The 56,685-nt window shown below is 71.9% G+C and carries 57 protein-coding genes and 1 riboswitch (2 of these 58 only partly in view); of the genes, 39 read left to right on the top strand and 18 right to left on the bottom strand.

Annotated elements, in window-relative coordinates; translation table 11 throughout:
- Positions 1–679: the 3' portion of an SAM-dependent methyltransferase gene (locus AB0A63_RS15660; protein WP_360390848.1), read on the top strand. It extends 119 nt beyond the left edge of the window; only the last 679 of its 798 coding nucleotides appear in the window; its start codon lies beyond the left edge, outside the window; it ends in the stop codon at positions 677–679.
- Here the strand turns inward: AB0A63_RS15660 and AB0A63_RS15655 are convergent.
- The 5 genes from AB0A63_RS15655 to AB0A63_RS15635 all read right to left on the bottom strand — a co-directional run bounded on the left by AB0A63_RS15655 (position 652) and on the right by AB0A63_RS15635 (position 7,230).
- On the bottom strand, positions 652–1,680 hold the full coding sequence (locus AB0A63_RS15655; RefSeq protein WP_360390845.1) for a hypothetical protein: 1,029 nt from the start codon (positions 1,678–1,680) through the stop codon (positions 652–654). The genes AB0A63_RS15660 and AB0A63_RS15655 overlap by 28 nt on opposite strands.
- 133 nt (positions 1,681–1,813) lie before the next feature.
- Positions 1,814–3,694 carry a patatin gene (locus tag AB0A63_RS15650; protein WP_360390842.1) on the bottom strand — a complete coding sequence of 627 codons (1,881 nt, stop codon included), beginning with the start codon at positions 3,692–3,694 and terminating at the stop codon, positions 1,814–1,816.
- A gap of 41 nt (positions 3,695–3,735) precedes the next feature.
- Positions 3,736–4,389, bottom strand: coding sequence for a CatB-related O-acetyltransferase (locus AB0A63_RS15645; RefSeq protein WP_360391490.1), 654 nt, complete (start codon positions 4,387–4,389; stop codon positions 3,736–3,738).
- 38 nt (positions 4,390–4,427) lie between these two features.
- Positions 4,428–6,296 (bottom strand): ABC transporter ATP-binding protein, encoded by a 1,869-nt coding sequence (locus AB0A63_RS15640; protein ID WP_360391487.1) that lies wholly within the window; start codon positions 6,294–6,296, stop codon positions 4,428–4,430.
- Between the two features lie 40 nt (positions 6,297–6,336).
- The gene (locus tag AB0A63_RS15635; protein ID WP_360390839.1) at positions 6,337–7,230 is read right to left on the bottom strand and encodes an alpha/beta hydrolase; all 894 of its coding nucleotides are present in this window, start codon (positions 7,228–7,230) and stop codon (positions 6,337–6,339) included.
- Between the two features lie 69 nt (positions 7,231–7,299).
- Here AB0A63_RS15635 and AB0A63_RS15630 point away from each other — a divergent pair, with 69 nt between their 5' ends.
- From AB0A63_RS15630 to AB0A63_RS15620, 3 genes are all read left to right on the top strand, one after another.
- Positions 7,300–8,319 carry a M48 family metallopeptidase gene (locus AB0A63_RS15630; protein WP_360390836.1) on the top strand — a complete coding sequence of 340 codons (1,020 nt, stop codon included), beginning with the start codon at positions 7,300–7,302 and terminating at the stop codon, positions 8,317–8,319.
- 15 nt (positions 8,320–8,334) lie between these two features.
- The gene (locus AB0A63_RS15625; protein ID WP_360390832.1) at positions 8,335–9,126 is read left to right on the top strand and encodes a serine protease; all 792 of its coding nucleotides are present in this window, start codon (positions 8,335–8,337) and stop codon (positions 9,124–9,126) included.
- Between the two features lie 65 nt (positions 9,127–9,191).
- A complete protein-coding gene (locus tag AB0A63_RS15620) occupies positions 9,192–9,641 on the top strand; it encodes a GNAT family N-acetyltransferase (RefSeq protein WP_360390829.1) in 450 nt (149 codons plus the stop codon).
- Between the two features lie 37 nt (positions 9,642–9,678).
- On the opposite strand, the gene AB0A63_RS15615 is transcribed toward AB0A63_RS15620, so the two are convergent.
- Positions 9,679–10,287: a LysE family translocator gene (locus AB0A63_RS15615; RefSeq protein ID WP_360390827.1), complete on the bottom strand. Its 609-nt coding sequence runs from the start codon at positions 10,285–10,287 to the stop codon at positions 9,679–9,681.
- A 148-nt stretch (positions 10,288–10,435) separates the two neighbouring features.
- Here AB0A63_RS15615 and AB0A63_RS15610 point away from each other — a divergent pair, with 148 nt between their 5' ends.
- Both AB0A63_RS15610 and AB0A63_RS15605 read left to right on the top strand, forming a co-directional pair.
- The gene (locus AB0A63_RS15610; protein WP_360390824.1) at positions 10,436–11,167 is read left to right on the top strand and encodes a serine protease; all 732 of its coding nucleotides are present in this window, start codon (positions 10,436–10,438) and stop codon (positions 11,165–11,167) included.
- Positions 11,168–11,180: 13 nt separating this feature from the next.
- The gene (locus tag AB0A63_RS15605) at positions 11,181–11,639 is read left to right on the top strand and encodes a GNAT family N-acetyltransferase (protein ID WP_360390821.1); all 459 of its coding nucleotides are present in this window, start codon (positions 11,181–11,183) and stop codon (positions 11,637–11,639) included.
- On the opposite strand, the gene AB0A63_RS15600 is transcribed toward AB0A63_RS15605, so the two are convergent.
- Positions 11,593–12,786 (bottom strand): 8-amino-7-oxononanoate synthase, encoded by a 1,194-nt coding sequence (locus AB0A63_RS15600; protein ID WP_360390818.1) that lies wholly within the window; start codon positions 12,784–12,786, stop codon positions 11,593–11,595. The genes AB0A63_RS15605 and AB0A63_RS15600 overlap by 47 nt on opposite strands.
- 43 nt (positions 12,787–12,829) lie before the next feature.
- Between AB0A63_RS15600 and AB0A63_RS15595 the strand changes: the two genes are divergently transcribed.
- The 13 genes from AB0A63_RS15595 (at position 12,830) to cobA (ending at position 27,780) form a co-directional block, all read left to right on the top strand.
- Positions 12,830–13,891 (top strand): hypothetical protein, encoded by a 1,062-nt coding sequence (locus tag AB0A63_RS15595; protein WP_360390815.1) that lies wholly within the window; start codon positions 12,830–12,832, stop codon positions 13,889–13,891.
- A 96-nt stretch (positions 13,892–13,987) separates the two neighbouring features.
- On the top strand, positions 13,988–14,947 hold the full coding sequence (locus tag AB0A63_RS15590) for a beta-eliminating lyase-related protein (protein WP_360390812.1): 960 nt from the start codon (positions 13,988–13,990) through the stop codon (positions 14,945–14,947).
- A complete protein-coding gene (locus tag AB0A63_RS15585; protein WP_360390809.1) occupies positions 14,944–16,059 on the top strand; it encodes a hypothetical protein in 1,116 nt (371 codons plus the stop codon). The genes AB0A63_RS15590 and AB0A63_RS15585 overlap by 4 nt, the downstream gene beginning before the upstream one ends.
- A 59-nt stretch (positions 16,060–16,118) precedes the next feature.
- Positions 16,119–16,186, top strand: a riboswitch (cobalamin riboswitch).
- Between the two features lie 59 nt (positions 16,187–16,245).
- A complete protein-coding gene (locus AB0A63_RS15580) occupies positions 16,246–18,171 on the top strand; it encodes a putative cobaltochelatase (protein ID WP_360390806.1) in 1,926 nt (641 codons plus the stop codon).
- A gap of 13 nt (positions 18,172–18,184) precedes the next feature.
- Positions 18,185–18,799: a cob(I)yrinic acid a,c-diamide adenosyltransferase gene (gene cobO / locus AB0A63_RS15575; protein WP_360390803.1), complete on the top strand. Its 615-nt coding sequence runs from the start codon at positions 18,185–18,187 to the stop codon at positions 18,797–18,799.
- The gene (locus AB0A63_RS15570; RefSeq protein WP_360390800.1) at positions 18,796–20,172 is read left to right on the top strand and encodes a cobyrinate a,c-diamide synthase; all 1,377 of its coding nucleotides are present in this window, start codon (positions 18,796–18,798) and stop codon (positions 20,170–20,172) included. Before cobO ends, AB0A63_RS15570 begins: the two co-directional genes overlap by 4 nt.
- Positions 20,173–20,201: 29 nt before the next feature.
- Positions 20,202–21,248: a cobalt-precorrin-4/precorrin-4 C(11)-methyltransferase gene (locus AB0A63_RS15565; protein WP_360390798.1), complete on the top strand. Its 1,047-nt coding sequence runs from the start codon at positions 20,202–20,204 to the stop codon at positions 21,246–21,248.
- On the top strand, positions 21,248–22,075 hold the full coding sequence (locus AB0A63_RS15560) for a hypothetical protein (protein ID WP_360390795.1): 828 nt from the start codon (positions 21,248–21,250) through the stop codon (positions 22,073–22,075). The genes AB0A63_RS15565 and AB0A63_RS15560 overlap by 1 nt, the downstream gene beginning before the upstream one ends.
- A 43-nt stretch (positions 22,076–22,118) precedes the next feature.
- Entirely contained in the window at positions 22,119–23,375 is a 1,257-nt protein-coding gene (locus AB0A63_RS15555) for a cobalamin biosynthesis protein (RefSeq protein WP_360390792.1), read from the top strand.
- A 100-nt stretch (positions 23,376–23,475) separates the two neighbouring features.
- Entirely contained in the window at positions 23,476–24,846 is a 1,371-nt protein-coding gene (locus AB0A63_RS15550) for a M36 family metallopeptidase (RefSeq protein ID WP_360390790.1), read from the top strand.
- A 124-nt stretch (positions 24,847–24,970) separates the two neighbouring features.
- The gene (locus AB0A63_RS15545; RefSeq protein WP_360390788.1) at positions 24,971–25,747 is read left to right on the top strand and encodes a serine protease; all 777 of its coding nucleotides are present in this window, start codon (positions 24,971–24,973) and stop codon (positions 25,745–25,747) included.
- Positions 25,748–25,830: 83 nt separating this feature from the next.
- Positions 25,831–26,526: a PIG-L deacetylase family protein gene (locus tag AB0A63_RS15540; protein ID WP_360391485.1), complete on the top strand. Its 696-nt coding sequence runs from the start codon at positions 25,831–25,833 to the stop codon at positions 26,524–26,526.
- A 51-nt stretch (positions 26,527–26,577) separates the two neighbouring features.
- A complete protein-coding gene (cobA, locus tag AB0A63_RS15535) occupies positions 26,578–27,780 on the top strand; it encodes a uroporphyrinogen-III C-methyltransferase (RefSeq protein ID WP_360390785.1) in 1,203 nt (400 codons plus the stop codon).
- A 754-nt stretch (positions 27,781–28,534) separates the two neighbouring features.
- Here the strand turns inward: cobA and AB0A63_RS15530 are convergent.
- The 4 genes from AB0A63_RS15530 to AB0A63_RS15515 all read right to left on the bottom strand — a co-directional run bounded on the left by AB0A63_RS15530 (position 28,535) and on the right by AB0A63_RS15515 (position 33,100).
- Positions 28,535–30,067, bottom strand: a complete 1,533-nt coding sequence (locus tag AB0A63_RS15530) for a DEAD/DEAH box helicase (RefSeq protein WP_360390782.1) — start codon at positions 30,065–30,067, stop codon at positions 28,535–28,537.
- A 232-nt stretch (positions 30,068–30,299) separates the two neighbouring features.
- Entirely contained in the window at positions 30,300–31,208 is a 909-nt protein-coding gene (locus tag AB0A63_RS15525; protein ID WP_360391482.1) for an RIO1 family regulatory kinase/ATPase, read from the bottom strand.
- A gap of 268 nt (positions 31,209–31,476) precedes the next feature.
- Positions 31,477–32,205 carry a peroxide stress protein YaaA gene (yaaA, locus tag AB0A63_RS15520; protein ID WP_360390780.1) on the bottom strand — a complete coding sequence of 243 codons (729 nt, stop codon included), beginning with the start codon at positions 32,203–32,205 and terminating at the stop codon, positions 31,477–31,479.
- A gap of 139 nt (positions 32,206–32,344) precedes the next feature.
- Positions 32,345–33,100: a class I SAM-dependent methyltransferase gene (locus AB0A63_RS15515; RefSeq protein WP_360390778.1), complete on the bottom strand. Its 756-nt coding sequence runs from the start codon at positions 33,098–33,100 to the stop codon at positions 32,345–32,347.
- An 86-nt stretch (positions 33,101–33,186) separates the two neighbouring features.
- Between AB0A63_RS15515 and AB0A63_RS15510 the strand changes: the two genes are divergently transcribed.
- Positions 33,187–34,152: a GNAT family N-acetyltransferase gene (locus tag AB0A63_RS15510; RefSeq protein ID WP_360390777.1), complete on the top strand. Its 966-nt coding sequence runs from the start codon at positions 33,187–33,189 to the stop codon at positions 34,150–34,152.
- 455 nt (positions 34,153–34,607) lie between these two features.
- Here the strand turns inward: AB0A63_RS15510 and AB0A63_RS15505 are convergent, their stop codons facing one another.
- Positions 34,608–34,967, bottom strand: a complete 360-nt coding sequence (locus AB0A63_RS15505) for a VOC family protein (protein ID WP_360390774.1) — start codon at positions 34,965–34,967, stop codon at positions 34,608–34,610.
- A 136-nt stretch (positions 34,968–35,103) separates the two neighbouring features.
- On the opposite strand from AB0A63_RS15505, the gene AB0A63_RS15500 reads away from it, so the two are divergent.
- Positions 35,104–36,849, top strand: coding sequence for a proline--tRNA ligase (locus AB0A63_RS15500; RefSeq protein ID WP_360390772.1), 1,746 nt, complete (start codon positions 35,104–35,106; stop codon positions 36,847–36,849).
- A gap of 115 nt (positions 36,850–36,964) precedes the next feature.
- Complete coding sequence (locus AB0A63_RS15495; protein WP_360390769.1) at positions 36,965–37,312, top strand: antibiotic biosynthesis monooxygenase; 348 nt, start codon at positions 36,965–36,967, stop codon at positions 37,310–37,312.
- 3 nt (positions 37,313–37,315) lie between these two features.
- Here AB0A63_RS15495 and AB0A63_RS15490 read toward each other — a convergent pair whose 3' ends face one another.
- Positions 37,316–38,314, bottom strand: a complete 999-nt coding sequence (locus AB0A63_RS15490) for a hypothetical protein (RefSeq protein ID WP_360390766.1) — start codon at positions 38,312–38,314, stop codon at positions 37,316–37,318.
- Between the two features lie 120 nt (positions 38,315–38,434).
- On the opposite strand from AB0A63_RS15490, the gene AB0A63_RS15485 reads away from it, so the two are divergent.
- On the top strand, positions 38,435–38,722 hold the full coding sequence (locus AB0A63_RS15485) for a hypothetical protein (RefSeq protein ID WP_360390763.1): 288 nt from the start codon (positions 38,435–38,437) through the stop codon (positions 38,720–38,722).
- Positions 38,671–39,189 (top strand): hypothetical protein, encoded by a 519-nt coding sequence (locus AB0A63_RS15480; protein ID WP_360390760.1) that lies wholly within the window; start codon positions 38,671–38,673, stop codon positions 39,187–39,189. The genes AB0A63_RS15485 and AB0A63_RS15480 overlap by 52 nt, the downstream gene beginning before the upstream one ends.
- On the opposite strand, the gene AB0A63_RS15475 is transcribed toward AB0A63_RS15480, so the two are convergent.
- Together AB0A63_RS15475 and AB0A63_RS15470 are read right to left on the bottom strand one after the other, a co-directional pair.
- On the bottom strand, positions 39,085–39,492 hold the full coding sequence (locus AB0A63_RS15475) for a YjbQ family protein (RefSeq protein WP_360390757.1): 408 nt from the start codon (positions 39,490–39,492) through the stop codon (positions 39,085–39,087). The two genes, AB0A63_RS15480 and AB0A63_RS15475, sit on opposite strands and share 105 nt — an antisense overlap.
- 4 nt (positions 39,493–39,496) lie before the next feature.
- Positions 39,497–40,054 carry a sugar O-acetyltransferase gene (locus AB0A63_RS15470; protein ID WP_360390754.1) on the bottom strand — a complete coding sequence of 186 codons (558 nt, stop codon included), beginning with the start codon at positions 40,052–40,054 and terminating at the stop codon, positions 39,497–39,499.
- A gap of 22 nt (positions 40,055–40,076) precedes the next feature.
- On the opposite strand from AB0A63_RS15470, the gene AB0A63_RS15465 reads away from it, so the two are divergent.
- From AB0A63_RS15465 to AB0A63_RS15450, 4 genes are read left to right on the top strand one after another with little or no spacing between them, the layout of a single operon-like run.
- A complete protein-coding gene (locus tag AB0A63_RS15465) occupies positions 40,077–41,030 on the top strand; it encodes a nucleotide disphospho-sugar-binding domain-containing protein (protein WP_360390751.1) in 954 nt (317 codons plus the stop codon).
- Positions 41,031–41,041: 11 nt separating this feature from the next.
- Positions 41,042–41,506, top strand: coding sequence for a DUF4442 domain-containing protein (locus tag AB0A63_RS15460; RefSeq protein ID WP_360390749.1), 465 nt, complete (start codon positions 41,042–41,044; stop codon positions 41,504–41,506).
- Positions 41,499–42,452, top strand: a complete 954-nt coding sequence (locus AB0A63_RS15455; protein ID WP_360390747.1) for an aminotransferase class V-fold PLP-dependent enzyme — start codon at positions 41,499–41,501, stop codon at positions 42,450–42,452. The genes AB0A63_RS15460 and AB0A63_RS15455 overlap by 8 nt, the downstream gene beginning before the upstream one ends.
- A 55-nt stretch (positions 42,453–42,507) precedes the next feature.
- Positions 42,508–43,260, top strand: coding sequence for a hypothetical protein (locus AB0A63_RS15450; protein ID WP_360390744.1), 753 nt, complete (start codon positions 42,508–42,510; stop codon positions 43,258–43,260).
- On the opposite strand, the gene AB0A63_RS15445 is transcribed toward AB0A63_RS15450, so the two are convergent.
- Together AB0A63_RS15445 and AB0A63_RS15440 are read right to left on the bottom strand one after the other, a co-directional pair.
- The gene (locus AB0A63_RS15445) at positions 43,257–43,679 is read right to left on the bottom strand and encodes a ferritin-like domain-containing protein (protein ID WP_360390742.1); all 423 of its coding nucleotides are present in this window, start codon (positions 43,677–43,679) and stop codon (positions 43,257–43,259) included. The genes AB0A63_RS15450 and AB0A63_RS15445 overlap by 4 nt on opposite strands.
- Positions 43,676–44,119: a hypothetical protein gene (locus AB0A63_RS15440; RefSeq protein WP_360390739.1), complete on the bottom strand. Its 444-nt coding sequence runs from the start codon at positions 44,117–44,119 to the stop codon at positions 43,676–43,678. The genes AB0A63_RS15445 and AB0A63_RS15440 overlap by 4 nt, the downstream gene beginning before the upstream one ends.
- A 127-nt stretch (positions 44,120–44,246) precedes the next feature.
- Between AB0A63_RS15440 and rimP the strand changes: the two genes are divergently transcribed.
- From rimP to truB, 11 genes are all read left to right on the top strand, one after another.
- Positions 44,247–44,771 (top strand): ribosome maturation factor RimP, encoded by a 525-nt coding sequence (rimP, locus tag AB0A63_RS15435; RefSeq protein WP_360390736.1) that lies wholly within the window; start codon positions 44,247–44,249, stop codon positions 44,769–44,771.
- Positions 44,768–45,781 (top strand): transcription termination factor NusA, encoded by a 1,014-nt coding sequence (nusA, locus tag AB0A63_RS15430; RefSeq protein WP_360390734.1) that lies wholly within the window; start codon positions 44,768–44,770, stop codon positions 45,779–45,781. The genes rimP and nusA overlap by 4 nt, the downstream gene beginning before the upstream one ends.
- 15 nt (positions 45,782–45,796) lie before the next feature.
- A complete protein-coding gene (locus AB0A63_RS15425) occupies positions 45,797–46,147 on the top strand; it encodes a YlxR family protein (protein WP_360391479.1) in 351 nt (116 codons plus the stop codon).
- Positions 46,148–46,234: 87 nt separating this feature from the next.
- Complete coding sequence (gene infB, locus AB0A63_RS15420) at positions 46,235–49,420, top strand: translation initiation factor IF-2 (protein WP_360390731.1); 3,186 nt, start codon at positions 46,235–46,237, stop codon at positions 49,418–49,420.
- Between the two features lie 72 nt (positions 49,421–49,492).
- Positions 49,493–49,789, top strand: coding sequence for a DUF503 domain-containing protein (locus AB0A63_RS15415; RefSeq protein WP_360390728.1), 297 nt, complete (start codon positions 49,493–49,495; stop codon positions 49,787–49,789).
- Positions 49,790–49,802: 13 nt separating this feature from the next.
- Positions 49,803–50,252, top strand: coding sequence for a 30S ribosome-binding factor RbfA (gene rbfA / locus AB0A63_RS15410; RefSeq protein ID WP_360390725.1), 450 nt, complete (start codon positions 49,803–49,805; stop codon positions 50,250–50,252).
- 134 nt (positions 50,253–50,386) lie between these two features.
- Positions 50,387–51,373, top strand: coding sequence for a bifunctional oligoribonuclease/PAP phosphatase NrnA (locus AB0A63_RS15405; protein ID WP_360390723.1), 987 nt, complete (start codon positions 50,387–50,389; stop codon positions 51,371–51,373).
- The gene (locus AB0A63_RS15400; RefSeq protein WP_360390720.1) at positions 51,370–52,503 is read left to right on the top strand and encodes an ROK family transcriptional regulator; all 1,134 of its coding nucleotides are present in this window, start codon (positions 51,370–51,372) and stop codon (positions 52,501–52,503) included. The genes AB0A63_RS15405 and AB0A63_RS15400 overlap by 4 nt, the downstream gene beginning before the upstream one ends.
- Before the next feature lie 420 nt (positions 52,504–52,923).
- A complete protein-coding gene (locus AB0A63_RS15395; protein WP_360391477.1) occupies positions 52,924–54,213 on the top strand; it encodes an MATE family efflux transporter in 1,290 nt (429 codons plus the stop codon).
- 116 nt (positions 54,214–54,329) lie between these two features.
- Positions 54,330–55,664 (top strand): MFS transporter, encoded by a 1,335-nt coding sequence (locus AB0A63_RS15390; RefSeq protein ID WP_360390718.1) that lies wholly within the window; start codon positions 54,330–54,332, stop codon positions 55,662–55,664.
- Positions 55,665–55,675: 11 nt separating this feature from the next.
- Positions 55,676–56,563 (top strand): tRNA pseudouridine(55) synthase TruB, encoded by an 888-nt coding sequence (gene truB / locus AB0A63_RS15385; RefSeq protein ID WP_360390715.1) that lies wholly within the window; start codon positions 55,676–55,678, stop codon positions 56,561–56,563.
- Between the two features lie 49 nt (positions 56,564–56,612).
- Here the strand turns inward: truB and AB0A63_RS15380 are convergent, their stop codons facing one another.
- Positions 56,613–56,685 carry the 3' end of a tachylectin-related carbohydrate-binding protein gene (locus AB0A63_RS15380; protein WP_360390712.1) on the bottom strand. It continues 1,889 nt past the right edge of the window, so 73 of the gene's 1,962 nt are visible here — the last part of the coding sequence; its start codon lies off the right edge, out of view; its stop codon occupies positions 56,613–56,615.

Here is a 56,685-nt window from a genome sequence, read left to right as displayed (position 1 = left end):
CAAGCAGGTGGAGAAGATCTTCCCCGGCATCGCCCACAGCGCGGGGGCCAACCGCTCGTTCCTGCGCAGGGCCGTGCGCCACCTGGTCGCGGAGGGCGTCGACCAGTTCCTCGACCTGGGCTCCGGCATCCCGACCGTGGGCAACGTCCACGAGATCGCCCAGCAGGACAACCCGTCGGCACGCGTGGTCTACGTGGACTTCGAGCCCGTCGCCGTGGCCCACAGCACCGCGCTGCTCGCCGACAACCCGCACGCCACGGCGTTGCAGGCCGACCTGCGCGCGCCCGCGAAGGTGCTGCACGCCGCCCGCGACGTCCTCGACTTCGACCGGCCGGTCGCGGTGCTGATCATCGCGGCCCTGCACTTCGTGCCCGACTCCGACGACCCGTACGGCGCCGCCGCCGAGTACATGGCCGCGTTCCCCTCCGGCTCGTACCTGGCGATCACGCACGCCACCCACGACGGCCTCACGCCGCAGGAACAGGAGGAGGCCGCGCAGGTCATGGCGGTGTACCGCAGCACCGACAACGCGATCAGCGTCCGCTCGCACGCCGAGGTCGTCCGCTTCTTCGACGGCATGGACGTGCTGGAGCCGGGCGTCGTCCCGGTGAACGAGTGGCGCCCGGACTCCTACGAGGACCGCATCAGCATCTACGGCGCGGTCGCCCGCAAGCGCTGAAGCAGCCGGTCCCTCAGCTCGTTCGTCTCGCGGTCGGTGAGGGTGCGCTCCGGCGCCCTCATCGTCACGCGGATGAGCACGTTCTTCTGCCCCAGCTGGGCACCGAGGCGCTCCCGGACGTGCGCGGGCAGCTCCTCGGCCGGTGTCTCGCTGAGAACCGCGATCTCCTCGACCAGGTCCTGCGGGTCCAGCGCGCGAATCCGGTCACCGAGCGTCTCGGCGTCCTCGTGCCCGTCGGCCACGATCGAGATGTCCCTGGTCGCGGCCGGGTGCCGGGAGATCGGGCGGTACTCGGCCAGGTCCCGCATCTGCTCCGCGATGCGCGCGTCCCCGTTGCGCAGCAGGCGGATGTCGGGAACGCCCTTGCGCAGCATCACCAACCGGTCGAGGCCCAGCCCCATCGCAAGCCCGTGCGGGTGGTCCTTGAGGACGTGCCGCGCCGCGTACCCGCACTCGCCGATCTCCACCCACTGGCCGTCGTGCCACACGTCGATCTGCTTGCCGTGCGTGGTGTACGGGTGTTCGGCGTCGATCGTGCGGTAGCGCTTGCCCGGGAGAACCGTGCTCACGACCACGTGGATCAGGTCTTCGAGCGGTTCGGCTCCGTGCGTTATGCGCCAGAGGTCGAGCTGGTGCGGTGTGCCCGTGTGCAGCCTGTCGACCGTGTCACGGCGGTAGACCAGACCGGGGCACAGGAGCGTGACGTCGGGCCGCGCGTCCTTGAGAGCGGGCGGGATCATCGCCGTCGTGTGGCTGCGCAACATGCACGTCTCGCTGACGTACCTCGTGTAGCGGGCATCGCGCGTGATGGCGTCGGCGGGATAGCCGAGGTGCTCGTAGTTGTGCTCCACCGGTACGAGCGGATGGTGGCGCACTTCTCTCGTGTCCGGCAACGCTGCCTTGAGGTCGGCGATCAGCAGCTGCATCGCGTGCGGGCCCTGCGCGGGATCGGTGAGATCGCGGACGTTCAGGGCGCGCACGAGTTCATCGGTGCGGTACATGGGTTCTTCCCGTTCTCGGCGTGGGGTGCTGGTGCGAGGTCCCCCGACCGACGGGAAGGTGGTTCAGGCGCGCGCCACCGCCGCGGGTCGGGGGTGGCTGAATCGGCGCGTCATGTCCACGAGGGTAGCGCGCTCACTCGGGCGGTGTCAGCCGCAGATCCGGGTCCACCGGCGGTACCCCGTCGAACGGACCGCCCTCCGCGAGCCGGCCCACGTCGTCCAGCGCGACCTCGATCGCGTCGCGGTACGGGTCGCCGTCCGCCGGTGGGGTGCGGAACCACTCGTGCAGCGCCTCGGGGATCTCGAACCGGGCGAGCACGTCGTCGTAGAGCGCCTCACGGTCCTCGGCCTGCACGCCGAGCTCCTGGTACTCGCGCAACGCCATGCGCAGCCGGATCCAGCGGTAGCGGTCGGTGTTCTGCTGCTGCGTGAACCGCTCGCGCAGCAGATCGCCGGCCTTCTGCCCGCGCAACGCCAGCGTGCGGATGGTCTCGGGCGTCATGAACAGGTTCGTGCCGCCCTCGTCCTCCGCCTGGCGCACGTGCGCGATGCGGCCGCGGTAGCCGGGCAGCGCCGACTGCATCGTGTCCCGCCAGTCGAGGAACGTGTCCAGGATGGACATCAGGAACCCCGGCATCGACGTGAGCTGCCGGTAGGGCGTCCCGCTGTCCGACGCGTCCTGCTCGGGCAGCCACACCTCAGCCGTGTCGCCGTCGGGGTAGGACTGCAGGCTCAGCCCGAACGTGGGCCACCGCGGCAGCAGCGCGTCGAAGAAGTGGATCGGGAAGTTGCTGGTGATCCCGCCGTCGGAGAACCAGTGCACCTTCCCGCCGCGGCACAGCGGCACCGCCGCGATCAGGCCGGGGAACGACAGGCTCATCCGCACCGCCACCACCACCGGCAACCGCTCCCGGCCCGGCAGCTGCCGCAACGGCATGTGCTCGTGCAGCGGGCACCGGCCGTCCGCCGGTACGCCGTCCAGCTGCTCCACGACCCGTCGCGGCAGCACGTACCCCAGGCACTCCTCGCAGTACTGCCACTCCTCGCTGAGCGGCAACCGGTACGGCCGCCCCTCGGACAGGTCGGTGGTCATCAGCACGAGGTTGACCTCGCCCAGATCCCCGAACGTCAACGCGCGCTCGGTGCCCGCGAGCTCGTCGAGCCGGTCCGCCAGCCAGTCCGCGAGCGGCGGCACCCCGGTCGACTTCGGCACCCCCGCCAACCGGTCGAGCCACGACGGCCGGAAGTCACCCGTGCCCGGCACGAGTCCGAAGTGGACGGCGCGCGCGTTGTTCTTCATGTACCGCTGCATCGCATACGCGTACGTGGCGATCAACGCGCTGACCATCGCCAGCGTCAACACCAGCCACACCAGCAACACGACCGCCGCCGTGCCGCAGTGCCGGGCGAACACCATGCCGAGCACCAGCGGCACCGCCATGAACACCCATGCCTGCCAAGGCAAGCTGTTCCGCAACGGCCACAACACCAACGGCACACATGCCACCGCCACGACCGTGAGCGCTATCGCGAGCCACGGCAGGTACTCCCGCGGCGCCAGCCACGCCGACCACAGCACCGGCCCGGTCAGCCACAGCAGCGCCATCAGCCCGAGCACGGCCTTCGCCCGCAACCCGACCGCGCCGAGCAACGCGAAGAACAGGCACGACACCGCACTGCGCCCGGTCGTCGCCCGCTGCTGCATGGTGGCGACGACGATCCGGTACAGCGCGCGCGTCTTGGCGTTCGGCTGGAACAGCTGCGCCAGCCGCCACCGGTCCGCCCCGGTGCCGCCGGCGAACCAGTCGACCAGCCCCGCGAGCTTCTCGAACCCGCCGCTGCCGCGCCCCTTCTCGGCGGCGGCGGCGAACGCCGCGGCGATCGCCCCCGCCGACGCGCCGCCGATCTGCCGGAACTCGTAGTGGCGTGCCAGCGACGCGACAGCCAGCGGGTACACGACTCCGCTGGTCGTGCCGCCGCGCATCGTCAGGTCGCAGTAGCGGTCGTACTCCATGTGCCCATGGTCGCGCGATCATCACGGTCCGTCAGCGATGTTCACTCAGACGCCACCGAACCGGTCCCGTCCCGTGCTGCCGGCGGGTCCTGCAAGCCTTCCGCCGCCGCGACCGCGGCCAGCTCGGCCGGTGTCCCCGCCATGATCACCCGCACGTGCTCCGTCACCTTCTCCACGGGCCACTCCCACCACGCGACCCGTTGCAGCACGGCGACCTCCTCGTCGCTGTACCGCGTCCGCAGCAGCCGGGCCGGGTTGCCGCCGACGATCCCGTACGCGGGCACGTCCCCGACCACCACCGACCCGGCGGCCACGATCGCCCCGTCACCGATCCGCACGCCGGGCATGACCACCGACCGGTACCCGAGCCACACGTCGTTGCCCACCACCGTGTCCCCGCGCGACGGCGCCCCCAGCGCGATGTCCAGCGTCTTCTCCGCCCAGGCCCCGCCGAAGATCGTGAACGGGAACGCCGACACGCCGGACATGCCGTGGTTGGCGCCGGACATGATGAACCGCACCCCTTCTGCCAGTGCGCAGTAGCGGCCGATGACCAGCTTCTCGGGGCCGAAGTTGTAGAGCACGTTGCGGTGCTCGAACTCCATGGCGTGGTGCGGGTCGTCGTAGTAGGTGTACTCGCCGATCTCGATCTGCGGGTTCTTGACCAACGGCTTGAGGAGCACGGTGCGGGGCATGTCCGGCAACGGGTAGAGGTTGTCGGGCGAGGGGATGGTCACGGCGCTCCGATCGGCTCTTCGCTGAACTGGGTGCGGTACAGCTTGGCGTAGTGGCCGCCGAGGGCCAGCAGGGACTCGTGGGTGCCGCGTTCGACGACCTGGCCGGCGTCGACGACGAGGATCTGGTCGGCGGCGCGGACGGTGGACAGGCGGTGGGCGATCACCAGCGAGGTGCGGCCGGCGAGGGCTTCCACCAGTGCCTCCTGCACGGCCGCCTCGGAGCGGGAGTCCAGGTGCGCGGTGGCCTCGTCCAGGATCACGACGCGGGGCTTGGCGAGCAGCAGGCGGGCGATGGTGAGGCGCTGGCGCTCGCCGCCGGACAGGCGGTAGCCGCGTTCGCCGACGACCGTGTCGAGCTGGTCGGGCAACGACGACACCAGGTCGGCGAGGCGGGCGCGGCGCAGGGCGTCCCACAGCTCCTCGTCGGTGGCGGCCGGTGCGGCGAGGCGCAGGTTGGCGCCGATCGACTCGTGGAACAGGTGGCCGTCCTGCGTCACCATGCCGACGGTCTCGCGCAACGAGTCGAACGACAGCGTGCGGACGTCCACACCGGACAGCCGGACGGCGCCGGAGTCGGCGTCGTACAGGCGGGGGAGCAGGGATGCGATCGTCGACTTGCCCGCACCCGAGGCGCCGACCAGTGCGATCAGCGAGCCCGGCGCGGCCGTGAAGGAGATGCCGCGCAGGACCGCGTCACCGCCGCGGGTGTCGAGGGTGGCGACCTCCTCCAGCGAGGCCAGGGAGACCTTGTCCGCGGCCGGGTAGGCGAAGTGGACGTCGTCGAACTCCACCGAGACCGGGCCGTCGGGCACGGAGACCGCGTCGGGCTCCTCCTTGATCAGCGGCGGCAGGTCGAGCACCTCGAAGACGCGCTCGAACGACACCAGCGCCGTCATCACGTCCACACGCGCACCGGCCAAGGCGGTCAACGGGGCGTAGAGGCGCGTCAGCAGCAGCGCCAGCGTCACGATCGTGCCGGGTGCCATCTGACCCATGAACGCGAAGTAGCCGCCGAGGCCGTAGACCAACGCAAGGGCCAGCGACGACACCAACGTCAACGCCACCAGGAACAGCCACTGCGCAACGGCCGTGCGCACACCGATGTCACGCACACGACGAGCGCGCGCACCGAACTCCGCGCTTTCCAGGGCGGGGCGGCCGAAGAGCTTGATCAGGGTCGCGCCGGGAGCGGAGAACCGCTCGGTCATCTGGGTCGTCATGGCCGAGTCGAGGTTCGCGGCCTCGCGGTGCATGGACGCCAGGCGCCTGCCCATGCGCCGCGCCGGGATCAGGAACACCGGCAGCAGCGCCATCGCGAGAACGGTGACCTGCCACGACAGCGTCAGCATCACGACCAGCGTGAGCACCAGCGCGATCAGGTTCGTGACGACACCGGAGATCGTCTCGGAGAACGCCCGCTGCGCGGCGATCACGTCGTTGTTGAGCCGGGAGACCAGGGCGCCGGTGCGGGTGCGGGTGAAGAACGCGATCGGCATGCGCTGCACGTGGTCGAAGACGGACTGCCGCAGCCGCAGGATCAGGTCCTCGCCGACGCGGGCGGACTGCCAGCGCTCGGCCAGCGAGAAACCGGCCTCCAGCACGGCGACGCCGGCGATCGCGAGTGCCAGCCACACCACCAGGTCCAGGTCGCGGCCGCCGATGATCGTGTCGACCACGCGGCCGGCCAGGACCGGGCTCGCCACCGCCAGCACCGCGGCCACCGCGCTGGTGGCGAGCAGGGCCAGCACCGCAGGCCGCTGCGGGCGGGCGAACCGGGCGACGCGCTTCAACGTCGCCCGGCTGACGCGGCGGTTCTCCTTGTCCTGCATCGCGCTTTCGAGCGCGTACCAGGCGTTGAAGTCGATGTTCACGACGCCCAGTCTGCGACCTCCAGCTGAGTCGAGGTCAAGCCGTTTTCAAGAACGCGTCGACCTCCGCCAGCGCCGCCGCGCGCACCGGTTCCGGCGACAGGAACAGGTCGTGCAGGCCGGCCTTGATCTCCACGACCTTCACGGACGTGCCGAGCTTCGGTCCCCACCTGCGCATGCCCTCGACGTCGAGCACCGCGTCGGCCTTCGCCACGTCCTCGTTCCACTCGCGGGCGCCGAGCGTGCTGCGGTCGGAGTGCAGCACCAGCACGGGCACGCGCACGTCGAGCCCGGCGTGCACCTTCTCCTGCGCCACGAGCACCGCGCGGATCCACCCGGCCAGCACCGGGAACCCGTCGAGCGGCTTCCACCTCAGGTCGAAGTCCCACTCGCCGTTGCGCGAGGAGTGGATCGAGGCGCCGTACGCGTCGCCCAGCCCGCCGCGGACCTTCACCGAGGGCGCGACCTTCCCGAGCAGCTTCACCACCCGCCGCAGGAGCGGCGGTTCGACGACGTCCAGCCACGGGCTGTTGAGCACGAGGGCGTCGATCAGGTCCTCCGAGCGCCGTTCGTGCGCCCACAGCGACGTCGTGAGCCCCCCGGTCGAGTGGCCCATCAGCACGACCCGCGAGTGCTCGGCGCGGACGACGGCGACGGCCGCGTCGATCTCCTCGAAGTACACGGCCATGTCGGTCGTGTAGTTCGGCACCTCGCCGTCGCGCAACGACCGCCCGTAGCCGCGCAGGTCCACGGCGTAGAAGTCGTAGCCCTGAGCGTTGTAGTGCTCGGCGACGTGCTCTTGGAAGAAGTAGTCGGCGAACCCGTGCACGTAGAGGATCGCGCCGCGGTCGGCCTGCGCGGCCCGCCTGCGGACCAGGGTCGCGGTGGCCCCGCCGCGCAACGGCAGGACCGTGGTGTCTTCGTCGCTCACGGCGCCAGTCTGCTCCCGAAAACCGGCGATTCCGCGCACCCTTGTCCGGATCGTGTCTAACCTGGACCGATGACGGGGGACATCGAACAGTCGTCGAGGGTGCGCTTCCCGGGGATCAGCTCGCGCGCCTACGAACACCCAGCCGACCGGGGCGCGCTCGCCGTGCTCCGCGCCGTGCCGGCCGTGGCACCGATCGTCAAGGCGGTCGCGGCGGCGTTCTCCGGACGCGGGGAACGCCTGGTCCAGGTCGCCTCCTCGGTGCGGGTGGGCCCGAAGCAGTACCCGGACCTGCACCGCATCCAGAACGAGGTCGCCGCCGCGTTCGACCTGGAGGAGGCGCCGGAGGTCTTCGTCCGGCACTCTCCGGAGGTCAACGCGTTCACGCGGGGCATCGACAAGCCGTTCATCGTGCTGAACTCCGCGCTGGTCGAGCGGTTCGACCGCGAGGAGCTGCGGTTCGTCCTCGGGCACGAGACCGGCCACGCGATGTCCGGCCACGGGCTCTACAACACCATCCTGGAACGCCTGCTCAACCTGCAGTACGCGTTCGGCTGGATGCCGGCGGGCGCGTTCGCCCTGCGCGCGGTCATCGCCGCCCTCTACGAGTGGCAGCGCAAGACCGAGCTGTCCTGCGACCGGGCCGGGCTGCTCGCCTGCCAGGACCCGCAGGCCGCGCTGCGCGTGCACCTCGCGTTCGCGGGCGACATCGGCGGCCAGGTCGACATCGCGGCGTTCCTCGAACAGGCGAAGGAGTACGAGGGCGAGGACATCCGCGACAGCATCCTGAAGCTGATGGACAACGAGCGCCGCTCGCACCCGCTGGCCGTGGTCAGGGCCGCGCAGCTGCAGCGCTGGGCCGCGGGCGAGGAGTACCGGGAGATCCTCACCGGCGTCTACCCGCGCCGCGAGGACGACCACCCGACGAGCAACCTCACCGACGACGTCAAGAGCGCGGCGCGGTCCTACCGGGAGTCGGCGAGCAGCTCAGCGGACCCGCTGATCAAGACGATCAACGACATCGGCGAGACCGTGATGGGTGCCGCGGGAAAGATGTGGGGCAAAGTTGCTCCAAATGGACCAGCGGAGTAGCTACCATCTGGAGTCATGAGACGACTCGCTGTTGTGGTCCTGGCTCTGCTCCTGACGGCGGGCACCGCTGCCGCCGACGAACAGGTCGTCGGCGGTGAACGGGTCCCCATCGCCACGACCCCGTGGGTCGTCTACCTGACCGACCCGAACGGCTACCAGTTCTGCGGCGGCACGATCGTCGCCCCGACGAAGGTCCTGACGGCGGCGCACTGCGCGGTCGGCCGGCCCGCCTCCCAGTTCCGCGTCGTCGCGGGCCGCGAGGACAAGAAGAGCTCGGAGGGCGTGGTCGCCACGCCGGTCGAGGTCTGGGTCCACCGGCAGTACGTGGCCGCCGACCGGGGCGAGGACCTCGCCGTGCTGACCATGGCCACGCCGCTGCCGTTCACCCCGCTGCCGATCGCCGGGCAGGCCGACACCGACCTCTACCGGCCCGGCACCCCGCTGCGGGCGCTCGGCTGGGGCCGCACCAGCGAGAACGGCAGGACCTCCCGCTACCTGATGGGGGCGACGGTGCCGGTGCTGCCCGACGCCGACTGCGCGGGCTCCTACCCGCAGTTCGTGCGGGCGGACATGTTCTGCGCCGGCTACCCCGAGGGCAAGGTCGACACCTGCCAGGGCGACTCCGGCGGCCCGGTCGTGGCGGCGGGCAGGCTCGTCGGCGTCACGTCGTGGGGCGAGGGCTGCGCGCGCAGGGGCAAGCCCGGCGTGTACGTCCGGGTCGCCCGGTACGCGAAGGACCTCCAGCCGGTCGTGGGCGTCGTGGAACCCCCGGCGGAGGAGCCTCCCGCGGAGGAGCCCCCGGCATGAGGACCCGCCCGGTCCGGCCGTGAAACCCGGTCGCCGCGGGCCCGGCGCTGTGCCAGCCTGGGCCCGTGGTGGTGCTGCGACGGGCCCGGCCGGACGAGGCGGGCGTGCTGACCGAGCTGGCGGTGGCGGCCAAGGCGCACTGGCCCTACGACGCGGCGTTCCTGGAGGCCGTGCGCGCCGAGCTCACCGTCCGGCCGGAGGACGTGGAGCGGCGGCTGCACGTGGTCGCCGAACGGGACGGCGTCGTGCTGGGCTGGTACGGCATCGGCGGGACGCCGCCGGCGGGTGAGCTCACCGACCTGTGGGTGGAGCCGGCCGCGATCGGCACCGGGCTCGGTCGTGCGCTGTGGGACCACGCCGTGGCGTCCGCCGCCGGCTACGACCACCTCGACATCGACGCCGACCCGTACGCCGAGGGGTTCTACCTGCGGATGGGCGCCGAACGCATCGGTGAGTCGCCGTCGGGCTCCATCCCCGGCCGGGTGCTGCCCCGGCTGCGCGTGCGGACGTCCTGACGGCCCGTCCCCGGACCGGCCGCCGCGGTGAGCCGTCTCAGACCACGAGGCCGACGGACATCGTGAAGAACACGGTCGCGCACACCACGTCCAGCGCCTTCGTGACCCCGGGCCGGCGCAGCCGTCCTGCGACGCTGCTCGCCGCCAGCACGATCATCAGCTCCCACACCGCGGCCAGGCCGAGGAACACCGCCGCGAGCATCGTGAGCTGCGCTTCCGGTTCACCCGATCCGATGAACTGCGGCAGGAACGCCAGCGCGAACAGGATCATCTTCGGGTTCGTGATGTTGGTCAGGAAGCCCTGCCGGAACGGCCGGTCGCCGACGACCTCCTCCGGCTCCCGCACACCGCGCTTCAGCAGCCCGCGCGCGATGGAAACCGCGAGGTAGAGCAGGTACCCGGCACCGATCCAGCGCAACGCGACGAGCACCGCCGGGTACCGGGCGAGCACCACTCCCAGGCCCGAGATCACCAGCGCCACCTGGACCGCGGCGGCCGTGTGGATGCCGGCCAGCGCGAGCAGCCCCGACCGCACTCCCGACCGCAGCGACGTGCGCAGCAGCAGGAACGCGTCGACACCGGGGGTCACGATGACGACCGCACACGCGATGAGGAAGGCCGGAACCTGGCCGAAGTCGAACAACACCGCACATACCCCCGTTATCTACGACACTGACCGTAAAATCTCCGGCCAAGTGAAACATTAACACCAAATTCTCCGGTTTTGACGCCGTCCTAACGTGCTCGCTACCGTTGGTGACCAATCGTCCACCTGGCGCAACGAGGAGTGACCCGTGAGGGGTAAGCGGTTTGCCGTGCTCGCCGCCGTTGTCCCGCTGGTCAGCGGGGCAGCGACGGCGAACGCGATCGTCGGGGGGACACCCGCGCGGGCGGCCGACACGCCCTGGGTTGTGGCGATCACCACCCCGGACGGGCAGCTGATCTGCGGTGGCGCGCTCGTCGCCCCGGACAAGGTCGTGACGGCGGCCCACTGCGCCACGGTGAAGGGCCTCGCGGGCCGCACTCAGCGCCCGGTCGAGCACATGCGGGTGATCGCGGGCCGCACGGACCTGCGCACGACCGAGGGTGCCGAGGCGGCGGTGACGAACGTGTGGCGCCACCCCGACTTCAAGGACGTCACGCAGGGCGACGACGTGGCGGTGCTGACGCTGGACCGGGAGCTGCCGTACCGGACGATCGCGCTGGGCGACGCGGGCGAGAGCGGTGTCGTGCTCGGCTGGGGCCGCACCGCGGAGCTCGACAAACCCGCGATGTCGCTGCGCAAGGTGACGGTGCCGATCCTGCCGGACGGCGAGTGCGCGGCGAAGGAGCCGGACTACCGGCTGGGGGCGATGCTGTGCGCCGGGCGCGGCGGCAAGGACGCGTGCACCGGCGACTCGGGCGGGCCGCTGGTCGTCAAGGGCAGGCTCGCCGGTGTCGTGTCGTACGGGCGCGGGTGTGCGCGGCCGGACGAGCCGGGCGTCTACACGCGGCTGGCTCACTACCGGTCCACGGTCGGCTTCTGATATCCAAGGTCCGGTGCGAACCACACCGTTCCCGGCCACCCTGCGCCGGCAGTGGGGGCTCGACCTGAGCCCCGCCCAGCTCTACGCGATCCTGCGGCTGCGCCAGGACGTGTTCGTCGTCGAGCAGAACTGCGTCTACGCCGACGTGGACGGCCGCGACCTGGAGCAGGGCACCCGGCACTTCTGGCTGGAGGCGGACGCGACGCACGAGCCGCTGGCGTACCTGCGGCTCACCGAGGAACCCGGCGGCACGTTCCGCATCGGCCGCGTCGTGACCGGCCGGATGGCCCGCGGCCGCGGGTTCAGCCGCCGGCTCGTGCAGGCGGCGCTGGTCGACGTCGGTACCGCGCCGTGCGTGCTGGACGCGCAGACCTACGTCACCGACTTCTACGCCTCGTTCGGCTTCGTGCCCGAGGGCGCCGAGTTCATCGAGGACGGGATTCCACACCTGCGGATGCGGCGCACTCCGTGATCACGCGCACCGCGCGCTCGATGTCGGCCTCGGTCAGGTCGGCGCGCGCGGTGAGCCGCAGGCGCGAGATCTGGTCCGGCACCGACGGCGGGCGGAAGCAGCCGACGACCACGCCGTTGGTGCGGCACGCCTCGGCCCACCGGAACGCCTGATCCGGCGAAGGGGCCCGCACGCTCACCACCGCCGCGGTCGGCGTGCTGACCTGGAACCCGGCCTCCTTCAGGCGGAAGCTCAGGTCGTGCGCCACGGTCAGCGCGCGCTCGGGGCGGTCCGGCTCCTCGCGCAGGATCTTGATGGCGGCCAGTGCGGCGGCGGCGCTGGCCGGGGCGAGACCGGTGTCGAAGATGAACGTGCGCGCGGTGTCGACGAGGTGCTTGATCACCCGGCTCGGTCCGAGCACCGCACCGCCCTGGGCGCCCAGCGACTTGCTGAGCGTCAGCGTCGTGACCACGTCCGGTGCCCGCACGAGCCCGGCCTCCGCGACCGCGCCGCGCCCGCCGGGGCCCACGACGCCGAGGCCGTGCGCGTCGTCGACCACGAGCCCGGCACCGTTCGCGCGGCAGGCCTCGTGCAGCTCGGCGAGCGGGGCGATGTCGCCGTCCACGGAGAACACCGAGTCGGTCACCACGATCGCGCGCCGCTTGCCGCGGGTCTCCAGCGCGTGCCGGACCTTGCCCACGTTGCAGTGCTCCGCGACCACGACGTCGGCCTTGGACAGCCGCGTGCCGTCGATCAGCGAGGCGTGGATGTGCTGGTCGGCGACGATCGCCGTGCCGGGGCCGGTGAGCGCGGTGACCGCGCCGAGGTTCGCCGCGTAGCCGGAGGAGAACACCAGCGCCGACTGGCTGCCGCAGAAGTTCGCGAGCTCGTACTCCAGCTCGGCGTGCAGCTCCGTCGACCCCGAGACCAGGCGCGATCCCGTCGACCCCGCACCCCACTTGAGCGTGGCCGCGGCAGCCGCCCCGGCGACCCGCTTGTCCCGCGCGAGCCCCAGGTAGTCGTTGCTGGCGAGGTCGAGGTCCGCCGAGTCGGCCTGGCGCGGCCGCAGGCGCCGGGACAGACCCGCCTTGGCGCGCGCCTGGGCCCTGACGTCGATCCAGTCGAACGTCGCCTCACCACCGCTGGACGACGCCTCAGTTGTGCTCACGCTCACCGACTGAGTCTCCCATCCGCCGACTAGCGTGCCGCTCGTGGACCTGTTCACCTTCACGCGCGCCGAGCTGACCTCGCCGGTCCAGTTCTGCGACGGCCGCTGGGTGGTGTCGTCCTGCGCCGACGTGCGCGCGGTGCTCGCCGACCCGGTGACCTACCTGCCGGACAACGCGCTGACCGCGGTCACGCCGGTGGCGCCGGCAGCGCTCCGGTCCCTGGTCAGGGCCCGGTTCTCGTTGCCGCCGACGCTCGCGAACAACGGGTCTGACTCGCACGCCGGGTTGCGGCGGCTGGTCGCGTCGTTCTTCACCCCGGCACGGGTCGCCGCCGCGGAGCCCCGCATCCGCGCACTCGCCGTGGAACGGCTTGGTGGCTCAGACCTCGTCCGGTCGCTGGCGTGGGACCTGCCGGCGATCGTGCTGATGGACCTCCTCGGGCTCGACGACGTGGACATCCCGACGCTCAAGCGGTGGAGCACGGCGTCGCTGGAGTTCTTCTGGGGCGACATCACGCGTGACCGGCAGCTGGAGCTGGTCGACGACGTCGGCGCGTTCCACCAGTGGCTGGTCAAGCGGTACGAGGCCCGGGACGGGGCGTTGTTCTGCGCGCTGGCCGACGCCGGTGTGTCCGCGGAGGACTCCGCCGGGCTCTGCTACTTCCTGCTGATCGCCGGTCAGGAGACGACGACGCAGCTGCTGTCCACGGCGTTGCGGCGGGCGTTGCGGGACCGCTCGGTGTGGGAACGGCTGCCGTTGCCCGGTGTCGCGGAGGCGTTCGTGGAGGACGTGCTGCGCACCGAGACGCCCGTGGTGACGTGGCGGCGGCTCACCGCACGGGAGGTCGTGCTGTCCGGTGTGCGCGTCCCGGCCGGTGCGGAGCTCGTGCTGGTGCTGAGCGGTGAGGAGGACGACCCCAGGCACCTGGCGTTCGGGTACGGGCGGCACTTCTGCCTGGGCGCGGGGCTGGCCCGGCTGGAGGCCGCGGTGGTGCTGCGGACCGTGGCCGAGCACGAGCCCTCGCTCCGGCTCGCCGGTGACGAGCCGGAGTGGCTGAACCTCCTGTCGTTCCGCGCGCCTCGGTCCGTCACGGTCGCGCGATGAGCCCGGCGATCTCGCCGCTGGTGCTCGGTGAACAGCTGCGGGACGGGGACATCCCGCTCGCGGAGTCGCTCGCGGCCGGTGTTTGATGCCGGGGTGATGAACCGCCAGCTCTCGGGAGTCCGCAAGAAGACGCTGCTGGAGTCGCTCGGCCCGGTGCCGGACGCCGCCCCGGACCGCTACGGCGACGGCGGCCCGGTCGAGGAGCTGGAGACGCGGGTCGCCCGGCTGCTGGGCACCGAGGCGGCGCTGTTCGTGCCGACCGGGACGATGGCGCAGCAGATCGCGTTGCGCTGCTGGGCCGACCGCACGCACAACCCGATCGTCGCGATGCACCCGCAGGCCCACCCGCTGCACCACGAGGACGACGCGCTGACCGCGCTGTCCGGCCTGCGCCCGGTCCGCGTGGCGAACGACGAGGTGGCGGCGTGCCCGGAACCGTTCGGCACGCTGCTGGTCGAGGTGCCCGACCGCGAAGCCGGGTTCGTGCTGCCCACCTGGGACGAGCTCGTGGCGACCGTGGACGCCGCCCGCGAGCGGGACGCGGTGGTGCACCTCGACGGCGCGCGGCTGTGGGAGGCCGTGCACGGGCTGGGCAAGCCGCTGGACGAGGTCGCCGGCCTCTTCGACTCGGTCTACGTGTCGTTCTACAAGTCGCTGGAGGGCATCTCCGGCGCGGCGCTCGCCGGGTCCGCCGACTTCGTGGAGCAGGCGCGGGTGTGGCGGCACCGGTACGGCGGGATGCTGTTCCAGCAGTGGCCGGCGGCGCTGTCGGCGTTGCACGGCCTCGACACCGTGCTGCCGCGGCTGGGCCGCTACGTCGAGCACGCCAAGGTCGTGGCGGCGGCGATGGACCTGCCGGAACCGGACACGCACCAGTTCGCGCTGCACCTGCCGGGTGATCCGGCGCGGCTGACCGAGCTGAGCGGGAAGTTCCTCGGCCGGTTCTGGCGGTCGGGGCAGCTGGCGAAGACCGAGGTCACCGTCGCCGAGCCGGCGCTGGAGTGGACGGCGGACGAGGTCAGGGAGGCGTGGCGGCAGTTCCGCGAGTCGCTGTGAGCCGTCCGCTCCTGCTGTGGGGGCTCGTCGCGGCCGGCAGCCGGTTGCCGGTGGCGATGGCGCCGCTCGCGCTGGTGTTCCTGGGGCGGTCGACCTCCGGCGGTTACGCGCTCGGCGCAGGGGCGGCGGCGCTGTACGTGGTCGGCGAGATCGCCGGGTCGGCGGTGCTCGGCGCGCGGCTCGGCCGGTCGCGCGGGCAGCTGCCGGCGGGGATGGTCGTCGGTGCGCTGGCGTTCGCGGTGCTGCCGTTCGTCGACGGGCCGGTGCTGCTCGCGGTCGTGTTCGTGGCAGGCGCGGCACCCGCCGCGGCTCCGGGTGGCACCCGCGCGATCCTCACCTCGCTGGTGCCCGAGTCGCGGGCGGCGCGGGCGCTGAGCGGCGAGGCCGTGTTGTCGCAGGTCGTCTGGGCGGCGGCACCCGCGCTGGTGGTGTTCCTCGCGCTGCAGGTCCACCCCGGTGTGCCGCTGGTGCTCGCGGCGGCGTTCTTCCTGGTCGGCGCGCTGGGGCTGCGCTGGCTGCCCGCCCCGGAACCGGTCACAGCGCCGATCAGCCGGTCGCTGTGGCGGGCCTGGCCGATCTACCTCACCGGCACCGCCTCGAACGCGGTGTTCGCGGCCACCGAGCTGATGCTGCCGGCGTTGCTGGAGCAGCGCGGGATCGCGGTGGGCTGGGCCGGGCCGTTGCTCGCCTGGTTCGCGCTGGCCTGCGCCGGGGGCGCGGTGCTGTACGGGCTGCGCACGTGGCCGGGCTCGCTGCGGGTGCAGTGCCTGGTGCTGCTGGTGGCCATGTCCGGGTCGATCGCGCTGGTGGCCGTGTTGCCGGGGGTGGCAGGCATCGCCGCCGGGTTGCTGGTGGCCGGCCTGTTCCAGTCCGGTGCGATGGTGTCGCGCAGCCTGGCCCTGCGCGAACGCCTGCCGTCCTACGCGCACGCACCCGCCTACTCGGTGATGTACGCCGCGGCCGGGGTGGGGTACAGCGCGTCGGCGGGCATCTCGGCGGTGGCGATGGAGGCGTTCAGCGCTTCCGCGGCGGTCCTCGTCGGCGTCGGTATCACGCTGGTGGTCGTCGTGGTGAGCGCGGTGGGGGAGCGCCCTGTCGTGAAGGCCACCTGACCGCGGGGTTGGTCCTGCCGGTGCGAGGTGCGACGATCTCGGGGCTGTGAGGGGAGCGCGAGGAAGCCGGTGCGAATCCGGCGCCGTCCCGCGACTGTGACCGACGCGCGTCGGGAGTCAGGAACTCGTCCCCCTCTTACCCGACCGGACCCGGGCGTGGACACCCGAGGAAGGACTCGCTGGAGCATGTTCCCGTTTTCGGCCGTCGTCGGACACGACGACCTCCGGCTCGCCCTGTTGCTGAACGCGGTGCACCCCGGCATCGGCGGCGTGCTCGTGCGCGGCGAGAAGGGGACCGCGAAGTCGACCGTCGTGCGGGCCCTCGCCGCCCTGCTGCCCGAGCTCGACGTGTCGCGCGACTGCCGGTTCGGCTGCGTGCCCGGCAGCACGGACTGCCCGGACGCACCGCACGCCGGGAGCGAGCGCAGGCCCGCCCGGCTGGTCGAGCTGCCCGTGGGCGCCACCGAGGACCGCCTGATCGGCTCGCTCGACCTGGAGAAGGCGCTGACCGAGGGCGTGCGGGCGTTCCAGCCCGGCCTGCTCGCAGCGGCGCACCGGGGCGTGCTCTACGTCGACGAGGTCAACCTGCTGCACGACCACCTGGTCGACCTGCTGCTCGACGCGGCGGCGATGGGGCGGGCGCACGTGGAGCGCGAGGGCGTGTCGGTGGCGCACCCGTCGCAGTTCCTGCTGGTGGGCACGATGAACCCGGAGGAGGGCGAGCTGCGTCCGCAGCTGCTCGACCGGTTCGGGCTCACGGTGTCGGTGAAGGCCGCGCGGGACGTGGCCGTGCGCACCGAGGTGATCCGGCGCCGGCTCGCCTACGAGGCCGACCCGGAGACGTTCGCCGGTCGCTGGGCCGACGAGGACGCCCGGCTCAAGCAGCAGATCACCAACGCCCGCGCCGCCCTGAAAACCGTGTCCCTCCCCGACGGCGAGCTGCGCCGGATCGCCGCCGTCTGCGCGGCGTTCGAGGTGGACGGCATGCGCGCGGACCTCGTGGTCGCCCGCACCGCCACCGCCCACGCGGCCTGGCGCGGTGCCGCCGAGGTCGAGGAGACCGACGTCGAGGTCGCCGTGCGGCTCGCGCTGCCGCACCGGCGCCGGCGCGACCCGTTCGACGAGCCGGGCATCGAGGAGCAGCAGCTCGAGGACGCCATGCGGCAGGCGGCCGAGCACGCCCGAGAGCCAGAGGACCAGGAACCCGATCCCACCGACGGCCCCGACGACGACGGCCCCGGCGGCGGCGAGCTGCCCGAACCGCAGGACGGCCCCAAGGGGAACGGGAACGCGCAGGGCGACCGGCCCGCACCCGAGCCGTCGCCCGCGTTCAAGGCCCGGCTGCTGGAGGTGCCCGGCGTCGGCGAAGGCGCTCCTGGCAAGCGGTCGCGGGCACGCGCGCGCACCGGCCGGGTCGTGCGTTCCTCCACAGTGGACGGAAGCGGGCTGCACCTCGTCGACACCCTCGCCACCGCGGCACCGCACCAGCACGACCGCGGGCGCACCGGTGCCGGCCTCAAGCTGGTGCCGGGCGACCTGCGCAAGGCCGTCCGCGAGGGCAAGGAGTCGAACCTCGTCCTGTTCGTCGTGGACGCCTCGGGCTCGATGGCCGCGCAGAAGCGGATGTCGGCGGTCAGCGGCGCGGTGATCTCGTTGCTGCGCGACGCCTACCAGCGCCGCGACAAGGTCGGCGTGGTGACGTTCCGCGGCAACCAGGCCGAGGTGGCGCTGCCGCCGACCACCTCGGTCGACGCCGCCGCGACGCGTCTCAAGAAGATGCGCACCGGCGGCCGCACCCCGCTCGCGGACGGACTGCTGAAGGCGCACAAGCTTCTTGAGATCGAACGGCTGCGCGACCCCCGCAAGCGCCCGCTCGTGGTGCTGCTGACCGACGGCCGCGCCACGTCGTCCGGTCTCGGCGGCGATCCCACGAAGGACGCGCTCAAGGCCGCCGCGCTGCTCGAACAGACCGCTGTCGTCGTCGTGGACTGCGAACAGGGCCACATCAGGCTCGGGCTCGCGGCCAAGGTCGCCGACGCCCTGCGGGGCACCTGCGTCCGCCTCGACCAGCTCAGCGCCGACCACCTCGCCGGCGTCGTCCGCGCCGCCTAGGGAGGAGACCCCAGTGCCACAGGGACAACCCACCGCGGTGCCGCAGGACGGCCTCACCACGCGACAGCGGCGCAACCGGCCGTTGCTGATGGTGCACACCGGTGAGATGAAGGGGAAGTCGACGGCGGCGTTCGGCCTGGCGTTGCGCGGCTGGAACCAGGGCTGGGACATCGGCGTGTTCCAGTTCGTGAAGTCCGCCAAGTGGAAGGTCGGCGAGGAGAACGCGTTCAAGGCGCTCGGCCGGCTGCACGACGAGACCGGCGAGGGCGGCGCGGTCGAGTGGCACAAGATGGGCGAGGGCTGGTCGTGGTCCCGCAAGCAGGGCACCGAGGAGGACCACTCCGCCGCCGCGCTGGAGGGCTGGCAGGAGATCCGCCGCCGGCTGGAGACCGAACGCCACGGCCTCTACGTGCTCGACGAGTTCACCTACCCGCTGCACTGGGGCTGGATCGACGTCGACGAGGTGGTGGAGGCGCTGGTCAACCGGCCGGGCCACCAGCACGTCGTGATCACCGGCCGGTACGCGCCGCAGCAGCTGGTGGACGCCGCCGACCTGGTGACCGAGATGACCAAGGTCAAGCACCCGATGGACGCGGGGCAGAAGGGCCAGCGGGGGATCGAGTGGTGAACCGGCTGGTCGTCGCCGCACCCGCGTCGGGCAGTGGCAAGACCACGGTGGCGACGGGCCTGATGGCCGCACTGCGCAGGGCCGGGTCGCGGGTCGCGCCGTTCAAGGTGGGACCCGACTACATCGACCCCGGCTACCACGGGCTCGCGACCGGGCGGCCCGGCCGCAACCTCGACCCCGTGCTGGTCGGCGAGCACCGCATCGCCGGCCTGTTCGCGCACGGGTCGAGGGGCTGCGACCTCGCCGTGGTCGAGGGCGTGATGGGCCTGTTCGACGGCCGCGTCGACACCGCGGGCATCGGCTCGACCGCGCACGTGGCCAAGCTGATCGGCGCGCCCGTGCTGTTCGTGGTCGACGCGCGGGGGCAGAGCCGGTCGCTCGCGGCGCTGCTGCACGGCTTCCGCGGCTACGACCCGACCGTGCGGCTCGGCGGCGTGATCCTCAACCAGGTCGGGTCGGAGCGCCACGAGCAGGTGCTGCGGTCGGCGTGCGACGAGGTCGGCCTGGACGTGCTCGGCGTGCTGCCGCGCGACGCGCAGTTCTCGTTGCCCTCACGGCACCTGGGGCTCGTGACGGCGGCCGAGCACGGCAGCGAGGCGGTCTCCGCGGTCGACGCGATCGCCGCCGCGGTGGCCAAACACGTCGACCTGGACGCGGTGCGCGCGCTGGCGTCATCGGTGCCGGCGATGGCCGTGGCACCGTGGGAACCGCAGGTCGAGGCCGTCCGCGGGGAACCGGTGATCGCGGTGGCCGGCGGGGCGGCGTTCACGTTCGGCTACGCGGAGCACGCCGAGGTGCTGGCGGCGGCCGGTGCCGCTGTCGCCGTCGTCGACCCGCTGCGCGACGACCGGTTGCCCGAGGGCACCGCCGGTCTGGTGCTGCCGGGTGGTTTTCCCGAGCAGCACGCGGAGGCGTTGTCGGCCAACGCGCCGCTGCGCGAGGCGGTCGCGCGGTTCGCCCGCTCGGGCGCGCCGGTGCACGCCGAGTGCGGCGGGCTGCTGTACCTCGCGCGCTCGCTCGACGGGCACGAGATGTGCGGCGTGCTCGACGCGGAGGGCTTCATGACGCCGAAGCTGACCCTGGGCTACCGCGACGCCGTCGCGGCCACCGGCTCGTCGCTGCACCCGCCGGGCGGTCGCGTGACCGGCCACGAGTTCCACCGCACCCAGCTGTCCACACCGCACTCGCTGCCGCCCGCGTGGCACTGGCGCGGCGTCGAGAACCGGCCGGTGGCCGAGGGGTTCGTCGTCGGCGGTGTGCACGCCTCGTACCTGCACACGCACCCGGCCGGCGACCCGGAGGCGGTGGCCAGGTTCGTGCGGGCCTGCCACCCGTTCGTGGCGGGTTCGGCAGGCGGTACGGTCTTCGCCTAAGCCTTTCGTCCAACCCCTGTGGAGCTGTCGTGACGACGACCGGTCGGGTTTCCTTCGTCGGCGCCGGTCCGGGTGCCGCCGACCTCATCACCCTCCGCGGCGCGCGCCGCATCGCCGAGGCCGACGTCGTCGTCTGGGCCCCCAGCGCGGTCGAGGCCGAGTGCGTCCGCGAGCACGCGCGCGAGGGTGCCGACCTGGTCGACTTCTCCCGCGTCACCGCGGAGGAGATCACCGACCTGTACCGCCGTGCCGCCGCCGCGCGGCTGAAGGTCGTGCGGCTGCACGCGGGCGACGCCGCGACCGGTGGCGGAGTGCAGGAGCAGCACGACCTGTGCCAGCGCCTCGGCCTGGAGGTCGAGGTCGTGCCGGGCGTGTCGGTCGTCGCCGCCGCTGCCGCGCGGATCGGCCGCGAGATCACGCTGACCGAGGCCTCCTCCGCGGTGTTCCTCGCGCCGGAGGGCAGCGAGGGCGTCCGCGAGTTCGCCGCACTGCAGACCACGATGGCGGCCACGGTCTCCGGTGCGCGCACCGGCCAGTTCGTGGAGCAGCTGCTGGAGGGCGGCTACACCGCCGAGACGCCGGTCGTCGTCGCGTACAAGGTGAGCCAGGCCGACGAGCTGGTCGTGCACACCACGGTCGGCGAGCTGGAGGCGGTGGTGAAGCAGCACAAGCTGTACCGCCCGACGCTCTTCCTGGTCGGCGCCGCGGTGAAGGCCGCACCGGCCCGCCGCCAGTCCGCGACCGCGGCCGCCGCCGACGAACCGGCCCGCACCGCCCGCCCGACCCGCTGGTCGCGCAGGGTCGCCTCGCGCATCGCGACGCGTGCGGACGAGCCGGTGCCCGCTCCCGCCGTCCCGGTCGCCCCCGCGACCTCCGCCGAGCCGAACCCGGCCTGGAACGCGGTGGAGGAGCTCCAGCAGTCCGTGCGCAAGCAGGCTGAGGAGTCCACGCAGAAGCCCAAGCCGAAGCTGACCGTGGTCGCTGCCGCGACGCCGAAGCCGCCGACGGTGCAGGCCTCGACCTCGAACCCGCCCAAGCGCCGGTCCACCGCCCGCAAGCCCAAGCGCGCCAACTGATGTCAGCCCTCGTCGAGGAGCTGCGGGAAGCGGCGGGCCGGCCCGGCGTCGAGGTCGTGGACGCCGCCGACGGCCTGCGGCCCGCGCTGAACCTGTGCCGCGCCCGGTCCGCCGTCATCGTGAAGGTGGCGGCCGGCGCCGGTCCGGCCGAGATCGGTGCGGGACTGGCCGGCTGGCGGCGCACGCTCGTGGTCGCCGACGTCGGTGAGCTGTCCACAGTGGACCCGAAGGATGCGGTCACCCGGCGCTGGATCGCACCGGAGGCCGTGCTGTGCCTGGCGGACACCGAGTTCCTGCGCGGCACCGGGTGGGCGCTGCCCGAGGACGCGTTCTCCACCAGGACGCAGGTGCTGGGCGCCGAGGTCCGCGCGTTCGTGCTGGCCGTGCTCGCGCCCAGGCCCGGTGTGCTGGTGTGGGACGTGCTCGCGGGCTCCGGCGCGGTCGGCGTGGAGTGCGCGCGGCTCGGTGCCGCGGTCGTGGCGGTGGAACCGGACCCGGTGGAGTGCGTGCGGATCATCGCGAACGCCTCCGCGCACGGCGTGGACGTGCGCGTGGAGGAGGCCGGGCTGGACACGACGGCGTTACCGCGCCCGGAGGCGGTGTTCGTCGGCCGCGGGTCGCTGCCCGAGGTGAGGGCGTGCGCGGCGGTGAACGCGCGGCGCGTGGTCGTGGTCGCCGAGCGGGTGGACGAGGTCGTGCCGGCGCGGGACGCGTTGCGGGCGGCCGGGTACGAGGTGGAGGGCGTGCAGCTGACCGCCTCCCGCCTGCTCGACTCCGGCTTCGGCGCCGCGGCGCCGGTGACCGTGGTGTGGGGAACCAAGAAGTGATGTCGTGGGTGGGCGGCGGTGTCGTGGTGCGGGGAGTCCGGCCGTGATCGGTGTGTTCGCGGGGACGGCCCAGCGCGGTGACGCGGCCGACCTCGCCGGGGTGCTGGGCTCGGACGCCGTGGTGCCGGACGGGCCGATCCGGCCCGCTGTGCACCGGCTGTGGGACCGGCTCGACGCGCTCGTGCTGTTCCTCGACGCGGGAACCGCTGTCCGGTTGATCGCGCCCCTGTTGCGGGACAAGCGGACCGACCCCGCGGTGGTGTGCGTGGACGCCGGGTTCGCGGTGGCGCTCGCCGGTGCCGCGGACGACCTGGCGTGGCGCGTCGCGGACGCGTTGAACCGCACCGCCGTCGTCACGACCGGCCCGTCGATCGACTCGGTGCTGGACGAGCTCGTCGAGCAGCTCGACGCCACGGCCGACGGCGACGTCGCCGCGTGCGCGGCAGCCATCGAGTCGGGCGAGAAGGTGGTGCTGCGCAACCCGTTGAGCTTCCCGCTGCCCGCGCTGTCGGCGAATGTGGTGTCGGCCGGCGAGGACGCCGCGTGGGTGATCGTCATCGACGACCGCGCCGCCGCGCCGAAGGACAACGTGCTGCGGATCGTGCCGCGCACGCTCGTCGTGGGCGTGGGGTCGACGCGGGGTGCGTCGGCCACGAGCGTGGGTGCCGCGCTGGCCGAGCTGGACGCGCAGGGCGGCCTGGACCTGCGCGCCATCAAGGCGTTCGCGACGGTCGACGTCAAGGCGGACGAGCCCGGCATCGTGGACGCGGTGGAGGACTGGGGTTTCTGGCACGGCGACACGGCCGACCTGATCACGTTCAGCGCCGAGGAGCTCAACGCGGTCGGCGTGCCGAACCCGAGCTCGGTGGTGCGCAACTCGCTGGGCACCGCGAGCGTGGCGGAGGCGGCGGCGCTGTGCGGCGCACGGCAGGTCGCGCACGGCGCACCGGTCGAGCTCGCAGCGGAGAAGTTCAAGCGGGACAACGTGACCGTGGCCGCGGCACGGGTGCTGCCGCGCGGCCGGCTCGCGCTCGTCGGCCTCGGTCCCGGCGGCGCCGAGCAGCGCACGCCGCGTGCGGAGGCCGAGATCCGGCGGGCCGCGGTCGTCGTGGGCACGCCCGAGGCCGTGCACGCGGTGGCCGCTCTGCTGCGGCCGGGCACCCAGACGCGTGCCGACGGTGCGCCGGAGCTCGCGGAGGGTGGCGCTGCGGTCGCGCACGTCGCGTTCGGAACTGGACCAACGCTGGACAATCCGGTCGAAGCCGACGTGGTTGTTGTTCCCGGAGTGTGGGAACGGTAGCGTTTTTCCTTCTTTCGTAGGGTCTGCCCAGAAGATTTGCGGATTAGCGTCGCCATGCACACGGCCCACCCTGCCGGGCCCGGATGCACTGGAGAGCGACATGAGAGCCCGTCGTCTCGTCGCGGTCGCCTGCACAACAGGTGTCGTCCTGTCCATGCTCACGATCAACGCCGCCGCCGCTGCCCCGAAGGACGGCCTGCGCCTGCTCGCCGTGCGCGACTCGCTGACCGCCACGCACACCTGGTACGAGCAGACCTTCGACGGCAAACCGGTGCTGGGCGCCTACTACGTCGAGCACGTCGACAAGGCGACCGGCGCGAAGACCGTGGACGACGGCCGCATCGCCGTGGGTGCCGTCGACCTCACGCCCGCCGTCACCGCCGAGGACGCGCGGACGAGGTCCGCCGGTGTGCCCGAGGCGGCGAAGCTGACCGTCCTGCCGGGGACGGGCCTGGTCTACGAGGTGATCTCGGACAACGGCAAGGGGTCCGAGCGCACGCTGGTGCACGCGGAGACCGGCGCGGTCGTGCGGACCGAGAGCCTGGTCAAGCACGCGGACGGCACCGGCAAGGTGTTCAGCCCGAACCCCGTCTCCGCGCTGCAGAACCAGAACCTGACCGACGCCGACGACGCGGACTCCGCCGTGCCCGCCGCGGCCTACCGGTCGGTGACGCTGTCCCACCTGGACGGTTCCGGCTACCTCAGGGGCAAGTACGCGACGCTGACCGGGCCGAAGAGCAAGCTGGCCTACAGCAAGGCGAACAAGTTCGAGTACACGCGCGCCAACGACCTCTTCGAGCAGGTCAACGCGTACTGGGGCGTGACCGAGGCGCAGAAGTACATCCAGGGCCTCGGGTTCACGAACGTCAACAACGAGGCGCAGAAGATCACCACGATCGGCCTCACCGAGGACAACTCGTTCTACGACCCGTCGAAGGACCAGATCACGTTCGGCACCGGCGGTGTGGACGACGCCGAGGACGTCGAGGTGGTGTGGCACGAGCTCGGCCACGCGATCCAGGACGCCCAGGTGCCCGGCTTCGGTTCCACCACGGAGGCGGGCTCGATCGGTGAGGGCTTCGGCGACTGGTGGGCGTTGATCATGTCCTCGCGCGACGCGAAGGACACGGCCACGACGCCGCTCGCGTGCATCATGGACTGGGACGCCACGGCGTACACGACCGAGACGCCGCATTGCCTGCGCCGCACCGACACCGAGCTGAAGTACGCCGACCGCAAGGGCGAGGTCCACTTCGACGGCCAGATCTGGTCGCGGGCGCTGTTCGACGTCTACAAGGCGTTCGGCCGCGACAAGGCGGCGAAGATCGTGCTGGAGGGCCAGTTCTCCTACGCCCCCTCGACGACGTTCGCGGCCGCTGCCAAGGCGACGGTCGCCGCGGCGAAGAAGCTCTACGGCGACAAGGACGCCGCCACCGTCCAGGCCGCGTTCACCGCGCGCGGCATCGCGTGAGTCAACTGTGAAGCCGGACATGTCCGACTAGTGGCGGTTGTGCCACTTCGATCCCGGGCGTGACGCTGTGTGTGCCGCCGCTGGACACCCTGCACACACAGCGTCATCGGGAAGGACTGGCAACATGGCGAAAACCCTGCGTCGCCTGATCTTGTCTGTCGTGGTCTCCGCTCTCGCGAGCATCTTCTTCACGGCTCCCGCAGCCAACGCCGACGACGTCTCGCCGATGATCGTCGGTGGTACGCGCGCCAGCACGGCGACCTACCCGTGGGTCGTCTACCTCGCTTCCACCACCGGTTCGCAGTTCTGCGGCGGAACCCTGGTGAAGGCCAACAAGGTCGTCACCGCCGCCCACTGCGTCGCCGGCCGCTCGGCCTCCAGCACCCGCGTGGTGCACGGCCGTGACGACAAGCAGAGCACCGCGGGCACCGTCGCGAACGTGACCCGCATCTGGTCGCACCCGAGCTACACCACCGCGACCGCCGGCTACGACGTGGCCGTGCTGACGCTGGACCGCAACATCAGCTCGGCGACCCTGCCGCTCGCCACGCCGTCCGACACCGCGCTGTACGCCGCGGGCAACTCCGCGCTGATCCTCGGCTGGGGCACCACGTCCTCCGGTGGCTCGGCGTCGCGCTACCTGCTGCAGGCGAACGTGCCGCTGACGTCCGACTCGACCTGCAAGACCGCCTACTCGCAGTACAGCAACACCTCCATGGTGTGCGCGGGCTTCCCGCAGGGCGGCGTCGACACCTGCCAGGGCGACTCCGGTGGCCCGCTGGTCTACGGCGGCAAGCTCATCGGTGCCACGTCCTGGGGCCGCGGCTGCGCCGGCGCCGGCTACCCCGGCGTGTACGCGCGGATCGCGCCGTACAACTCGGTGATCACCGCTCAGCTGTAAGCACTTCGCCACCGCGCACCCCGCGTCCACAGTGGACCCGGGGTGCGCGGTCGTATGCTGCCCGGGTGACGGATCTGGAAGCAATGCCGGAGGACTGGGCGAGCGCGCTGGTCGTCGTCGCCCACCCCGATGACATGGAGTACGGCGGTGCGGGCGCCATCGCGCGGTGGACCGCCCAGGGCAAGAAGGTCGCGTACCTGCTCGCGTGCCGCGGTGAGGCGGGCATCGACTCGCTCTCACCGCAGGAGTGCGCGCCGTTGCGGGTCGAGGAGCAGATCGCGTCCTGCGCGGCCGTCGGCGTGACCGAGGTCGAGTTCCTCGACCACGCGGACGGCATGATCGAGTACGGGCTGCCGCTGCGGCGCGACATCGCGGCCGCGATCCGCCGGCACCGGCCGGAGTTCGTGATCACCGGTAACTTCCGCGAAACGTGGCCGAGCGGAAACCTCAACATGGCCGACCACATCGCGGTCGGCCGGGCCGCTGTCGACGCCGTGCGCGACGCGGGCAACCGGTGGGTGTTCCGGGATCTGGACATCGAGCCGTGGAACGGTGTCCGGTACGTGGCGGCGGCATCCTCGCCGATGGCCACGCACGCCGTGGACATCACCGGCTCGTTCGACGCTTCCGTGGAGTCCTTGCGCGCCCACAAGGCGTATCTCGATGCGCTGAGCGGGGACATGGCCGAGCCGGAACCGTTCCTGCGCGGCATGGCGGAGGCCGTCGGCCAGCGGTTCGGCGGCGTCCTGGCGACGTCTTTCGAGCTGTTGCGCCTGTGACCATGTTCCCTTCGGCTGGACACGGCCGGTCTCGTGTGGATGCTTCTACGCATGCCCGTTGAACAGCACTACCTGGTTGGCCTCGATCTCCGGGGCCGGCGCGTCCTCGTGGTCGGCGGAGGCACCGTCGCCCAGCGGCGCCTGCCCCGCCTGATCGCCTCCGGCGCCGTCGTCGAGCTCGTCTCGCCCGTCGTGACCCCCGCCGTGCAGGGCATGGTCGACGCGGGGGAGCTGACGTGGCACGAGCGGCTGTTCGAGCCGGGGGACGTCGAAGGCGCCTGGTACGTGCTGGCGTGCACGTCGGACATCGAGGTGAACGCCCAGATCGGCGAAGAGGCGCTCGCACAGCGCGTGTTCTGCGTGCGCGCGGACATCGCCGTGGAGGGCACGGCGGTCACACCGGCCGTGGGCTCGCACGACGGCATGGTGCTCGGCGTGCTCGCCGGCGGTGAGCACCGCCGTTCGGCAGCGGTGCGCGACGGCGTCGTGGCGGCGTTGCGCGACGGCCGGATCGCCGACCAGTCCACCCCGCCGGTCGGCGTCGCCCTGGTCGGCGGCGGCCCCGGCGACCCCGAGCTGATCACGGTGCAGGGCAAGCGCTTGCTGGCCCAGGCGGACGTGGTGGTCGCGGACCGCCTCGCCCCCCGCGAACTGCTGGAGGAACTGCCCTCGCACGTCGAGGTCGTGGACGCGGCCAAAATCCCCTACGGTCGCGCGGCGACGCAGGACTTCATCAACCAGACGCTCGTCGACCGCGCCAAGGAGGGCAAGTTCGTCGTCCGCCTGAAGGGCGGCGACCCGTACGTCTTCGGCCGCGGCTTCGAGGAGCTGCTCGCGTGCGCCGAGGCCGGCATCCCGGTGACCGTGGTACCTGGCGTGACGTCGGCGTTCGGTGTGCCCGCGTTGGCCGGTGTACCCGTGACGCACCGAGGGGTGGCACACGAGGTAGTCGTCGTCTCCGGTCACGTGGCACCGGACGACCCGCGCTCCCTCGTCGACTGGCCCGCCATCGCACGGCTGCAGGGCACAGTCGTGCTGATGATGGCCGTCGAACGCGCGGGTGCGTTCGCCACGGCGCTGATGGAAGGCCGCCCCGGCAGCACACCCGTCGCCGTCGTGCAGGAGGGCAGCACCTCCGCACAGCGCGTGTACCGGTCCACTCTGGAAACCTTGGGCGCGGACGTCGTGGCCTGGGGAGTGCGCCCGCCGGCGATCATCGTGGTCGGCCCGGTGGCCGACATCGCGCCCGCCTAGCCGGGTTCTCGCTCGACGCCGCTCGACGCCGCTCGACCGGTGGGCCCCGCAGGTCCACCGGTTCCTGCGCCGCCATGACCCACAGCGCCGGTCACTTTTGAATTCGCTCGCGACCACTCCGTCCGTCAGCGCGCCGACCGGCTGAACATGGCTGGGTGGCCAGCGTCTGCGCACTGCTGACCCGGCGGCGCGACCGCGCAGGTCGGGCCTGCAGCCTGGTGACGGCGTGAGTCGGACCTGCGGGCTGGTGACGGCGCGAGCCAGGCTCGCAGCCCCGGTGACCGCGCGAGTCGGGCCCGCAGCTCAGCGACCGCGCGAGCCAGGCTCGCAACCCAGTGACGGCGTAAGTCGGACCTGCAGCCCAGTGACGGCGCGAGTCGAGCCCGCGGCCCGGTGACGGCGCAAGCCGGGTCCCGCGAGTCAAAATCCGGCGCAGGGCAGGGCCCCGCCCTCCCTGGGGGCAGACCACCCACCTCCACTCAACTTAACCAAGATCCGGCCGTGTCAACCCACCGCTCGGCGATCTGTGGACAACTCGGCGCGCGACGAGGGCCGCCTCCCCGACCGGAGAGGCGGCCCTCGTCAAATCAACAGGTCGGCAGGGCGGCACGAATGACTGCCCGTCAACGCCAAGAACAGCCCTCCGACCGGAGCTGCGGTGCCACGTCCGCGGCAGCCAGCCCGGGCGAGCTGACCGCCGACGACGAAGGCCGCCTCCCCAACCCGGGGAAGCGGCCCTCGTCAGATCAGTCGATCAGTGCTGCGGCGCCCGGCGCGGGCGCCCGGTGGTGCTGCCGCCGCGGCGGGGACCGCCGCCTTCGCCGGCTGGGCGGCGCGGGGCGCTGCGGAACTCGCCGCCCTCGGAGCGGCGACCGGAGCCGCCGCGGAACTCTCCGCGGCCACCGGCCGCGGGGGCGCCGAAGCGACGGCCGCTGCCGCCGGAGCGGCGGGCGGGCTTCTCGCGTTCGACGACCGGCTCGCCGCTGGGGAGGCGGGCACCGGTGATGCGGATCAGGTCCTCGTCACCGGGGCGGACCTTCGTGCTCTCCGGGCGGATGCCCGCGCGAGCGGCCATGCCCTGGACGGCGCGGCGCTGGTCGTGGGTGACCAGCGTGACGACCGTGCCGGACTGGCCGGCGCGCGCGGTGCGGCCCGCGCGGTGCAGGTAGTCCTTCGGGTCGGCCGGCGGGTCGACGTGCACGACGAGCGAGACGTCGTCCACGTGGATGCCGCGGGCGGCCACGTCCGTCGCGATCAGGACCGGCGTGGTGCCCTCGCGGAACTCGCCGAGCACGCGGGTGCGGGCGCTCTGGGCCTTGCCGCCGTGCAGCGCGCCGGCGTGGACGCCGACCGAGCGCAGCTTCTTGGCCAGGCGGTCGACGTGGTGCTTGGTGCGCACGAACATGATCGTGCGGCCCTCGCGCGCGGCCACCTCGGTCACCACGTTCTGCTTGTCCTCGGCGGACACGAACAGCAGGTGGTGGTCCATCGTCGTGACGCTCGCGGTGGCCGGGGCCACCGAGTGCGTCACCGGGTTGTGCAGGTACTGGCGGACCAGCTTGTCCACGTCGCCGTCGAGCGTCGCGGAGAACAGCAGGCGCTGGCCGTCCTGCGGGGTCAGGTCCATGATCGCGCGGACCTGGGGCATGAAGCCCATGTCGGCCATCTGGTCGGCCTCGTCCAGCGCGGTGATCTCGACCTGGGACAGGTCGCAGGTCCCCTGGCGGACGTGGTCGGACAGCCGGCCCGGCGTGGCGATCAGCAGGTCGACGCCGCGGCGCAGGTGGTCGATCTGGCGCGGGAACGACGTGCCGCCGACGACCACGCGGCACCACATGTTGAGCGCGCGGGCGTGCGGCATGAGCGCCGTCTCCACCTGCATCGCGAGCTCGCGGGTCGGGACGAGGATCAGCCCACGCGGCTTGTGCGGCGTGGAGCGGCCGCCCGCGAGGCGGGTCAGCATGGCGAGGCCGAACGCCAGCGTCTTGCCGGAGCCCGTCTGGCCACGGCCGAGGATGTCCCGGCCCGACATCGCGTCGGGCAGGGTGGCGGCCTGGATGGGGAACGGTGCGGTGATGTCGTTGGCGACGAGCGACTTGATCAGCGCGTCAGCCAGGCCGAGTTCGGCGAACGAGGGCAGCGGGCCTTCCGGCAGCGTGCTCTCGAAGTGCTCGGCGACGATCGGTTCCTCGACCCGCTGCTGCGGGCGTGAGGAGTTGCCCTGGCGACCCGAGCGGCGCCGCGGTGACCTGCGGCTCTGTGCGCGCTCGGAACGGCCTTCGGACATTGATGGCAAAACAAACCTCCGAGACATGGCACGTCTCAAGGCTGCCCCGCGCTTGTCGCGGTGCCAGTTCACAAGGACGAGCCCGGCGTGGTGTGCACGCCTGAATGAGTAGGTGGACGCACCGGTCAACGGCGGTCAAGCCTGCATCGGTGCTCTTACAGTCTAGCTGATCAGTGCGAGTGACCGGCGCGCCCGGCAGTGTCGTTGGACACGGCCGGGCGCGCAAGGTGAGTCACCCCATACCCGCCACGTCCAGCAGCGTCGCCACCAGCGCGGACGGCTCACCGATCTCCGGTGGCAGGCCGCGCGCGGCGAACCAGCCGCAGATGTTGCGGACGTCGCGGTCGAGGAACTCCACGCCGCGGGGGTTCGCGACCAGGTCCACCACCTGCGGCAGGTCGATCATGATCAACCGGCCGTCGTGGACCATCAGGTTGAACGCGGACAGGTCGCCGTGCGTCAGGCCCGCCTCCGCGAGCGTCATCAGCGTCGCGACCAGCTGCCGCCACAGGTCGAGCAGCTCGTCCTCGTCCGGGCGCGCCTGGGCGAGCCGCGGCGCGGCGTTGCCCTCGGCGTCCCCGATGAACTCCAGCAGCAGCTCGGTACCGCTGCGCTGCACCGGGTACGGCACGGGCGCGCCGATCTGCCACAGCTGGATGAGCGCGGCGAACTCCGCGACCGCCCACTGCTCCGCGATCAGGTTGCGCCCGAACGCGGTGCGGTTCTGGATCGCCCGCATCTCGCGGGACTTCTTCATCCGGCGACCCTCCAGATATCCCGCGTCGCGGTGGAACATCCGGTGGTCGTTGCTGCGGTAGCGCTTGGCGGCGAGCAGGCTCGACCGCTCGCCGATCGCGCGTTCCAGCAGGAAGACGTCCGCCTCCTTGCCGGTCTTCACGATGCCGAGCTCGCGGTCCACCGCGGCCAGCTCGGTGATGAGCCAGCTCGGGTGCGGCTTCGGGCCCTGCTCGGCGTCGCCCCACGTGGACCAGCGGTCGCCGTCCTCGGGGGTGTCGGCCGTGCTGAGCTGGTCCTCGCGCACTCGCGCGACGCGCACCTTCTCGGCCTCGGTCATGCGGCCGCGACGGGTGGGCTCCGCGTCATCGCCGCGCTTGGTGGTGCGCTTTCCCTTGCGCCGCATGGTGTCGTCGGCGCCTTCGAAAGCAGACTCGTAACGTTCGTAGAGATCGTGCTCGCGCACGGTGGGGTCTCCCAAGAGCTGAAGGTGACCGCCCCACTGGCGCTCTGCGATCAAACGGTGCTGATCAGGCGCGAAGGGCGGCTGGACGGGTCGCGAGTGCGGTGCCGCGCCCAAAGACAGGCTCTGACATGTCGCACCTCCTCGATCCAGCTCCGTTGTCACGCTTCGGGGAAGAGTCTGCCGTGCGGGCCCGGTGCCCGCAACCGAATTACGCCGTGATCAGGTCGGCCGTCTTCTCGCCCGTCGGCACCATGGTCAACCCGGCCTTCCGCGCGAGCTTGACCAGGCCTTTCAGGTCCGCCGGCTCCGCGCTGGACTTCGCGATGGCGCGCGCGAGCAGCCCCTTGTGCGCCTTGTTGAAGTGGCTGACGACCTTGCCTTCGCTCGTGACCACCCGGACGACGACGGCGTGCGGGATCTTCGCGAGGCTGGAGTACGCGCCGGAACGGAGGTCGACGACGAACTCGTCCGCCTCCCTCAGCACCGGCTCCAGCGAGGGCTTCCACAGCGTGCGCAGGCTGCCGTGGTCGGGCAGGGCGCTGCCGCCGGACAACCGGTACGCGGGCACCGGGTCACCGCCGCGCACCGCCCCGAACAGCGCGGACGCGACCGCGAGCCGCTGATAGGCGCGTTCCCTCTCGGCCTTGCGGAGCGAGGGGAAGTCGAGGTTGTCGTAGAGCACGCCGGTGTAGCGCAGCAGTGCGGGCGTGGTTCCCGACGTGCGCAGGGACGCGTTGCGGTGCACCTCGTCGACCTGCCGCTCGGAGATGTCGAGCGCCTTGAGGCTCGCCGGGACGTCCGCCGCGAGATCAGCCAGCGCGGACACCAGCTTGTCGCGCACCGGGTTGAGCTCGGGGAACGACAGCGCGTCGAGGTCGAGCGGCGCGCCGTCGCCGCCGATCGCCTTGGTCTCCGACGGGGGAAGCAGCACCAGCACGGTTCGCAAGCCTAGGCCAACGCCGTGGAACCGCCGGACCTGCGTGGCGCCTCCGGACGGCGTGGACGGTCGGGCCCGTTGGGACGCGGCCAGCCTGGTCACGGTGCGTGCGGCGCGGCTTCGTCGGCCCGCCGGCCGCCTAGGGTGCCTGCAGCGTCAGGTAGGCGAGGCCGAGCACGCCCCGCCAGCCGTGCAGCCGGTAGGTGCGCTGCCGGTCGGCCCTGGCCCTGACCTCCTCGGCGTGCGGGGAGTCCGGGTTGGCGCGCAACCAGCGTTCCCAGGCCAGTCCGTGGCCGTTCTCGAAGACGTCCCACTCATCGAGGCTCGCCTGCTCCGCCGCGAGCAGCCGGTAACCGTGGCCGAGCGCGTGGTCGACCAGCCCGGCCAGCGAGCGGTACTGGTCGCGCGGAACCGGCATGGCGGCGAGCTGCGCGCTCGTCGGTTCCCGCTCCCAGAAACCCTCGCCCAGCAACAACCTCCCGCCAGGGCGCAGCAGTCCCTTGGCCGCGACGAGCGCGTTCTCGGTGTGCTGCAACGGGTCTCCGCCCCACACCTGGGTGGCGCCGTTGACGATCACGGCGTCGGCCGGGCGGTCCGGCTGCCACCGGGCCACGTCCGCGACGTGCAGGCTCACCCGCCCGGACAGCCCGCGCCGTTCGGCGTTGGCGCGGCCGTGCGCGATGTCGTCCTCCTTGAGGTCGACACCGGTGCCGGTGGCGGTGGGCGCGGCCTCGAGCGTGCGCAGCAGGAGCTCCGCCCACCCGCACCCGAGGTCGAGCACGTGCCCGCCGTCGAGCGGCAGCAGCGAGTCGACCAGGCGCGCGGCCCTGTCCGCGGACAGCGGTCCGTGGAACGTGACGTCGTCGTACAGCGGCGTGATCTCTGGAGTCGTCATCGTCGGGCAGCATGGCCCCGCAGCGGCTGCCGGGCAACGCGTTATTCAGTTGTTGAGGGCATCACCTCCGCGTAGCTTCGACCGTCGTGGAACTCGTGTGGCGCGCGCTCACCACCGCGGACATCCCCGCGGTCACCGCGCTGTGCACGGCAGCGGAAGCCGCCGACGACACCGGCGAACTGCTGTCCGAAGAGGACTTCGCCCAGTCGTTCGCCAAGGCGGACCTGCCGACGACCTCGCTCGCCGTGCTGGCCGGCTCCGAGCTCGTCGCCTACGGCCTGCTCGAGCCGCGCGCGAAGCCCGCCGACGTCCACCGCCTGCGGATCGACGGGATGGTCCACCCGTCGTTCCGCCGCCGCGGCATCGGCCGGGAGCTGTTGCCGCGCATGGTGTCCATGGCACGGACGCTGCACCTGGCCACCCACCCGGCCGTACCGCTGGTGGCGACCACGATGGTCGAGAGCCGCTCGGCCGGCCACGTCGCACTGTGCGCGTCGCTCGGCTTCACCGCGGACCGCCACTTCCACGAGATGGAGGTGGCACTGGGCGAGTCACTCGCCCAGCTCCCGGTCCCGCCGGGCTACTCGGTCGTCCCGTTCACCCCCGACCGCTCCGAAGAGACCCGTCGGGTCGTGAACACGACCTTCGCCGAGCACTGGGGCTCGACCGAGCGCACGCCGCAGGAGTGGGCGGCGTCCTTCACGGACAGCAAGAGGTTCGTGCCGGACACCTCCTTCCTCGCACTGGACAACGGTTCCGGTGCGGTCGTCGGTTTCGTGCTGGCCCGCCACTACCCGGCCGTCGAGGAGCAGACCGGCGTCCGCGAACTCTGGATCGGCGACGTCGGAACCCTCAGCGCGCACCGCGGTCGTGGCCTGGCGTCGGCGTTGCTGAGCTGGACGTTGACTCAGGCGCGGACGCAGGGGTACCAGCGGGCGGGGCTGTCGGTCGACACGGCCAACTCGACCGGGGCGCTCGGCGTGTACGAGCGGGCCGGGTTCCGGGTGGCGCGGACGTGGGTCGACTACGGCGTGCCGGTCGAGCTCGTCTGACGGACGGGGTCGGGCCGGGCTGGCCGGGCTGAGCGGGAAGGGCTGGCCGAGCCGAGCTGGACGGGCCGGGCTGGACGGCCTGGTCGGACGGATCAGGCTCGGCTTGTCGGACCGGGTGAGCAGGGCTGGGCGCGGGTGGGCCGGGTGTCGGCTTGGGCGCGGCAGGGCTGCTGGGCGGGTCCGGATCGGCTGGAGCGGGGGACCAGGGCGGGCAGGGCTGCGCGGGTGAGCCGAGTACTGGCTTGGACGCGGCAGGGCTGCCTGGGCGGGACACGACCGGTTCGGACCTGGGCGTTCGGCGTGTGAACGCACGGGTCCGGGGTGGTGCGCGGCCGGCTCGACCCCGGAGCGCTCGGCGTGCACGAGCGCAGCGGGTTCGAGGTGACGCTGGCCGGGGCGGCCCCAGACCCAGGCCAGCTCCAGGGCCCGGACCGGCGCCGAGACGTCCGTGGCGCCTACAGCTCCTCGCCGGGCTGGCCGACGCAGAACTGGTTGCCGTCCGGGTCCGTCAGCACCGACCAGACGAGGCCGGGGACGCTGTGCACCCCGATCTCGGTGGCGCCGAGGGAGACCAGGCGTGCGACCTCGGCCAAGCGGTCGGGGACGTGGGAGTCGAGGTGGACGCGGTTCTTGCCCGGCGTGACGTCCGGCACCTGCTGGAGGGCGAGTGCGGGGGCGCCCTCCGCAGTCGGGGCGAGGACGATGAACTCGCCCCAGTCGTTCTGCACCGCGGTGCCCAGGGCGGCGGTCCAGAAGTCGGCGAGCTTGCGCGCGTCGCCGGTGTCGATCGTGATCATGGCGATGGTCAGGGACATGGCAGGGACGCTACTCAGCGGGTCTGACAGTTTCGGGTTCGTGCAGCTCAGGACCCGTGGGAAGCACCGCGTGCACGTTCGTGCGCGCACCAACCAGTAGGCTGCTCCAACAGCCCGTGAACGAGGAGTACCCACCGTGATCACCAGGATGTCGTCGTTGTTCCTGCGCACCCTTCGCGAGGATCCGGCGGACGCCGAAGTGCCCAGCCACAAGCTGCTGGTGCGCGCAGGCTACGTCCGCCGCGTCGCGCCGGGCGGGTACTCCTGGCTGCCGCTGGGGCTCAAGGTCCTGCGCAACATCGAGGCCGTCGTCCGCGAGGAGATGGACGCCTTCGGAGCGCAGGAGATCCAGTTCCCCGCGCTGCTGCCCAAGGAGCCCTACGAGGCGACGAACCGGTGGGAGGAGTACGGCCCCAACCTGTTCCGGCTCAAGGACCGCAAGGGCGCCGACTTCCTGCTCGGCCCCACGCACGAGGAGCTGTTCACGCTCACCGTGAAGGGCGAGTACAGCTCGTACAAGGACTACCCGGTCACGCTGTACCAGATCCAGACGAAGTACCGGGACGAGGCGCGGCCCCGTGCGGGCATCCTGCGCGGGCGCGAGTTCCTGATGAAGGACTCGTACTCGTTCGACCTCACCGACGAGGGCCTCACCCAGTCCTACCGCGACCACCGCGACGCCTACATCCGCATCTTCGACCGGCTGGGCCTGGAGTACGTGATCGTCTCCGCCACGTCCGGTGCGATGGGCGGCTCGGCGTCGGAGGAGTTCCTCGCGGTCGCCGAGACGGGTGAGGACACCTTCGTCAAGTCCACCGAGTCGGGGTACGCGGCCAACGTCGAGGCCGTGCGGACGCCCGTGCCCCCCGCGCAGCCGGTCGAGGACAAGCCCGCCGCGCAGGTGCACCACACGCCGAACACGCCCACCATCGACAGCCTGGTGGACTTCCTCAACGCCAGCACCGACCGCAAGTTCACCGCGGCGGACACGTTGAAGAACGTTCTCATCAAGACCCGCCAGCCGGGCACGAAGGAGTGGGAGCTGCTCGCCGTCGCCGTCCCCGGTGACCGCGAGGTCGACTTCAAGCGCCTCGAGGCCGCGCTGGAGCCCGCCGAGGTCGCGATGCTGGAGGAGGGCGACTTCGCGAAGAACGCCTTCCTGGTCAAGGGGTACATCGGACCGAAGGCGCTGCAGGACAACGGCGTGCGCTACCTCGCCGACCCCCGCGTCGTCACCGGCACCGCCTGGGTGACGGGTGCGGACAAGGCCGACCACCACGTCGTCGACCTGGTCGCGGGCCGCGACTTCACCCCCGACGGCGTCATCGACGTCGCCGAGGTCCGCGAGGGCGACCCGTCGCCCGACGGCAAGGGCGTGCTGGTCGCCGCGCGCGGCATCGAGATCGGCCACATCTTCCAGCTGGGCCGCAAGTACGCCGACGCGTTCTCGCTGGACGCGCTGGGCCCGGACTCGAAGCCCGTCCGCATCACCATGGGCTCGTACGGCGTCGGCGTCTCGCGCCTGGTCGCGGCGATCGCCGAGCAGTCGCACGACGACCGCGGCCTGATCTGGCCCCGCAACGTCGCGCCCGCCGACGTGCACGTCGTCATCGCCGGCAAGGACGAGGCGCTGACCGCGGCCGGCGAGGACTTCGCGCGGCAGCTCGACGCCAAGGGCGTGAAGGTGCTCCTGGACGACCGCAAGGCGAGCCCCGGCGTGAAGTTCGCCGACGCCGAGCTGATCGGCATCCCGACGATCCTCGTGATCGGCCGCGGCCTGCAGAACGGGGTCGTCGAGGTCAAGGACCGCCGCTCCGGCGAGCGCGTCGAGGTGCCGGTGGCCGAGGCCGTCGACCACCTCGTGGCCGTCGTCAGGGGCTAGTCGGACGACCGGACGCCGGGTCTGCGCGGGAACACCGCGCGGCCCGGCGTTCCCGCGTTCTGGACGTCGCGAAAAGTCGGTGGATCGCAGGGTGCCCCCGCCCTACGGTGACGCCATGAGCGATCAGCCGCCGGTCCCGGTGCAGGCCTTCGAACCGCCCTACTACGTGGCGGTCTTCACCACCGTGCGCACGCAGGAGCAGAGCGGCTACCGCGACACGAACGCGCGCATGGAGGAACTGGTCAGGGAGGTTCCCGGGTTCCTCGGCATCGACCACGCGCAGAACCCCGGCGGGCTGGGCATCACCGTCGGCTACTTCCGCGACGCCGAAGCGCTCGCGCAGTGGCGGACCAACGCCGAACACCGCGCGGCACAGCAACGCGGACGGGACGACTGGTACCAGAGCTACACGCTGCACGTCGCGAAGGTGGAGCGCAGCCACGGGTTCACGCGCGAGCAGTAGGGGTCAGGTGTTCGGCTGCAGCGAGTCGATCATCTTCTGCAGGTCGGTCTCCTTGAGCAGCGGTGGCTTGTCGCCGCCACCCCCGCCTTCGAGGTCGCCGTTCACCACCAGCGCGTGCAGCTTGCCGGTGCCGTTGAGCAGCAGGACCTTGACCATGCCCTTGGACGCCAGGCACTTGTTCGCGGTCTGCGTGACCGTGGCGTCGACCTGCACGCCCTCGACGACGATCTTCTTGCCGTCCTTCTGGGTGTGCTGGATCTTCACGGGCTTGGGCTCGGTCAGCGCGACCTGAGGGGCGCCGCCCGACGAGTAGTACTGGGTGGCGACGGCCTTGGTGAAGTTCGTGGCGACCGCGTTGATGTCGCCCTTGTCCAGCAACGCGCCGCCGTTGGTGCCCTTGGTGTAGGAGCGTTCCTCGCACTTGTAGTCGCCGTACGAGGTCACGCTGGACAGCGCAACGCCCTCGAAGCCCTCGACCGGGACCCGGTCGTCGACCTGGGTCCAGTCCTTCGGCACCTGGTAGGTGTAGCCGAGCGTGGTCTGGACGCACTGCCAGCTCTCGTCCTTGCACGTGCCGGCGCCGTTGGGCTGCTGGGACGTGGTCGGCGGGGTCGACGACGCCGAGGCCGACGTCGTCGGCTGCGCGCCGGGGTCGCCGGACTTGTTCATGATCAGGTACGTCGTGACACCGCCGCCCACCAGCAGCACGAGGACGACCGCGCTGAGCACCACCCACAGCGTCGTCTTGCTCTTCTTCGGCGGTTGCTGGTCGAACCCGCCCCCGCCGTAGACGCCCAGGCCGCCGTACCCGCTGTTGTAGCCCTGGTGCTGCTGCGGGAAGCCACCGGTCTGCGGGTAGCCGACCGGCTGCGCGTGGCCCTCCTGCTGGGGGTAGGCGCCGCTGCCCTGGTAGCCACCGGTCGGGTAGTCGCCCTGCTGCTGACCCCAACCGGGCTGCTCGTTCCAGCCGCCCTGCCCGCCGCCGCCACCTGGGTAAGTCACGGGGAAACCGTACCTCGTGACCCCGACAGCCCTTAATTCATCAAGCGTTGACTTCCAGATCGTGACCGGCGTACCGTCGCGGCCATCGAATTCAACACATGATGAACTCTGGAGGTCGCGATGCGCACCGCGCTGGTCACCGCCGCCGAGGCGCGGGCGCTGCTGGCCGGCCGGGAGGTCTACGGCGTCCTGGAGATCACGCCCGGCCAGGCCGTGGTCCGGCTCGACCCCGCGGTCAACCCGTCCGGCACGCAGGTCGCGCAGCAGGTGCTGACCGGGGTGGCCCAGGGCGCCGGACTGCCGGTGCGGGTCGAGGCACCCGCCGTCTCCTGTGGATCGGCGGGATGGTCGCCGGCGTGCTGTTCGTGCTGCTCAGGGGCACCCGGTTCCGGCTCCTGTCCGCGGTGACCGCCGCCGTGCTCACCGTCGGGTCCGTGACCGGTCTGCTCGCGTGGTGGGGCGCGGGCCTCACCGGTGGCGCGCTGGCGTTCCTCTTCGCCGTCGCCGGTGCGTTCGCGCTGCTGCAGGCCGGGTTGTTCAAGCACCTCGGCATCCGCGCGATGGGCGTCCTCGGCGTGCTCTACCTGATGGCGCCCGCGGTGGCCGGCCAGGTGCCGGAGCTGCTGAACCCCGTCTACCGGGTGGCGCTGTGGTCGTGGACGCCGTTCCGGTTCGCCACCGAGGGCCTGCGGGCGGTGCGGCACGACGGCTCGGCGGGCACGGCGTGGTGGGTGTTCGCCGGGATCGCGCTGGCCGGGCTGGTGCTGGTGCTAGCCGGCCAGGAAGCTCAGCCGGACCGTCCGGACGGGGTTGTCGACGTTGGTGTCGACCAGGCAGACCGACTGCCAGGTGCCGAGCGCCAGCACGCCGCCTAGGACCGGGATCGTCGCGTAGGGCGGCACCAGCGCGGGCAGCACGTGGTCACGGCCGTGGCCCGGGGTGCCGTGCCGGTGCCGCCACCTCACGTCGCGGGGCAGGACGTGCTCCAGCGCCGTCAGCAGGTCGTCGTCGCTGCCCGCGCCCGTCTCGATGATCGCGACGCCGGCGGTGGCGTGCGGCACCCACACGTGCAGCAGGCCGTCGCCGTTCTCCTCCTGGAGGAACCGCTCGCACTCGCGGGTGAGGTCGTGCACGACCTCCTCGGCACCGGTGCGGACCTGGATCTCCTCGCTGCGCATGACCTCAGATCTTACGAACCACCCGCGCGGGGTTGCCGACCGCGAGCACGTGAGCAGGCAAATCACGCGTCACGACACTGCCCGCGCCCACGACCGTGTTGTTGCCGATGGTCACTCCCGGGCACACGATCACACCGCCGCCGAACCACACCTTGTCGCCGATGACGATCGGGGCGGTCGTCTCCCACCCCGCGATGCGCGCGTCGTGGTCCTCGATCGGGTGCAACGCGGTCAGCAGCTGCACGTTCGGGCCCATCATCACGTGGTCGCCGATGGTGACCGGGCCGCAGTCGAGGATGACGCCCCCGTAGTTCATGAAGCTGTTGGCGCCGACGCGGGTGTTGTAGCCGTACTCGATCTGCAGGCGCTGCATGAACGTCGTGCCCTCGCCGATCTCCGCGACGAAGCCCTTGAGGATCGCGTACATCCCGTCGAGGTCCTCCGGGTCGTGCGCGTTGAACCGGGCCATCTCCCGCCAGCCGCGCCGCCGGTCCGCGTCCAGCTCGGGGTCAGCGGGCAGGTACGGCTCGCCGTTGATCATCTTGTCGCGGTTGGTTCCCATGGGGACTCAGTATCGTCACGGCATGCGTGTGCTGTTCGCCAGCATGGCCGCCGTCGGCCACACCTATCCGTTGATCCCGTTGGCGGTCGCACTGCGCGATGCCGGCCATGAGGTGCACTTCGCCGTCGGCGAGGAGATGCACCCGGTGCTGGGCAAGCTCGGGCTGCGGCCGTTCCGGCCGGGCCTGGTGTTCGGGGAGATCTACGCCGAGGACATCGCCCAGGAGCTGGAACGGCTGCTGCCCGACCTCGTGGTCGGCGGCTGGGCGGTGCCCGAGGTGGTGTCGGAGGCGCGGCGGCGCGGTTTCCCCGCCGTGTGGCACGGGTTCGGTCGGATGTTCCCGGACGGCATCGGGCTGGTGCGGCCGGAGGGCGGGCGGCACGTCGACATCTGCCCGCCCTCGTTGCAGGACCCGGCTTTCCTGGAGCAGGACCGCATCCCGCTGCGGCCGGTGCCGTTCGCGCCGCCCGGCGAGGTCCCGGTGCGCACGGCGGGCAAGCTCGTCTACCTGACGCTCGGCACCGCGTTCGGCACGCGCGAGCTGCTCGCCGAGGCGGTCGTCGGGCTCGGCAAGCTCTCCGACGTCCAGGTGGTGGTCGCCGCGCCGCGGGTCGAGCTCACCGACGTGCCGCCGAACGTGACGGTGCACCCGTGGCTGCCGCAGGCCGAGGTGCTCCGGTACGCCGACGTCGTCGTCCACCACGGCGGCAGCGGCACGATGCTGGGCGCGCTGGTCGCCGGGGTGCCCCAGGTGGTGCTGCCGCAGGGCGCCGACCAGTCCGCCAACGCGACCGCCCTCGTCGCGGCCGGTGCTGCGGTGCGGCCGCAGGCGTTCAGCGCGGGGCCGATCGCGGACTGCGCGCGGCTGCTGCTGACGGACGGCCGGTACCGGGAAGCCGCTGGTCAGATCGCCCGGGAGATACGTCACATGCCGTCGCCGGAGGAAGTTGCGGACAGTCTGGCGAACGTTGTGTAACACTGTTTTTTATGAAGGCAAGCCGCCTGCGCCGCGGGATGAACCTGTGGCCGCCGTTCCTGTTCGCTGGTGTCCACGTCGAGGAGATCTCGCCGGACTACCGGTATGCGCGCGTGCGCATGCGTCTGCGCCCGTGGAACCGCAACTTCTTCGGCACCCACTTCGGCGGCTCGCTGTTCGCGATGACCGACCCGTTCTGGGTGCTGCTGCTGTTCAACCAGCTCAAGGGCGAGCACGTGGTGTGGGACCGGGCCGGTGAGATCGAGTTCGTCGCACCCGGCCGCGGCACCGTGCGCGCCGAGTTCCGGCTGACCGACGAGCACGTGTCCGAGGTCCTGGAGCAGACGTCGTCCGGCGCGAAGGCGTTGCTCTGGTTCGACACCGACGTGGTCGGGCAGGATGGGACCGTGATCGCGAAGGTGCGCAAGCAGGTGTACGCGCGGCGCAAGCGCGGCAAGCAGCTCGCCCGTGCGTGAGGCGTTCGGGGTGGTCTTCGACGTCGAGCCGGGGTACCTGAACACGGCGTCCATCGGCGTGCCACCGCGGCACGTCGCCGACGCGGTGGCCGCCGCCCACGAACGCTGGCGGCGCGGGCAGGACACGTCCTCGTCGTTCACCGACGCGGTCGAGACCTCCCGTGCGGCCTTTGGACAGCTCGTGGGCGTGCCCGCGACGTCGGTCGCGTGCGGCGCCACCGTCTCGCAGTTCGCGTCACTGGTCGCCCAGTCACTGCCGGCCGGGTCGAGGGTGTTCGTCGAACCGGGCGAGTTCACCAGCGTCTCGCTGCCGTTCGTCGCGGCCGGCCACCGGATCGCCGCCTCCATCGACGAGTGCGACCTCGTCGCGGTCAGCGTGGTGCAGTCGGCCGACGGCGCGGTCGCGGACCTCGGCGCGCTGCGGGCGTCGGGCAAACCGGTGCTGCTGGACGTGTCGCAGGCGGCCGGCTGGATGCCGCTGTCGCTGGAGTGGGCCGACTTCGTCGTCGGCGTGGCCTACAAGTGGCTGATGTCACCCCGCGGTGCCGCGTGGCTGGCGGTGCGGCCGGACCGGCTCGAGTCGCTGCGGCCCGTGGCGGCGAACTGGTACAGCACGGGTGAGAACTACGGCACCGATCTGCTGCTGCGCCCGGACGCACGGCGGTTCGACCTGTCACCGACGTGGTTCGCGCACGTCGGTGCGGCGGTCGCGTTGCCGTGGGTGGCCTCGCTGGACCTCACGGCCGTGCGTGCGCACTGTGTCGGTCTGACGGATCGGCTCCTCACCGGAATGGGTCTGCCGCCCACCGGCTCGGCGATCGTCTCAGTGGGGGAGCCGGCCGCCGAAGGCGTCGTTTCGTCCGTTCGCGCAGGTAGGACCCGATATGCGTGCCACCTGTACAACACGGCCGAAGACGTTGATCGGGTGCTCGCAGCGCTGAGCTGAACGCCGTCCGTTACCGTGGGTCCTTGTGTCGGAACCACGCGAATCACCCGAAGAGGTGACCCAGAACCTGCCTCGCTTCCCACCGAGGCCGACCGACACCGCTCCGCTCTACCCGGCCGACGAGCTCGTGAAGCTGCAGTCGATCATGGACAGCCGCCGCGGTGAGCTGCCCCCGCAGCAGCAGCAACAACAACAACAGCAGCGGCCGGCGCAGACGCCGAAGCGGATCTGGTTCGGCAGGGCGCTCGCACTGGTCGGCGTGGCGGTGGTGTCCGGCTTCGTGTGGTGGGTGCTGCAACCCACCGACCCGGTCGACAAGCCGGCGGCGGCCCCGCAGAAGACCGCGGGCGAGTTCGAGTTCACCACCTCGCCGCAGCTGCCGGAGCCGGTGAAGGACAGCGACTGCGCCGCCCACGCCACCACCAAGACGCAGGAGTTCCTGAAGGCGACCCCGTGCGTCCAGCTGACGCGGGCGTTCTACACGGCCAAGCTGCCCGACGGGCGCACCGTGTACTCCTCGGTGTCCGTCGTGCGGATGAAGACCGCGGAAGAGGCCAGGAAGCTCAAGGAGCTCACTGAGCAGAACGGCACCGGCAACATCAAGGACCTGGTGCTCGACAAGGCCGTGAGCGTCCCGCCGCTGACGACGCTGGCCAACGGCGGGTACGCCTCCGAGGTGCGCGACCGCGAGGTCGTGATCGTCGAGTCGGACGCGCTGACGAAGGGCCAGGACGCGCTCGCGCACAACAAGGAGATGAAGAAGGTCTCCCAGGACGCGCTCCGCCTCGCGTCCTCCATCGGGAACTAGCCGGAGGCCACGCCCGGCATCGTGATCGACGCCGGAGTGGTCCCCGCGGCCTTGCGCCACCGCGTCGCCCGCACCGCCGCCGTCGTCAACGCGTCCAGCGCACTCGTGCGCAGCGCCGCGTCGTCGGTCCGCTCCAGCACCCCGCGCCAGGCCGCGCACGCGTCCTGCTCGACCGCGACGAGGGCCGCGATCGCCGACAGCCCGTCCGACACCGGCGACGGCGGCAGGTATGCCGCGGCGGGCGGGTTCGGCGTCGCGTTGTGGTCCTTCAGCCATCGCTCCGTGGTGTCCCGGCGCGCGCGGTGCGCGTTCGCGCCCTCGGCGACCGCCGGGTTGTCCAGGAACGCCGATACGAGCCCATAGGTCCACACCGCGGCGTGCTCGGTGCCCAGCGCGGTCTGCACCGCCTCCGTGCTCACGCCAGCACCTCCCGCAGCGAGGCGCAGCCCGCCGCCACCGACCCGACCAGGCCCGCGCGGTAGGACGGCAACGCAGCCACGGCCTCCGACGCGGCGCGCACCGACTCGTCCAGCGCCGAGCGCAGCGCCGCGACCGGGTTCGGCGGCTGCGGCGGGGTCGGGGGAACGGGCGGCACCGCAGACGACAGCGGCGGGCGCTCGCGGTCCACCTCCGCCTGCAACAGCTGCGCGTGCGCCGCACGGGCCTTCGCGACCTCCGCGGCGGCCGGCACCGCCGTCAGCAACGTCGCCAGCGCCGCGTCCGAACGCGCCTGCGCCGCCAGCGCCGACAACGGGTCCGGCGGCGGGGGCGGGGGAGGTTCTGTGGTGCACGCAACGGCCAGAGGTGCGGCGGCCACCGCGAGCAGCACGCGGCGGCGGCTGACCGATTCGGAGATCACGCGAACCAATCTTGCCAGCGGACGGTGGGGCGGTGGCAGGCGGGCGAACGAGATACCCTGGGCGCCCACGGCCGCCGAAACACCGTCGGTCGGGGTTTTCATGCGTTCGAACTGAAGGAGACACCACGTGTCCAGCCCGCCGCGCGGAGAGCTTGCCGCGCAGCTAGCACCCGTTGTGCGGGAAGCGCTCGAAGCCGCCGGCTTCGACCTCGACGCACTCGACGTGAATCAGGCTGGGCGCCGCCGTCTGGTCAAGGTCGTCGTGGACGGCGAGGACGGCATCGGGCTCGACGAGGTCGCCGAGGCGAGTCGCGTGGTGTCCGCCGCGCTCGACGCGCACGACCACCTGATCAACGGGCCGTACACCCTCGAGGTCACCTCGCCGGGTGTCGACCGGCCCCTCACGCACCCGCGCCACTGGAAGCGCGCGCACCTGCGCCTCGTGAAGGTCAAGCAGCCGGACCGGGTCGAGTGGTTCGGCCGCGTCGGCGAGTGCGACGAGAGCGGCGTCGAGCTGCTGCACCAGGGCGAGCTGAAGCGCGTGGAGTACCGCGACGTCGAACGCGCGGTAATGGAGATCGAGTTCAAGCAGCCGCCGGTCGAGGAACTGGCTCGGCTCACTCGGAAAGCACCGGAGGAGGAGCCGAGGTGAACGTCGACATCGCCGCCCTGAGGGCGATCGAACGTGAAAAGGACATCCCCTTCGAGACGGTCCTGGAGGCGATCGAGTCAGCACTGCTGACCGCCTACAAGCACACCGAAGGGCACCACTCGCACTCGCGGGTGGAGATCGACCGCAAGACCGGGGTCGTGCGCGTGCTCGCGCAGGAGCTCGGCCCGGACGGCGTGGTCCAGGAGGAGTGGGACGACACCCCGGAGGGCTTCGGCCGGATCGCGGCCACCACGGCGCGCCAGGTCATCCTGCAGCGCCTGCGCGACGCCGAGCACGAGCGCACCTTCGGTGAGTTCTCCACCAAGGAGGGCGAGATCATCGCCGGCGTCGTGCAGCGCGACGCCCGCGCGAACGCCCGCGGCATGGTCGTCGTCCAGGTGGGGGACACCGAGGGCGTGCTGCCGCCGGCCGAGCAGGTGCCGGGCGAGCAGTACAACCACGGCGAGCGGATCAAGTGCTACGTCGTGAGCGTCTCCCGTGGCGCCCGCGGCCCGCAGATCGCCCTCTCGCGCACGCACCCGAACCTCGTGCGGCGGCTGTTCGCCCTCGAGGTCCCGGAGATCGCGGACGGCACCGTGGAGATCGCCGCGGTGGCACGTGAGGCAGGTCACCGCTCGAAGATCGCGGTGAAGTCGACGGTCTCCGGGGTGAACGCCAAGGGCGCCTGCATCGGCCCGATGGGAGCCCGTGTGCGCAACGTCATGCACGAGCTCGGTGGCGAGAAGATCGACATCATCGACCACTCGGACGACTCGGCCACCTTCGTCGGGAATGCCCTGTCACCAGCGAAGGTTGTGTCCGTGCGGGTGCTCGACGAACGGGCCAAGACGGCCCGTGTCGTGGTGCCCGACTTCCAGCTCTCGCTGGCGATCGGCAAGGAGGGGCAGAACGCCCGTCTGGCCGCCCGCCTGACCGGCTGGCGCATCGACATCCGCAGCGACGCGGAGGCTCCGGCTGCCGGAGCGGTCACATCCAGTTCGGCTGAATGAGCTCCAGGGGATAGAATTATCAACGGATCAACGTCGGGATCGGTTTCCCAGCACATCGGCCCTGTTCGCACGTGTGTCGGGTGCCGAGTTCGGACGTTGCCCTCTGAGCTGCTGCGAGTGGTCGCGGTGGACGGTTCGGTGGTCCCGGACGTCCGTCGGCGGCTTCCGGGTCGGGGTGCTTGGTTGCATTTCGATCTCGAATGTCTCCGCAACGCCGAGCGGCGACGAGCGTTCTCGCGGGCCTTCAAGGTCCAGGGAGCACTCGACGTCGCTTCGCTGCGCGAGCACGTCGAGCAGCACGGGAACTTGGCCTCGGGACAGCCCCAGGGCCAGCAAGCAACAAGGAAGCAGGTCGACCCGTCATGAGTCAGCCGTGAAGCTGAAGACATGAACGCGCGACGTTAAGACGAGGTCGATGGGACTTGCCCGCCGGCCTCACGACCTAGGAGAGCAGTGGCAGGCAAGGCCCGCGTGCATGAGCTCGCGAAAGAGCTCGGTGTTACGAGCAAGGAAGTTCTCAACAAGCTCGCCGAACAGGGCGAGTACGTGAAGTCCGCGTCGTCGACCGTCGAGGCCCCCGTGGCCCGGCGACTTCGCGACGCCTACGAAGCCAAGTCCTCGAAGCCGGCTCCCAAGCCGTCCGCTCCGAAGCCGAAGGCACCCGCACCCGCTGCTGCCGCAGCGCCCGCCGCACCGGCGGAGTCCAGGCCGGCAGCGTCCGACACCAAGCCCGCCGCGCCGAAGGCCATGCCCGGCCCGCGTCCGGCGGCACCGCGCCCGGCGGCGCCCAAGCCCGCTCCGGCAGCTCCTGCCGCGCAGGCCCCGGCTCCCGCCGCGCCCGCACAGCCCCAGGCCCCGGCCGCCGCACCGGCACCCGCCGCGTCGGCTCCGGCCGCCCCCAAGGCTGCCCCGGCTCCCGGCTCCAAGCCGGGTGGCCCGCGTCCGGGCCCCCGCCCGGCTCCGCAGCAGACCCAGCAGCAGCAACAGCCCCAGCAGCAGCCGCAGGCCCCGGCCGCGTCGGCTGGTGGGCAGTCCCCGTCCGTGGTCCCGCCGCGCCCGCAGTCTCCCAAGCCTGCCGGCCCGCGCGCCCCGCGTCCGGGCAACAACCCCTTCGGCGTCGGTGGCGGCAACGCTCCCTCGCCGCGTCCTGGACCCCGTCCCGGCCCTCGGCCCGAGCAGGGCGGCGACCGCCCCGCCGGTGGTCCGAAGCCCGGTGACCCGCGTCCGGCGAACCCCCGTCCGAGCGGTGCGCCCGGTCAGGGCGGTCCGCGTCCCGCGGCCGCACAGGGTGGCGGTCGTCCCGGCCCCGGTCAGGGCGGTCCTCGCCCGGCGCCGGGTCAGGGCGGTCCCCGTCCCAACCCGGGCAACATGCCCCCGCGGCCGAACCCCGGCATGATGCCGGGCAACCGTCCGGCCGGTAACCGTCCTGGTCCTGGTGGCGGCGGTGGCCGTCCCGGTGGCGGTGGCGGTGGCGGCGGTCGTCCCGGTGGGGGCGGCGGCGGTGGCGGCTTCCGCGGCGGTGGCGGCGGTGGCGGTGGCGGTGGCTTCCGTCCCGGTGGCGGCGGTGGCGGCGGCGGTGGCTTCCGTCCCGGTGGCGGCGGTGGCGGCGGCGGCGGTTTCCGTCCCGGCGGTGCAGGTGGTGGCGGCGGCGCGCCCGCTGGTGGCGGCGGTTTCCGCGGTCGTCCCGGCGGCGGTGGCGGTGCCGGTCGCGGTGGAACCGCTGGTGCCTTCGGTCGTCCGGGTGGTCCGGCGCGCCGTGGACGCAAGTCCAAGCGGCAGAAGCGCCAGGAGTACATGGACAACATGCAGGCGCCTTCGGTCGGTGGCGTCCGCCTGCCCAAGGGCAGCGGCGAGACGATCCGCCTGCCGCGCGGTGCCTCGCTGACCGACTTCGCCGACAAGATCAACGCCAACCCGGCGTCGCTCGTGCAGGTGCTCTTCCACCTGGGCGAGATGGTCACGGCGACCCAGTCGGTGTCCGACGAGATCCTGGAGCTGCTCGGCTCCGAGATGAACTACGTCGTGCAGGTCGTGTCCCCCGAGGAGGAGGACCGCGAGCTGCTCGAGACGTTCGACATCACCTACGGCGAGGACGCCGGTGACGAGGACGACCTGCAGGTCCGCCCGCCGGTCGTGACCGTCATGGGTCACGTCGACCACGGCAAGACCCGCCTGCTCGACACCATCCGCAAGGCGAAGGTGCACGAGGGCGAGGCCGGTGGCATCACCCAGCACATCGGCGCGTACCAGGTGCAGACCGAGCTCGAGGGCAACCCGCGGCTCATCACCTTCATCGACACCCCGGGCCACGAGGCGTTCACCGCCATGCGTGCCCGTGGTGCGAACGCGACCGACATCGCGGTCATCGTCGTCGCCGCTGACGACGGCGTGATGCCGCAGACCGTGGAGGCGATCAACCACGCGCAGGCCGCTCAGGCGCCGATCGTGGTCGCGGTCAACAAGATCGACAAGGAGGGTGCGAACCCCTCCAAGATCCGCCAGCAGCTCACCGAGTACGGACTGGTCGCCGAGGAGTACGGCGGCGACACGATGTTCGTCGACATCTCCGCGAAGCAGGGCATCAACATCGACAGCCTCCTCGAGGCCATCCTGTTGACCGCCGACGCTTCGCTGGACCTCCGGGCCAACCCGGACATGGAGGCCCAGGGTGTCGCGATCGAGGCGCACCTCGACCGCGGTCGCGGTCCGGTCGCCACGGTGCTCGTGCAGCGCGGTTCGCTGCGCGTCGGCTCCTCGATCGTCGCGGGTGACGCGTACGGTCGCGTCCGCCGCATGGTCGACGAGCACGGCGACGACGTCACCGTCGCGACCCCGTCGCGTCCGGTGCAGGTCATCGGTCTGACGTCGGTGCCCCGCGCCGGCGACACGTTCCTCGTGGTGGAGGAAGACCGGGTCGCACGGCAGATCGCCGAGCGCCGCCAGGCACGCACCCGCAACGCCGCCAACGCGGCGAAGCGCAAGCGCGTCAGCCTGGAGGACCTGGACGCCGCGCTCAAGGAAACCAGCGCTCTCACCTTGATCATCAAGGGTGACAACTCGGGTACCGTCGAGGCCCTCGAGGACGCGCTCATGAAGATCGAGGTCGGCGACGACGTCGAGCTGCGCGTGATCCACCGCGGTGTCGGTGGCATCACCGAAGGCGACATCAACCTCGCCGTGGCCGGTTCCGCCATCGTCCTGGGCTTCAACGTCCGGGCCGAGGGCAAGGCGACCGAGCTCGCGAACCGCGAAGGCGTGGACGTCCGGTACTACACGGTCATCTACCAGGCGATCGACGAGATCGAGGCGGCCCTCAAGGGTCTCCTCAAGCCGGAGTACGAAGAGGTCCAGCTCGGCCGCGCCGAGATCCGCGACGTCTTCAAGTCCTCCAAGGTCGGCACGATCGCGGGTTGCATGGTCCTGTCGGGCGAGATCCGCCGCAACGCGCGTGCTCGCCTGCTCCGTGACGGCAAGGTGATCGCGGAGAACCTCCCGATCAGCTCGCTCAAGCGGTTCAAGGACGACGCCACCGAGGTCCGCGAAGGTTTCGAGTGTGGTCTCACGCTCGGCAACTACAGCGACCTCAAGCTGGAAGACATCATCGAGACCTTCGAGATGCGCGAGAAGCCGCGCGCCTAGTCGGCCGATGAGGGGGTGCGGAGCCGCTTTAACCAGTGGCTCCGCACCCCTTTCTTCTGGAGGATCTTGCCCATGTACGTGGGGGCTTTGGAACTGGACGTGCTCCTGGGCGACGTCCACTCGTTGAAGGAGAAGCGCTCGCTGGTCCGCCCGGTCGTGGCGGAGCTGCGCAAGCGCTTCGAGGTGGCGGCCGCCGAGGCCGGCCATCAAGACCTGCACCGACGCGCTTTGATCGGCGTAGCAGTGGTTGCTGCCGACGCTGCGCACGTCAGGGACGTGCTCGACAGCTGTGAAAGGCTCGTCGCCGGACGTCCCGAACTGGAATTGCTCTCCGCCCGCACACGACTCGTGGGGCCGGAGGACGACTAGGAAGGGGAGGCTCGTGGCCGACACGGCACGTGCCCGCAAGCTCGCCAAGCGGATCTCGCAGATCGTCGCCTCCGCGCTGGAGCACGAGGTCAAGGACCCGCGCCTGGCCCGCGTCACCATCACCGACACGAAGGTGACCGGCGACCTGCACGACGCGACCGTCTACTACACGGTCCTGGGCGAGCGTCTCGACTCCGAGCCCGACTACGCCGGTGCCGCCGCGGCACTGGAGAAGGCCAAGGGCGTGCTGCGCTCCATGGTCGGGCAGCAGACGGGCGTCCGGTTCACGCCGACGCTGACGTTCATGACCGACACCGTGCCCGACACGGCGCGGAAGATGGACGAGCTGCTCGCCCAGGCACAGGCCGCCGACGCCGAGGTCGCCCGTCTCGCCGCGGGTGCCTCACCCGCCGGTGAGGCCGACCCGTACAAGGCGCCGCGGGCCGACGAGGACGAGGACTGACGAATCGGGACGGTCTCCGGCACACGCCGGGGACCGTCCACTTCGCACCGCTCCTGCCAGCTCCGTCGCCGGAAAGCCGCACAGGAATGGGTGCCTTGTCACACAGCCGGACCACGAGCGGTTAACGTCTCCCTGTGGCAGACGACCTGAGCACCACCATCGCCGAGGCCGCACGGTTGTTGGCAGATGCCCGTGACGTGACCCTGCTGGCGCACATCAACCCCGACGCGGACACGCTGGGCAGCGCGCTGGCGGTCGGTCTGGCATTGCACCGGCGCGGTGCGCGGGTGCGGGTGGCGTTCGGTGACCCCGAGGTCGTGCCGGAGTCGTTGCGGGCGTTGGACACCGCCGGACTGCTGGTGCACCGCGACGAGGTGCCCGCCCACCCCGAGCTGCTGGTCGTCCTGGACACCGCGAGCCTGCAGCGGTTGGGGCCCTTGGCAGATCGCGTCGCCGGCGCCCGCGGACCCGTGATCGTCGTCGACCACCACGTGTCGAACACGCGCTACGGCACCGTTCACTGCGTCGACGAACACGCGGAGGCGACGGTGCTGATCGCGTTGAAGCTCCTCGACGAGATGGACGTCGAGCTCGACGAGCCGATCGCGCGCTGCATCTACGCGGGCCTCGTGACCGACACCGGTGGCTTCCGCAACGCCGGGCCCGCCGCGCACCGGACGGCCGCGCGGCTGCTGGAGACCGGAGTGGACGCCTACCGGGTGACGCGGCCGTTGATGGACGCCCACCCGTTCGCGTACCTGGGCATGCTGTCGCGCGTGCTCGCCCGCGCCGAGCTGGACCCGGCCGCGGCGGGCGGTCTCGGGTTGGTGCACGCGGTCGTCGGGCTGGACGACGCGCAGGGCGTTCGCAGCGAGGAGGTGGAGAGCGTGATCGACGTGGTGCGCTCGACCTCCGAGGCCGAGGTCGCCGCTGTGCTGAAGGAACTGCGCCCCGACCGCTGGTCGGTGTCGTTGCGCGCGGTGAGCCGGGTGGACGTGCGCGAGGTGGCCCAGGTGCTCGGTGGCGGCGGCCACCGCCTGGCCGCCGGGTTCACGTTCGAGGGCGCACCGGCGGAGGTCGTCGCCGCGCTCAAGGGCGCGTTGGAGCGGGTGGAGTCATGACGAGAACCGGAAGCCCGCGCCTGCTGCGGGAGATCAACGACCGCGCGGCCATCGAGACGTTGCTGCGCAGCGGCGCCATGACCCGCGCCGAGCTGGAGGAGGTCATCGGCCTCTCCAAACCGGCGACCGCGCAGCTCCTCGCACGCCTCGAAGAGGACGGCATGGTCGTCCGCACCGGCCTGCGCGGCGGCGGCCGCGGCCCGCGCGCCCAGATGTGGGCCGTGAACGGCGCCGTCGGCCACGTGGCCGCCGTGGCGCTGACGCCCGAGCTGATCGACGTGGTGATCGCCGACATCACCGGCACCCTGCTCGCCGAGCACAGCACCCCGATGCCCGCCACCGACACCCTCCAGGCCTTCCGCACCGCGGTCCAGAAGGCCGCCGCTCTCGCCGGCCTGCGCCTGGACGCCCTGTCCCACGTCGTCGTCGGCACCCCCGGCGCCGTCGACCCGGCCACCGGCTTCCTCGGCTTCGCCCCGCACCTCCCCGGCCTCGTCGAGGTGGACCTCCCCTCGACCCTGCGCACCCTGCTGGGCACCTCGGTGTCGATCGAGAACGACATCAACCTCGCCGCCCTGGAGGAGATGAGCACCGGCAAGGCCGTCGGCGTCCGCAACTTCGTCCTCTTCTGGCCCGCCGACGAGATCGGCTCGGCCATCGTCGTCAACGGCACCCTGCTGCGCGGCGTGACCGGCGGCGCCGGCGAGGTCGACTCGATGCAGATCCCCGGCGGCCGCTACGGCGACCAGGTGGACAACGAGGCGATCGTGGCCCTCGCCGCCTCGCACGGCATCACCGCCACCTCCGGCGTGGAGGCCGTTTCCGCCGCGTTGGAGGCCGGCGCTTCCGGCCGCGAGTTCTTGTCGGACCTCGCCCGTAGGATCGCTCACGGGTTGGCGAACGTGGTGTGCGTGCTCGACCCGGAACTGGTGCTGCTGTCCGGCGGAGTCGCGCAGGCCGGCGGCGAGACCCTGTGCGAGCTGGTGTCGGAGGAACTGCTGAAGCTGGTCGTCCCCCGCACCTCGGTGCAGCTCGCCCAGATCACCGCGAACCCGGTCCGGTCCGGGGCCCTGCACTCGGCGCTGGCCGTGGCGCGGGAGCAGGTGTTCGGGCTGCCGCAGCGGGCCTGAGCGGGTTCCTGCTCCCATCCCTGCTCCTTCACTCGAACGGGTGGATGTGGGCTGGTGGATGTCCGGATCTCGTCGCTCGGCTCCCTCGCTGGGGAGGAAGCGCGCGCGGGTGCGGGAACGAGGTGGGGCGGGAGTGCTTTCCATCGCTAAGTAGTTCGGTCGTGCGGCTTGAGCGCCTAGGTTCGGTGTGTGGAGGAACAGGGGCTAGGGGTCGGTGGGCAGGGCTCGGACGTGGACCGGGGCGCTGCGGGCCGGAGTGATGCGGGCCGGGATGCTGCGGCCTCGGCAGGGACCGTGGATGGAGCAGGCGCCGCGGGTGCGGGGGTGGATGCCGTTCGCGCCGGCGCGCCAGCCGGTGCCGACCACGCCGGCACGGCCAACGACACGGCCAACGACAACGACGACGGCGACGGCGACCACGTGCCTGCCCGTCGCGTCATCGGCCTGGCCGTGCCCGCACTGGGCGTCCTGGCCGCGGAACCGCTGTACGTCCTCGTCGACACCGCCGTGGTGGGCCACCTGGGTGCGTTGCCGTTGGCCGGCCTCGCCCTGGGGGGTGTGCTGCTGACGCAGGTGTCGACGCAGCTGACGTTCCTGTCGTACGGCACGACTGCGCGCACGGCGCGGTTGCACGGTGCGGGGCGGCGGGGGGATGCCGTTGCCGAAGGGGTGCAGGCGACGTGGCTGGCGTTGGCCGCGGGTGTGCTCGTGGTGTTGCTGGGGCAGGTGTTCGCGCGGCCGTTGGCGGAGGTGCTCGCCGGAGGTGGGGCGGTTGCGGATGCGGCGGTCGAGTGGGTGCGGATCGCGTTGTTCGGGGCGCCGTTCATCTTGGTCACGATGGCGGGCAACGGGTGGATGCGCGGGGTGCAGGACACGCGGCGGCCGTTGCGGTACATCTTGATCGGCAACGGGATCAGTGCCGTGCTCTGCCCTGCGCTCGTGTACGGCGCGGGGTGGGGGCTGGAGGGGTCGGCGATCGCCAACGTCGTCGCGCAGGTGTTGTCGGCGGGGTTGTTCTTCAAGGCGTTGGTTGCGGAGCGGGTGCCGTTGCGGCCGCATTGGGCGGCTATGCGCGCGCAGCTCGGCATGGGGCGCGATTTGGTGCTGCGGAGTTTGGCGTTCCAGGCGTGCTTCATCAGTGCGGCGTCAGTTGCGGCGCGGACGTCTATTGCGGCTGTGGGAGCGCATCAGGTCGTGTTGCAGCTGTGGACGTTCCTGGCGTTGGTGCTGGACTCGTTGGCGATTGCGGCGCAGTCGCTTGTCGGGGCGGCGCTGGGGGCGTCGCGGCGCCGGCGGGCTGAGCGGCTCGCCTGGCAGGTGACGCGGTACGGGCTGGTGTTCGGGATCGGGCTCGGGCTGGTGTTCGCCGCGGTGGCGTCGGTGTTGCCGAGGGCGTTCACCTCGGACGCCGAGGTGCTCGCGGAGGTGCCGAACGCGTGGTGGTTCTTCGTTGCGCTGCAACCGATCGCGGGCGTGGTGTTCGCGCTCGACGGGGTGTTGCTCGGGGCGGGGGACGTGAAGTTCATGCGGACGGCGACGCTCGGGTCGGCGGTGGTCGGGTTCCTGCCGCTGGTGTGGGCCTCGTACGCGTTCGAGTGGGGACTCGCCGGGATCTGGACCGGGTTGTCGGCGTTCATGGTCCTGCGGCTGGTCGCGGTGGTGTGGCGGACGCGGACCGGGGAGTGGGCGGTCGAGGGCGCCGTCCGGTGACGGCTGTCCCGCAGGGTGGGCTGTGGCCGAGTTCACGGCATGGAATCGTTACCAAGAAGGTTGTTTAGGCGATGTAACTAATGTCTGCCCGTCTCCGACCTGGGGAGAGTGTCGCCTTGCCGGTCGTCCGCCAAGATCGAGATGCTGCTCGTGCCGCGTGGCTGATCTGGACCACCGCCGTACTCGTCTACTTCGCCGCCGTCTTCCACCGCAGCACGCTCGGCGTGGCCGGGCTGGAAGCGAGTGAGCGCTTCGGGCTCGGGCCCGCGCAGCTCGGTGTGTTCACCGTGCTGCAGGTGGGGGTGTACGCCCTCATGCAGATTCCCACCGGTCTGCTCGTGGACCGCTACGGGCCGAGGAAGGTCCTCACCGCCGCCGCGTTGCTCATGGGCACGGGGCAGCTCCTCTTCGCGATAGCCGAGTCATATCCCCTCGGGCTTGTCGCGCGCGCGGTGCTGGGCATGGGTGACGCGATGACGTTCATCAGCGTGATCCGGCTCGTCGCGGCGCACTTCTCACCACGGAAGTACTCGTTGGTCGTCGCGATCACGGCCGCGCTTGGGGGCGTGGGGAACCTCGTCGCGACGGTGCCCCTCACGCTCATGCTCGGCAGCATCGGCTGGACGTGGGCGTTCCTCATCGCGGGTGGCGCGACCGCCCTGTACGCGTCGGTGGCGTTCCTGAAGGTCCGCGACGTGCCGCCGGGAACCGTCACGCCGAAGCCGGAGGTCGTGCCGTTCCGCAGGATCTGGCCGAAGGTCCGGCAGGCGTGGAGCGTCCCGGGCACCCGGCTCGGGTTCTGGGCGCACTTCAGCACCATGTCCACGCCCGCTGTGCTCGGCCTGCTGTGGGGCTTCCCGTACCTCGTGCAGGCGCAGGGCATGTCACCGAAGGCGGCGTCGTCCACGCTCGGACTGCTGGTCATCGGCGCGATCGTGACGAGTCCGATCATCGGCGCATTGTTCTCGCGCAACCCGGAGTGGCGCATGCCGATCGCGGGCTGGTTCCTGGCGTTCGCGTTCATCGGGTGGGGCGTGCTCTTGTTGTGGCCGGGCGGTCACGTGCCGTCGCCGGTCATCGCGGTCGTGTTCCTCGTGCTCACGATCGGTGGACCCATCTCGGGCGTGGCGTTCGCGTTGGCGCGTGACTACAACCCGTCGCACCGGCAGTCCACGGCCAGCGGCCTGGTCAACGTCGGCGGCTTCCTCGCCGTCACGGTGGCGGCGCTCGGCGTCGGTGTCCTGCTGGACCTGCTCGAGAACGTGCTGAGCCCGCAGAACGCCTTCCGCGTCGCGTTCGGCTTCCTCGTCGTGGTGCTCGCGTTGGGCGCCTGGCGGATGCTGGTCTGGTGGCGGCGCGCACGGGCCGCGGTGTTCGCGGCGGAGGCGCGCGGCGAGACGGTGCCGGTGCAGTTGCGGCGTCGGCGTTGGGACGCTCTGCGCGTCGCTTAGGATCAGCGGCCGTGAAAAGTTCTGTTGCACCTGGCCTGGTCGTCGTCGACAAGCCGGACGGCATGACCTCGCACGACGTGGTGGCACGGGTGCGCAGGATCCTCGGCACCCGCAAGGTCGGGCACGCCGGCACGCTCGACCCGATGGCGACCGGTGTCCTCGTGCTCGGCATCGAACGCGCGACGAAGCTGCTCGGCCACCTCGCGCTCGACAGCAAGGCCTACCTCGCCACGATCGTGCTCGGCGCGGCCACCACGACCGACGACGCCGAGGGCGAGGTGCTGTCCACCGCGGACGCGAGCCACGTCGAGGACGCCGCGATCACGGCCGAGATCGCGAAGCTCACCGGCCCCATCCAGCAGGTCCCGTCCGCGGTCAGCGCGGTGAAGATCGACGGCAAGCGCGCCTACGCACGGGTCCGCGCCGGTGAGCAGGTCGACATCCCCGCCCGCCCGGTCACCGTGCACCGCTTCGACGTGCTGTTCAGCCGCCGCGAGGACGAGAAGGTGCTGCTCGACGTCATGGTCGAGTGCTCGTCGGGCACCTACGTCCGCGCCCTGGCCCGCGACCTCGGCGCCGCACTGGGCGTCGGCGGCCACCTCGGCGCGCTGCGCCGCACCAGGGTCGGCCCGTTCGACCTGCGCGTGGCCCGCACGCTGCAGCAGCTGGAGGAGACCCCCGGCCTGTCGCTCGACCTCGACGCGGCGGTCGGCACGGCGTTCCCGCGCCGCGAGATCGACCCGCTGGAGGCCGCGGCGCTGTCCCACGGCCAGCGCCTGAGCGCCGGCGGGTTCGACGGCACCTACGGCGTGTTCGGACCCGACGGCCACGTGATCGCGCTGGCCAAGGACGAGGACGGCCAGGCCAAGCCCGTGGTGGTGCTCAGCCCGGCCGGATGACCCCGGAGGTGCGGCGCAGCCCCCGCAAGGCCTGCGCCGCACCACTTCCTCAGCCCTGCAACGGCACGTCCACGAACTCGCCGGCGCCGTCGGTCGCCGTGGCGGACCTGGCCGCCGCCGAG

Source organism: Lentzea sp. NPDC042327, assembly GCF_040647275.1.
In the GTDB taxonomy this organism is placed as follows: Bacteria; Actinomycetota; Actinomycetes; order Mycobacteriales; family Pseudonocardiaceae; genus Lentzea.
Note: the sequence above shows the minus strand (reverse complement) of the source record. Positions and strands in the feature narration are given on the sequence as shown.

Bases quoted from the DNA above. Each gene is read 5' to 3' on its own strand.
- AB0A63_RS15655 (WP_360390845.1), bottom strand. From the start codon at position 1,680: ATGTACCGCACCGATGAACTCGTGCGCGCCCTGAACGTCCGCGATCTC.
- AB0A63_RS15650 (WP_360390842.1), bottom strand. From the start codon at position 3,694: ATGGAGTACGACCGCTACTGCGACCTGACGATGCGCGGCGGCACGACC.
- AB0A63_RS15645 (WP_360391490.1), bottom strand. From the start codon at position 4,389: ATGCCCCGCACCGTGCTCCTCAAGCCGTTGGTCAAGAACCCGCAGATC.
- AB0A63_RS15630 (WP_360390836.1), top strand. From the start codon at position 7,300: ATGACGGGGGACATCGAACAGTCGTCGAGGGTGCGCTTCCCGGGGATC.
- AB0A63_RS15625 (WP_360390832.1), top strand. From the start codon at position 8,335: ATGAGACGACTCGCTGTTGTGGTCCTGGCTCTGCTCCTGACGGCGGGC.
- AB0A63_RS15590 (WP_360390812.1), top strand. From the start codon at position 13,988: ATGAACCGCCAGCTCTCGGGAGTCCGCAAGAAGACGCTGCTGGAGTCG.
- AB0A63_RS15580 (WP_360390806.1), top strand. From the start codon at position 16,246: ATGTTCCCGTTTTCGGCCGTCGTCGGACACGACGACCTCCGGCTCGCC.
- AB0A63_RS15560 (WP_360390795.1), top strand. From the start codon at position 21,248: ATGTCAGCCCTCGTCGAGGAGCTGCGGGAAGCGGCGGGCCGGCCCGGC.
- AB0A63_RS15550 (WP_360390790.1), top strand. From the start codon at position 23,476: ATGAGAGCCCGTCGTCTCGTCGCGGTCGCCTGCACAACAGGTGTCGTC.
- AB0A63_RS15545 (WP_360390788.1), top strand. From the start codon at position 24,971: ATGGCGAAAACCCTGCGTCGCCTGATCTTGTCTGTCGTGGTCTCCGCT.
- AB0A63_RS15540 (WP_360391485.1), top strand. From the start codon at position 25,831: ATGCCGGAGGACTGGGCGAGCGCGCTGGTCGTCGTCGCCCACCCCGAT.
- cobA (WP_360390785.1), top strand. From the start codon at position 26,578: ATGCCCGTTGAACAGCACTACCTGGTTGGCCTCGATCTCCGGGGCCGG.
- AB0A63_RS15530 (WP_360390782.1), bottom strand. From the start codon at position 30,067: ATGTCCGAAGGCCGTTCCGAGCGCGCACAGAGCCGCAGGTCACCGCGG.
- AB0A63_RS15525 (WP_360391482.1), bottom strand. From the start codon at position 31,208: ATGCGGCGCAAGGGAAAGCGCACCACCAAGCGCGGCGATGACGCGGAG.
- AB0A63_RS15515 (WP_360390778.1), bottom strand. From the start codon at position 33,100: ATGACGACTCCAGAGATCACGCCGCTGTACGACGACGTCACGTTCCAC.
- AB0A63_RS15505 (WP_360390774.1), bottom strand. From the start codon at position 34,967: ATGTCCCTGACCATCGCCATGATCACGATCGACACCGGCGACGCGCGC.
- AB0A63_RS15495 (WP_360390769.1), top strand. From the start codon at position 36,965: ATGAGCGATCAGCCGCCGGTCCCGGTGCAGGCCTTCGAACCGCCCTAC.
- AB0A63_RS15485 (WP_360390763.1), top strand. From the start codon at position 38,435: ATGCGCACCGCGCTGGTCACCGCCGCCGAGGCGCGGGCGCTGCTGGCC.
- AB0A63_RS15475 (WP_360390757.1), bottom strand. From the start codon at position 39,492: ATGCGCAGCGAGGAGATCCAGGTCCGCACCGGTGCCGAGGAGGTCGTG.
- AB0A63_RS15470 (WP_360390754.1), bottom strand. From the start codon at position 40,054: ATGGGAACCAACCGCGACAAGATGATCAACGGCGAGCCGTACCTGCCC.
- AB0A63_RS15465 (WP_360390751.1), top strand. From the start codon at position 40,077: ATGCGTGTGCTGTTCGCCAGCATGGCCGCCGTCGGCCACACCTATCCG.
- AB0A63_RS15460 (WP_360390749.1), top strand. From the start codon at position 41,042: ATGAAGGCAAGCCGCCTGCGCCGCGGGATGAACCTGTGGCCGCCGTTC.
- AB0A63_RS15415 (WP_360390728.1), top strand. From the start codon at position 49,493: ATGTACGTGGGGGCTTTGGAACTGGACGTGCTCCTGGGCGACGTCCAC.
- AB0A63_RS15400 (WP_360390720.1), top strand. From the start codon at position 51,370: ATGACGAGAACCGGAAGCCCGCGCCTGCTGCGGGAGATCAACGACCGC.